The organism is Mesorhizobium sp. M0292, from assembly GCF_040321695.1.
Taxonomy (GTDB): Bacteria; Pseudomonadota; Alphaproteobacteria; order Rhizobiales; family Rhizobiaceae; genus Mesorhizobium.
In genome coordinates, this window is record NZ_JAMYSB010000034.1 from 1 (window position 1) to 51413 (window position 51413).

At 60.0% G+C, this 51413-nt stretch carries 59 protein-coding genes; 23 read left to right on the forward strand and 36 right to left on the reverse strand.

What is annotated here, in order from left to right; genetic code table 11:
• The first annotated feature begins 686 nt into the window (after positions 1-686).
• The 3 genes from cphA to NKI96_RS30175 are packed head-to-tail and all read left to right on the forward strand — an operon-like array spanning position 687 to position 5184.
• On the forward strand, positions 687-3464 hold the full coding sequence (gene cphA / locus NKI96_RS30165) for a cyanophycin synthetase (protein WP_352807565.1): 2778 nt from the start codon (positions 687-689) through the stop codon (positions 3462-3464).
• The gene (locus tag NKI96_RS30170) at positions 3464-4363 is read left to right on the forward strand and encodes an isoaspartyl peptidase/L-asparaginase family protein (protein ID WP_352499992.1); all 900 of its coding nucleotides are present in this window, start codon (positions 3464-3466) and stop codon (positions 4361-4363) included. The genes cphA and NKI96_RS30170 overlap by 1 nt, the downstream gene beginning before the upstream one ends.
• A complete protein-coding gene (locus tag NKI96_RS30175) occupies positions 4360-5184 on the forward strand; it encodes a cyanophycinase (protein ID WP_352807566.1) in 825 nt (274 codons plus the stop codon). The genes NKI96_RS30170 and NKI96_RS30175 overlap by 4 nt, the downstream gene beginning before the upstream one ends.
• Positions 5185-5381: 197 nt before the next feature.
• Here NKI96_RS30175 and NKI96_RS30180 read toward each other — a convergent pair whose 3' ends face one another.
• Positions 5382-5879 (reverse strand): hydrolase, encoded by a 498-nt coding sequence (locus NKI96_RS30180; RefSeq protein WP_023736589.1) that lies wholly within the window; start codon positions 5877-5879, stop codon positions 5382-5384.
• Between the two features lie 39 nt (positions 5880-5918).
• The gene (locus NKI96_RS30185) at positions 5919-6089 is read right to left on the reverse strand and encodes a hypothetical protein (RefSeq protein ID WP_023672674.1); all 171 of its coding nucleotides are present in this window, start codon (positions 6087-6089) and stop codon (positions 5919-5921) included.
• Positions 6090-7001: 912 nt separating this feature from the next.
• Here NKI96_RS30185 and NKI96_RS30190 point away from each other — a divergent pair.
• The gene (locus NKI96_RS30190; RefSeq protein WP_352787829.1) at positions 7002-7826 is read left to right on the forward strand and encodes an SIR2 family NAD-dependent protein deacylase; all 825 of its coding nucleotides are present in this window, start codon (positions 7002-7004) and stop codon (positions 7824-7826) included.
• A gap of 129 nt (positions 7827-7955) precedes the next feature.
• Here NKI96_RS30190 and NKI96_RS30195 read toward each other — a convergent pair whose 3' ends face one another.
• From NKI96_RS30195 to NKI96_RS30205, 3 genes are all read right to left on the reverse strand, one after another.
• On the reverse strand, positions 7956-9023 hold the full coding sequence (locus tag NKI96_RS30195) for a M42 family metallopeptidase (protein WP_352787832.1): 1068 nt from the start codon (positions 9021-9023) through the stop codon (positions 7956-7958).
• Positions 9024-9069: 46 nt separating this feature from the next.
• Positions 9070-9498, reverse strand: a complete 429-nt coding sequence (locus NKI96_RS30200) for a GFA family protein (protein WP_352787834.1) — start codon at positions 9496-9498, stop codon at positions 9070-9072.
• A 69-nt stretch (positions 9499-9567) separates the two neighbouring features.
• Positions 9568-10179 (reverse strand): ATP-dependent Clp protease proteolytic subunit, encoded by a 612-nt coding sequence (locus tag NKI96_RS30205; RefSeq protein ID WP_352787837.1) that lies wholly within the window; start codon positions 10177-10179, stop codon positions 9568-9570.
• Between the two features lie 445 nt (positions 10180-10624).
• Between NKI96_RS30205 and NKI96_RS30210 the strand changes: the two genes are divergently transcribed.
• Positions 10625-12025, forward strand: a complete 1401-nt coding sequence (locus NKI96_RS30210; protein ID WP_023710472.1) for a Do family serine endopeptidase — start codon at positions 10625-10627, stop codon at positions 12023-12025.
• A gap of 199 nt (positions 12026-12224) precedes the next feature.
• On the opposite strand, the gene NKI96_RS30215 is transcribed toward NKI96_RS30210, so the two are convergent.
• The 6 genes from NKI96_RS30215 to NKI96_RS30240 form a co-directional block, all read right to left on the reverse strand.
• Positions 12225-13190, reverse strand: coding sequence for an ABC transporter permease (locus NKI96_RS30215; protein WP_023672667.1), 966 nt, complete (start codon positions 13188-13190; stop codon positions 12225-12227).
• Positions 13191-13193: 3 nt separating this feature from the next.
• The gene (locus NKI96_RS30220; RefSeq protein ID WP_502900312.1) at positions 13194-14198 is read right to left on the reverse strand and encodes an ABC transporter permease; all 1005 of its coding nucleotides are present in this window, start codon (positions 14196-14198) and stop codon (positions 13194-13196) included.
• Complete coding sequence (locus NKI96_RS30225; RefSeq protein ID WP_352807569.1) at positions 14195-15739, reverse strand: sugar ABC transporter ATP-binding protein; 1545 nt, start codon at positions 15737-15739, stop codon at positions 14195-14197. Before NKI96_RS30225 ends, NKI96_RS30220 begins: the two co-directional genes overlap by 4 nt.
• Positions 15740-15799: 60 nt before the next feature.
• Positions 15800-16780 (reverse strand): ABC transporter substrate-binding protein, encoded by a 981-nt coding sequence (locus tag NKI96_RS30230; protein ID WP_023706879.1) that lies wholly within the window; start codon positions 16778-16780, stop codon positions 15800-15802.
• A 103-nt stretch (positions 16781-16883) separates the two neighbouring features.
• On the reverse strand, positions 16884-18503 hold the full coding sequence (locus NKI96_RS30235) for a GMC family oxidoreductase (RefSeq protein ID WP_352807571.1): 1620 nt from the start codon (positions 18501-18503) through the stop codon (positions 16884-16886).
• Positions 18500-19249 carry an FCD domain-containing protein gene (locus NKI96_RS30240; RefSeq protein ID WP_023748427.1) on the reverse strand — a complete coding sequence of 250 codons (750 nt, stop codon included), beginning with the start codon at positions 19247-19249 and terminating at the stop codon, positions 18500-18502. The genes NKI96_RS30235 and NKI96_RS30240 overlap by 4 nt, the downstream gene beginning before the upstream one ends.
• Before the next feature lie 187 nt (positions 19250-19436).
• Here NKI96_RS30240 and NKI96_RS30245 point away from each other — a divergent pair, with 187 nt between their 5' ends.
• Both NKI96_RS30245 and NKI96_RS30250 read left to right on the forward strand, forming a co-directional pair.
• The gene (locus NKI96_RS30245; RefSeq protein ID WP_023745094.1) at positions 19437-20531 is read left to right on the forward strand and encodes a mandelate racemase/muconate lactonizing enzyme family protein; all 1095 of its coding nucleotides are present in this window, start codon (positions 19437-19439) and stop codon (positions 20529-20531) included.
• 292 nt (positions 20532-20823) lie between these two features.
• Positions 20824-21396, forward strand: a complete 573-nt coding sequence (locus tag NKI96_RS30250) for a hypothetical protein (RefSeq protein ID WP_196814988.1) — start codon at positions 20824-20826, stop codon at positions 21394-21396.
• Positions 21397-21853: 457 nt separating this feature from the next.
• On the opposite strand, the gene NKI96_RS30255 is transcribed toward NKI96_RS30250, so the two are convergent.
• The 6 genes from NKI96_RS30255 to NKI96_RS30280 form a co-directional block, all read right to left on the reverse strand.
• The gene (locus NKI96_RS30255) at positions 21854-22591 is read right to left on the reverse strand and encodes an SDR family NAD(P)-dependent oxidoreductase (protein WP_245260122.1); all 738 of its coding nucleotides are present in this window, start codon (positions 22589-22591) and stop codon (positions 21854-21856) included.
• A gap of 70 nt (positions 22592-22661) precedes the next feature.
• A complete protein-coding gene (locus NKI96_RS30260; RefSeq protein ID WP_023752250.1) occupies positions 22662-23159 on the reverse strand; it encodes a 2,4'-dihydroxyacetophenone dioxygenase family protein in 498 nt (165 codons plus the stop codon).
• Positions 23160-23362: 203 nt separating this feature from the next.
• Positions 23363-24019: an NADH dehydrogenase ubiquinone Fe-S protein 4 gene (locus NKI96_RS30265; protein WP_352807573.1), complete on the reverse strand. Its 657-nt coding sequence runs from the start codon at positions 24017-24019 to the stop codon at positions 23363-23365.
• 181 nt (positions 24020-24200) lie between these two features.
• A complete protein-coding gene (locus tag NKI96_RS30270) occupies positions 24201-24710 on the reverse strand; it encodes an Hsp20/alpha crystallin family protein (RefSeq protein ID WP_023752253.1) in 510 nt (169 codons plus the stop codon).
• A 74-nt stretch (positions 24711-24784) separates the two neighbouring features.
• Positions 24785-25261 (reverse strand): Hsp20 family protein, encoded by a 477-nt coding sequence (locus NKI96_RS30275; protein ID WP_352807581.1) that lies wholly within the window; start codon positions 25259-25261, stop codon positions 24785-24787.
• A 240-nt stretch (positions 25262-25501) separates the two neighbouring features.
• Entirely contained in the window at positions 25502-25855 is a 354-nt protein-coding gene (locus NKI96_RS30280) for a hypothetical protein (protein ID WP_023672653.1), read from the reverse strand.
• A 1490-nt stretch (positions 25856-27345) separates the two neighbouring features.
• Between NKI96_RS30280 and NKI96_RS30285 the strand changes: the two genes are divergently transcribed.
• The gene (locus NKI96_RS30285; RefSeq protein ID WP_023672650.1) at positions 27346-27519 is read left to right on the forward strand and encodes a hypothetical protein; all 174 of its coding nucleotides are present in this window, start codon (positions 27346-27348) and stop codon (positions 27517-27519) included.
• A 338-nt stretch (positions 27520-27857) separates the two neighbouring features.
• Here NKI96_RS30285 and NKI96_RS30290 read toward each other — a convergent pair whose 3' ends face one another.
• The 4 genes from NKI96_RS30290 to NKI96_RS30305 form a co-directional block, all read right to left on the reverse strand.
• Positions 27858-28070, reverse strand: a complete 213-nt coding sequence (locus NKI96_RS30290; protein ID WP_023822660.1) for a hypothetical protein — start codon at positions 28068-28070, stop codon at positions 27858-27860.
• Between the two features lie 549 nt (positions 28071-28619).
• Positions 28620-28868, reverse strand: coding sequence for a hypothetical protein (locus NKI96_RS30295; protein WP_023672647.1), 249 nt, complete (start codon positions 28866-28868; stop codon positions 28620-28622).
• A 242-nt stretch (positions 28869-29110) separates the two neighbouring features.
• The gene (locus NKI96_RS30300; protein WP_023672646.1) at positions 29111-29644 is read right to left on the reverse strand and encodes a J domain-containing protein; all 534 of its coding nucleotides are present in this window, start codon (positions 29642-29644) and stop codon (positions 29111-29113) included.
• A gap of 284 nt (positions 29645-29928) precedes the next feature.
• On the reverse strand, positions 29929-30162 hold the full coding sequence (locus tag NKI96_RS30305) for a hypothetical protein (RefSeq protein WP_032894393.1): 234 nt from the start codon (positions 30160-30162) through the stop codon (positions 29929-29931).
• An 80-nt stretch (positions 30163-30242) separates the two neighbouring features.
• Here NKI96_RS30305 and NKI96_RS30310 point away from each other — a divergent pair, with 80 nt between their 5' ends.
• A complete protein-coding gene (locus tag NKI96_RS30310; RefSeq protein ID WP_023672644.1) occupies positions 30243-30455 on the forward strand; it encodes a hypothetical protein in 213 nt (70 codons plus the stop codon).
• Between the two features lie 11 nt (positions 30456-30466).
• Here NKI96_RS30310 and NKI96_RS30315 read toward each other — a convergent pair whose 3' ends face one another.
• On the reverse strand, positions 30467-30730 hold the full coding sequence (locus NKI96_RS30315) for a hypothetical protein (RefSeq protein ID WP_023822658.1): 264 nt from the start codon (positions 30728-30730) through the stop codon (positions 30467-30469).
• Between the two features lie 73 nt (positions 30731-30803).
• On the opposite strand from NKI96_RS30315, the gene NKI96_RS30320 reads away from it, so the two are divergent.
• The gene (locus NKI96_RS30320; protein ID WP_023807464.1) at positions 30804-31025 is read left to right on the forward strand and encodes a DUF768 domain-containing protein; all 222 of its coding nucleotides are present in this window, start codon (positions 30804-30806) and stop codon (positions 31023-31025) included.
• Between the two features lie 370 nt (positions 31026-31395).
• Here the strand turns inward: NKI96_RS30320 and NKI96_RS30325 are convergent, their stop codons facing one another.
• Positions 31396-31686, reverse strand: a complete 291-nt coding sequence (locus NKI96_RS30325; RefSeq protein ID WP_023822657.1) for a hypothetical protein — start codon at positions 31684-31686, stop codon at positions 31396-31398.
• A 292-nt stretch (positions 31687-31978) separates the two neighbouring features.
• Here NKI96_RS30325 and NKI96_RS30330 point away from each other — a divergent pair, with 292 nt between their 5' ends.
• Positions 31979-32182, forward strand: coding sequence for a hypothetical protein (locus NKI96_RS30330; protein ID WP_023822656.1), 204 nt, complete (start codon positions 31979-31981; stop codon positions 32180-32182).
• Between the two features lie 194 nt (positions 32183-32376).
• Here the strand turns inward: NKI96_RS30330 and NKI96_RS30335 are convergent, their stop codons facing one another.
• The 3 genes from NKI96_RS30335 to NKI96_RS30345 form a co-directional block, all read right to left on the reverse strand.
• On the reverse strand, positions 32377-32658 hold the full coding sequence (locus NKI96_RS30335; protein ID WP_023822655.1) for a DUF3606 domain-containing protein: 282 nt from the start codon (positions 32656-32658) through the stop codon (positions 32377-32379).
• A 472-nt stretch (positions 32659-33130) separates the two neighbouring features.
• A complete protein-coding gene (locus NKI96_RS30340) occupies positions 33131-33334 on the reverse strand; it encodes a hypothetical protein (RefSeq protein ID WP_023822654.1) in 204 nt (67 codons plus the stop codon).
• Between the two features lie 59 nt (positions 33335-33393).
• Positions 33394-33735 (reverse strand): hypothetical protein, encoded by a 342-nt coding sequence (locus NKI96_RS30345; RefSeq protein ID WP_023822653.1) that lies wholly within the window; start codon positions 33733-33735, stop codon positions 33394-33396.
• 86 nt (positions 33736-33821) lie between these two features.
• Between NKI96_RS30345 and NKI96_RS30350 the strand changes: the two genes are divergently transcribed.
• The 4 genes from NKI96_RS30350 (at position 33822) to NKI96_RS32630 (ending at position 37441) form a co-directional block, all read left to right on the forward strand.
• Positions 33822-34019, forward strand: a complete 198-nt coding sequence (locus NKI96_RS30350) for a hypothetical protein (protein ID WP_023707506.1) — start codon at positions 33822-33824, stop codon at positions 34017-34019.
• Between the two features lie 76 nt (positions 34020-34095).
• Entirely contained in the window at positions 34096-34944 is an 849-nt protein-coding gene (locus NKI96_RS30355; protein ID WP_155921682.1) for a hypothetical protein, read from the forward strand.
• A 1647-nt stretch (positions 34945-36591) separates the two neighbouring features.
• The gene (locus NKI96_RS30360) at positions 36592-36843 is read left to right on the forward strand and encodes a DUF768 domain-containing protein (protein ID WP_023707510.1); all 252 of its coding nucleotides are present in this window, start codon (positions 36592-36594) and stop codon (positions 36841-36843) included.
• 4 nt (positions 36844-36847) lie between these two features.
• Positions 36848-37441: an exopolysaccharide production repressor protein gene (locus tag NKI96_RS32630; RefSeq protein WP_155921681.1), complete on the forward strand. Its 594-nt coding sequence runs from the start codon at positions 36848-36850 to the stop codon at positions 37439-37441.
• 323 nt (positions 37442-37764) lie between these two features.
• Here NKI96_RS32630 and NKI96_RS30365 read toward each other — a convergent pair whose 3' ends face one another.
• The 4 genes from NKI96_RS30365 to NKI96_RS30380 form a co-directional block, all read right to left on the reverse strand.
• Positions 37765-37980, reverse strand: coding sequence for a DUF1127 domain-containing protein (locus tag NKI96_RS30365; protein ID WP_023707511.1), 216 nt, complete (start codon positions 37978-37980; stop codon positions 37765-37767).
• A gap of 931 nt (positions 37981-38911) precedes the next feature.
• Complete coding sequence (locus NKI96_RS30370; RefSeq protein WP_023822651.1) at positions 38912-39610, reverse strand: ABC transporter substrate-binding protein; 699 nt, start codon at positions 39608-39610, stop codon at positions 38912-38914.
• A 272-nt stretch (positions 39611-39882) separates the two neighbouring features.
• The gene (locus NKI96_RS30375; RefSeq protein WP_023673824.1) at positions 39883-40236 is read right to left on the reverse strand and encodes a Rieske (2Fe-2S) protein; all 354 of its coding nucleotides are present in this window, start codon (positions 40234-40236) and stop codon (positions 39883-39885) included.
• An 11-nt stretch (positions 40237-40247) separates the two neighbouring features.
• Positions 40248-41330: an amidohydrolase family protein gene (locus tag NKI96_RS30380; RefSeq protein ID WP_031196825.1), complete on the reverse strand. Its 1083-nt coding sequence runs from the start codon at positions 41328-41330 to the stop codon at positions 40248-40250.
• 129 nt (positions 41331-41459) lie between these two features.
• Here NKI96_RS30380 and NKI96_RS30385 point away from each other — a divergent pair, with 129 nt between their 5' ends.
• From NKI96_RS30385 to NKI96_RS30405, 5 genes are all read left to right on the forward strand, one after another.
• On the forward strand, positions 41460-42317 hold the full coding sequence (locus tag NKI96_RS30385; RefSeq protein ID WP_023707514.1) for a LysR family transcriptional regulator: 858 nt from the start codon (positions 41460-41462) through the stop codon (positions 42315-42317).
• Between the two features lie 120 nt (positions 42318-42437).
• The gene (locus NKI96_RS30390; protein WP_196815268.1) at positions 42438-42836 is read left to right on the forward strand and encodes an FAD-binding oxidoreductase; all 399 of its coding nucleotides are present in this window, start codon (positions 42438-42440) and stop codon (positions 42834-42836) included.
• Positions 42790-43350 carry a ferredoxin reductase domain-containing protein gene (locus NKI96_RS30395; protein ID WP_155921688.1) on the forward strand — a complete coding sequence of 187 codons (561 nt, stop codon included), beginning with the start codon at positions 42790-42792 and terminating at the stop codon, positions 43348-43350. The genes NKI96_RS30390 and NKI96_RS30395 overlap by 47 nt, the downstream gene beginning before the upstream one ends.
• Entirely contained in the window at positions 43245-43472 is a 228-nt protein-coding gene (locus NKI96_RS30400) for a 2Fe-2S iron-sulfur cluster-binding protein (protein WP_196815267.1), read from the forward strand. Before NKI96_RS30395 ends, NKI96_RS30400 begins: the two co-directional genes overlap by 106 nt.
• Before the next feature lie 1172 nt (positions 43473-44644).
• Complete coding sequence (locus NKI96_RS30405; protein ID WP_352807577.1) at positions 44645-45358, forward strand: hypothetical protein; 714 nt, start codon at positions 44645-44647, stop codon at positions 45356-45358.
• A gap of 48 nt (positions 45359-45406) precedes the next feature.
• Here the strand turns inward: NKI96_RS30405 and NKI96_RS30410 are convergent, their stop codons facing one another.
• Positions 45407-45553 carry a hypothetical protein gene (locus NKI96_RS30410; protein WP_023707518.1) on the reverse strand — a complete coding sequence of 49 codons (147 nt, stop codon included), beginning with the start codon at positions 45551-45553 and terminating at the stop codon, positions 45407-45409.
• 458 nt (positions 45554-46011) lie between these two features.
• Positions 46012-46311, reverse strand: coding sequence for a hypothetical protein (locus NKI96_RS30415; protein WP_023726886.1), 300 nt, complete (start codon positions 46309-46311; stop codon positions 46012-46014).
• 679 nt (positions 46312-46990) lie between these two features.
• Between NKI96_RS30415 and NKI96_RS30420 the strand changes: the two genes are divergently transcribed.
• Positions 46991-47158 carry an SOS response-associated peptidase family protein gene (locus NKI96_RS30420; protein ID WP_245260673.1) on the forward strand — a complete coding sequence of 56 codons (168 nt, stop codon included), beginning with the start codon at positions 46991-46993 and terminating at the stop codon, positions 47156-47158.
• Between the two features lie 209 nt (positions 47159-47367).
• Here the strand turns inward: NKI96_RS30420 and NKI96_RS30425 are convergent, their stop codons facing one another.
• The 4 genes from NKI96_RS30425 to NKI96_RS30440 all read right to left on the reverse strand — a co-directional run bounded on the left by NKI96_RS30425 (position 47368) and on the right by NKI96_RS30440 (position 49602).
• Positions 47368-47625 carry a hypothetical protein gene (locus NKI96_RS30425; protein WP_031200612.1) on the reverse strand — a complete coding sequence of 86 codons (258 nt, stop codon included), beginning with the start codon at positions 47623-47625 and terminating at the stop codon, positions 47368-47370.
• Between the two features lie 643 nt (positions 47626-48268).
• The gene (locus NKI96_RS30430; protein WP_023707520.1) at positions 48269-48493 is read right to left on the reverse strand and encodes a hypothetical protein; all 225 of its coding nucleotides are present in this window, start codon (positions 48491-48493) and stop codon (positions 48269-48271) included.
• Between the two features lie 831 nt (positions 48494-49324).
• Entirely contained in the window at positions 49325-49456 is a 132-nt protein-coding gene (locus NKI96_RS30435; protein WP_352447647.1) for a hypothetical protein, read from the reverse strand.
• Positions 49453-49602, reverse strand: a complete 150-nt coding sequence (locus NKI96_RS30440) for a hypothetical protein (RefSeq protein ID WP_023707523.1) — start codon at positions 49600-49602, stop codon at positions 49453-49455. Before NKI96_RS30440 ends, NKI96_RS30435 begins: the two co-directional genes overlap by 4 nt.
• An 817-nt stretch (positions 49603-50419) precedes the next feature.
• Here NKI96_RS30440 and NKI96_RS30445 point away from each other — a divergent pair.
• Positions 50420-50611 (forward strand): hypothetical protein, encoded by a 192-nt coding sequence (locus NKI96_RS30445; protein ID WP_023709427.1) that lies wholly within the window; start codon positions 50420-50422, stop codon positions 50609-50611.
• Positions 50612-51181: 570 nt separating this feature from the next.
• Positions 51182-51413 (forward strand): pilus assembly protein TadG-related protein (locus NKI96_RS30450; RefSeq protein WP_352807578.1); only part of this gene is annotated, 232 nt, incomplete at its 3' end.

Sequence of the window (51413 nt, forward strand, 5' to 3'; positions counted from 1 at the left end):
CGAGCACAAGAAGCTCGCTCTGCGCCAAGCCGCATGACCAGCATCATGGCCGCCCCATTTTGCAGAACTTGACGCACACAACCTTCGATGCCCGGGCCGCCGGTGCCGACGGATAGTGGGCAAGCACGGTCTCCAGTCGAGCAAGGCGGGCTTTGTGGGCGTTCAGTTCGTATCCTGAACGCCATCCAATTTGCCTGGGTCTGCCATCTCTGCATAACTCGCTTTCAAGCAGCGAGATACGAAGGCGGACCGCGTCGATCTCCTTGACAAGCGCGGCCTTCACCGATTTTCGACTCTGCATGGCTGTAGTTCCGGTGCAAGGATGGTTCCAAACCTGACGCGTCTGGAAATGTTCCCGGGTGCCGAAGGCGTGCTGAAGATTAATGCCTCAGTGCTGCACCCGCACAATGGGTGGCCATGAGCAAAGCCGGGCACTAGCTCAACGGCCGCGGTGTGCCCGGCGAATGCTTGTGAAGAGGAGCGAATGCCTGGCCCGCCTCGTCCCGAGAGAATAAGTAGCCCTCAGAACAGCGACCGCACGTGGCCGAGATGACCAGAGGGTATTCTTGGGCCAACATATGTTAACGGCCGCTTTTGTTTCTCTCTCCTGCAAAAATATTTGGGCTGAAAGGCCGGGAACTAACCGATCCTCCGGATGTTGCGGAGTTAGTCAGGAGAAACGGACTATGTCGGACAAAGAAATTCATCGGGGCGCCTCGCGTTTTCGCCCTATCCGCGTCGTGGACGCCCGCGTGTTTCGCGGGCCGCACCTCTATAGCATGACGCCAATGGTCCAGATTCGGATCGACCTCGGAGCACTTGAGGCGTTCCCGACAGACAAACTGCCTGGGTTTTCCGAACAAATCGTCCGACTGTTGCCCGGCCTTGCGGGCCATGGCTGTAGCTATGGCGCCGCCGGCGGCTTCGTCCGCCGCATGCAGGAAGGAACCTGGCTCGGCCACGTCGTCGAGCATGTCGCCCTGGAACTGCAGAGCATGCTCGGTCACCGGGTGACACGAGGAAAGACACGGTCGGTCAAAGGCAGTCCCGGCACTTATAACGTCATGTTCGCCTACAAGGATGAGCTTGTCGGGCTGCTCGCCGGACGCGTCGCGCTCGAACTGGTGGACAGTCTGCTGCCGGCCAATCTGCATGGTGTCGAGGGGCTCGGCGACATTGCGGAAACGCAGGGGCCATTCGAGTTCGCAGCCAGGCTGCAGCAGCTCAAGCGTCTGGCCGCCGAGCGTGCCTTGGGGCCTACGACTGCTTCCTTGGTGCGCGAGGCCGAGAGGCGAGGCATACCCGCGGCGCGGATTGACGACAGCAGCCTCGTGCTGTTTGGTCACGGAAAGCATCAGAAGCGCATCCGCGCCAGTTGCAGCGACCTCACTTCCGAGATTGCGACCGAGATCGCCTCGGATAAGGACCTGACCAAATTCCTGCTGCAACAGGCCGGCCTGCCGGTGCCACGCGGGGAGCTGGTGCGATCGGCGCAGGACGCAGTCGCGGCGGCAGCACGGCTGGGCTACCCCGTGGTCACCAAACCACTCGATGGCAATCATGGAAGCGGCGTCAACATCGGTCTGGCAACGGAAGACGAGGTCCGCTGGGGCTTCGAACAGGCGCGAGAACACAGCCGTAGCGTTATCGTCGAGCAGCATTTCGTCGGCTCGGACCACAGGATCCTGGTGATCGGCGGAAAGGTGGTGGCGCTTGCCGAGAGGGTTCCGGCCCATGTGGTCGGCGATGGCCGGAGTTCTGTCGCCGAGCTCGTCGAGGAGACGAACCGCGACCCGCGGAGGGGAGAGGGCCATTCCTCGGTATTGACTCGCATCGAAATCGACGAATGTGTCGAGCATTTCCTGTCAAAATCGCAGCTCACCCTGGCGAGCGTTCCGGCGCCGGGTCAAATGGTGCTCTTGCGGCCCACCGCCAATCTCTCCACCGGTGGGACCGCGATCGACCGAACGGAAGAAATCCATCCCGAAAACGCGCTGATCGCCAGGCGGGCGGCACAGATCGTCGGTCTCGACATTGCCGGGATCGACTTCGTCTGTCCCGACATCTCACGGCCGGTGAGCGAAACCGGCGGCGGCATCATAGAGGTGAATGCCGGTCCTGGCTTTCGCATGCATCTCGAACCCTCGTCGGGGCGCGCCCGCAACGTCGCACGGCCCGTGCTCGATCTTCTCTTCAAAGGCGGCAAGGACGGCCGGATTCCGATCTTCGCGATCACGGGAACCAACGGCAAGTCGACCACTGCCCGGATGCTGGCGCACATCCTGCAGGCGAATGGCGCAACCGTCGGGCTCACCTCGACCACCGGCGTCTACCTGAACGGCGAACGAATCATCACAGGCGATTGCTCAGGCTTGCAGAGCGCCAGGATCGTGCTGCGCGAGCCGGGTGTCGATGTCGCGGTGCTGGAATGTGCGCGCGGCGGGATCCTGCGCGAAGGGCTTGCCTTCGATGCATGCGATGTTGGCGCGGTGCTGAACGTCCACGGCGACCATCTCGGGCTGAGGGGCATCGACACGATCGAGGACCTGGCGGAGGTGAAATCGGTCGTGGTCGAGTCCGTCCGCCGCGGCGGATGGAGCATTCTCAATGCCGACGACGTCCATACGTCCGCAATGTCGCGCGATGCCGGCGGCAGGACCTGCTACTTCTCGCTGGCGAGCAGGAGCGAGTGGCCCGGTTTCTTGCGCAGCCACCTGGCGGAAGGCGGCCGCGCCGTGACGCGGGAGCCCAGCAGCGACGGCTGGGACATTTTCATCCACGAGGATGGGGAATCGATGTTCCTGATGAGCGTCGACGAAATTCCCGCGACCTTCGAGGGTTCGGCCGAATTCAACGTTGCCAACAGCCTGGCAGCCGTCGCCATGGCGCATTGCCACGACGTTCCGGCGGCAACGATCCGGGCGGCGCTGGCCGAGTTTGGCACCTCGTTCGAGCAATCTCCCGGTCGCCTCAACGTCTTCGACGGGCATGGTTTCCGCACGATCGTCGACTATGCGCACAATCCGGAAGGGCTGAAGGCGCTCGGAAAGCTCGTTTCCCACATGAGGCGCGGCTATCAGCGCACGATCGGCTTGGTCGCCATACCCGGTGACCGCCGCGATTGTGATATACGCGAGATGGGCGCGATCGCTTCGCGGATATTCGACGTCATCGTCTTCAAGGAGGATGAGCAGGAGCTGCGCGGCCGAGCCCCCGGAGCGATCGCCGGCTTGCTGCGGGAAGGTGCCTTGAACGCCGGCTGCGCCCCAGGCCGCATTCACGCCGTCTGTCCCGAGAAGGAGGCCGTCGACGTGTGTCTCAGGCTTGCACGGGAAAACGACCTTGTCGTGCTGACCGTCGACGACGTTGAAGCCGTGTGGCGGCAGGTAACCGGCTTCGGAGGCGCGACGCCTTCGAGGGGAGGGCCCGATCAGACCCATATTCGCCATCTGAGGGCTGGCTGATGTGGTCGCTGATCCTGCACGGCGGCGCCAAGGAGATCGATCCGCAAGAGGAGGAGGCGCATCGCAACGGATGCATCGAGGCGCTCGAGGCAGGTCGGGCCGTCCTGGCCGGCGGCGGAACGGCGGTCGATGCCGTGGAAGCTGCCGGTCGCGTCCTCGAGGCCGACCCGACATTCAATGCGGGATATGGAAGTGCCCTCAATTCGGACGGCGAGGTCGAGATGTGCGCTGGCCTGATGGAGGGCAGGGACTTCAATGTAGGTGCCGTCGCAGTGATCAAGGGCGTGCGCCATCCAATCAGTGTCGCCAAGGCCATGCTGCATGAGGAGCCGATCCTGCTGGCGTCGGAGGGAGCCCGGCGTTTCGCCGCCGACAAGCAGCTGGAGCTTTGCGATCCGGCGGATTTGATCACGCCGCAGCAGCGCGACGCCTCCAGCAAGTCTGAGGCGAAGGATACGATCGGTGTGGTTGCCCTGGATCAATACGGGGACATCGCCGTGGGCACTTCGACCGGCGGACTGGACGGCAGTGCTCCCGGTCGTGTGGGGGATTCTCCGCAACCCGGCTGCGGCTATTATGCCGACAACCGGTTGGGAGCCGTCGCCTTCTCGGGAGACGGTGAGCATATCGCGCGAAAGGCTCTCGCGGCCCGTGTCATGCAGGCACTCTCGGCGCGGCAGGCATTGTCTTCGGGACAGGCTGAAGGCGGCCTGGAGCAGGTGCTGAATCCCGCGCTCAAGGAAGTCGAGGCGATCGGCGGCGAAGCCGGAGCCATCGTGCTTACCGCGACCGGCGTGTCTGGATGGGCGCATAACAGCAGGGAGTTCGCAGTCGCTTTCATGACCAGCGAGGACAACCACCCGCACGTTTTCCTGCGCAAGAAAGACGTGGGCAAATGACCGACAAGAAGAAAAAACGATCCTCGAACTGTAAAGCCGGAACGCTCGTCATCATCGGCGGCCACGAGGACCATGATGGCGATCGTGTCATCTTGAAGGAGGTAGCGAGCCTGGTTCCGAACGGCCGCCTGGTGCTTGCCACCATCGCGTCTCATGAGCCGGATGGCTATCTCGAGAAGTATCAGAGGTCCTTCGGTGAGCTGGGCATCAAGGATGTCATCGAGCTCTACGTCAACGACCGCCTCGAGGCAGCTCATGAAAAGAAAATAAGTGCGCTTGCAGACGTGAGCGCGGTGTTCTTCTCCGGCGGCGACCAGCTCCGCATCACCAGCCAGATCGGCGACACGCCCATCGACGAGCGGGTGCACGAAATCTATGAAGCCGGAGGCGTCATCGCCGGCACCTCCGCGGGCGCGTCGGTCATGAGCGACACAATGATGGTGAAGGGGCCGAACGCAGCGTCCTTTCGGATCGGCCACATTCGCATGGCGCCGGGACTGGGCCTGCTGCCGAACGTCATTATCGACCAGCACTTTGCGGAACGTGGCCGCATTGGGCGGCTCATCGGGGCGGTGTCGCAGAACCCGCGCGTCCTCGGCATCGGCATCGATGAAGACACCGCGATCGTGGTGAAGGGCGAGATGTTCAAGGTCATTGGCAGCGGCGCTGTCTATCTGGTCGATGCAGCCGGCGTGACGCATTCCAACATCGCGGAAGGTGAGCCTGATGCCGCCCTTTCCATCCATGATCTTAGGGTTCACGTGCTGAGCTCAGGCGACGGGTTCGATCTCGCGCTGCGACGGCCGGTAGGGCTTCCGTAAGACTTCGCCACACTCAAGCTGATGGTGCGGCGCGGTCCGCGTACCGCGAAAACCGCATATATGAAGCAGTTCTCCTATTTGAAGTCGCCCAACCAGAATTGTCGCGTTGTTGCGGGCCCGGCAGGATTACAGACGGCCTCTCGTCGGCTCGAATCCCGCAAAGCTGAAGACCTTCGCTCACCCGGCGTTCTGCCGGGCTAGCCCCGGCGGCGACTGGCCTGAATGGCAGCAAAGGTTACCGGACGAAACCCCCATGCGTCGACGCCGACATCATGCTGGCGCGTCATCGGCTTCAGACGACCGTGCGAATGACCGTGCAGGTTTACCGATCTCTTGCCGATCTGGTTCCAGGTGCGAAAAGGATAGTGGCAGAGAACCAGCAAGCTGCCCTCGACAGGAAGCTCCATGTAGTGGTGCACGCTCGCCCAGGCCGGGTCGCCAACGGTGGCAGCGCTGTCATTGTTGCCAATTATCAGGTGCTTGGACCCGTTAAGAGACGACAGCAGTGAAGACACGGTCTCGGCTGGACCCTTGGCGAAATCGCCGAGGTGCCAGACCTCGTCGTTCGGGCCAACGGTTTCGTTCCAAAACGCAACCAGCGCCTGGTCATGCTCTACCAACGAGGCGAAGGGACGCCGGTCGAGGCGCAGAATGCGCGGATCGTTGAAATGCGTATCGGAAGTGAAGAAGATCATGCGCCGCGGCCGGCTGCGACGCGCGATTGGCGATCGACTCTAACTGCCGGAGCGCTCTTCGGCTTCATCATCGATCCCGATCGGGGCTTCCCTGAGCATCTTGAGTGCCTCTTCCTTCGTAAGGCCGCACTTGCGCGCGAAGTAGAGCGCTTCGATCGCCTTTTCGCGATCCGCCGTGGATTTTGCGTGCTGTTTGGGCTTTTTGCCCATCGTTCTCTGCCACCTTCCGAGCCACCAAACCATCACAGTGCCGCGTTGTTCCCGTGCATCGGCTGACCTGCCGGACTGCGCGAATGCCGATGTCGCCGACACCCCGCGAGCCCCGGACAGCGCGTATATCAGCCGGCTCGCGACAACGGTGGAGCGACTCCAACCCCGACAGCGTGAATTCAAACGAAAGCCCGCGCCGTGGGAGGGGCCGGCGCGGGCGATCGGGCTACCGATCTTGCAGCGCGGGGGTCGACCGCTGCATGGCTCGAACTGTGCAAGCGGGCATTTGTTCCGGGCCGCATGCAAAGCATCGGCGTTTCATTGCATCCTGGGGGACACAACCAGCATTTCGCTTCAGTCCTCCGCCGATGTGGGAGGATGAATACCGCCTTGCGCTAATTCGTCCGCCCTGGACACGAAACCAACCGCGCATTGAGCGCGTAGCTTCGGCGATTTAAAACACCTACACTGGAATATTTCCGGGCGCATGGAACATCTCCGGTCGTTGATGTTTAGGCCGGAATGACGATGATCTCTGTTCTTACAATGATTTACTCTCTCGCCATCTTTATCGGCGCGAAGCGGCGCAACCTCTTGGTGAATGCGAAACTCGATAGAGCTTTGCGCAATATGGCTGGCGCAGAACTGAATCATCGTGGCCAGTAAACCGCAACAGCGCCGGTTCCAGTTCACAGCCAGTGTCCTCGCAGCCGCTACCTCGGTTCGGGTGGCAAGCGGCTCGGCAGGACTGCAAGGGCCGCCCCCTCTGGGCTGGCTGGTGCGTGGTCGATCCGATTTAGTCGATGGGGGCGGAGCACGCTGGCTCGAATTGGGGAGCCACGTCCACGATCCCCGCACCGGGGCACGCACCTTTAGGTCCGGCCCACGCGAGTGGCTTCGGAGGACCTATCCATGAACGATGATGATCCTATAAATTCGCTCGCCAATGCAATTCGTCATCGCAGCGCAATTTTGTTTGTGGGGGCGGGGGTATCGATCAGCGTCGGACTTCCGTCTTGGGAGAAGCTCATCGAGCGAATGGCAAAGGAGCTCGGCGTCGACGATGAATTTTCCACGCGACGCGATCGTTTTCAGACCTTGGCCGAATACTATCGGATCAAGCATGGCAGCATCGGACCACTTCGCAGTTGGATGGACAGAAACTGGTCTGTCGCCAAGGAACGGATCGAGAAATCGGAATTGCACCGTCTCATCGTGACGCTCGATTTTCCCGTCATCTATACGACGAACTATGACCGGAACCTGGAACTCGCTTTTGAAATCCACGGTCGAGAGTACGTGAAAGTGGCCAACGCACGGCACGTTGCGCAGGCCCGTCGAGGCGTAACCCACATCGTGAAATTTCACGGCGACTTTGACGAGGACTCTTCCCTTGTCCTCACCGAAACCGACTATCTTGACCGCCTGTCCTTCAATTCTCCCCTTGATGTCCGCTTTCGCTCGGATGCTCTCGGCAGCACGATCCTGTTCATTGGCTATAGCCTCTCCGATCCAAACATTCGGCTGCTGTTGCACCGGCTTTGGCAGACCTGGCACCGGTCTGGATATGAGAAAGATCGTCCCCCTTCGTTCATCTTCATGCCCAGCCGCAACCCTGTGGAGGAGGCCGTGCTTGGGCGCTGGGGTATTTCGGTGCTCGTTGGCACAGGTGATGATCCTGAAGCCGGTCTGACGGATTTCCTCAGGCGTTTGGTGGAAGCGGTGGCGGTGACCTGAGGCGCGCTCTCTGGTGGACTGCAGTCGGGTTTTCTCAGGTGCGCGATGACCGACGCACCAGGCGGTGGCCGACAGGCGCCAGATCGGCGACTGTTGGAGCCACGACTTCCACAATCAATCCCGCCGCTCTCATCTTGGCGTGAAGTCGATCTCCGGCGTCAATTGCCGGCAATATGCACAAACCAGGTCAATCGTCGTTTGCACATCATCCAGGCAAACAACTTCGGACGGGGTATGCATGTAACGCAAAGGCACGGAGAGCACCCCACTTGCGGCGCCGCCGCGGTTCTGCTGCATGACACGCGCGTCGGTAGGGCTTGAGCTGCCCACCGCCTGAAGCTGATAAGGTAGGCCCTCTTTCTCGGCCACCGACTTCAGCAGTTTGAACACCACCGGGTTGGTGTTCGCGCCTTGAGTGATTGCCGGCCCTTTCCCAAGGTCCAGTTTGCCCTGATCCTCGGCGCGAGCGCGCGGATAGTCCATTGCCACGCCCATATCGATTGCGAGGCCGGTTCGAGGCGCGATATTGAACGCCGAGGTCATCGCGCCTCGGGAACCGATTTCCTCTTGAACCGTACCCAGGATATAGAGCCCCACGCCGGGGTGAACGCCTCCCTCCTCGGAGAGGCAGCGCAGGACCTCGGCGCCGATGAGGAGGCCAACCTTGTTGTCGAACGCTCGTCCGACAGCAAGGTTGCCCTGTAGCGCCGCAAACTCGCCGTGGATAGTGACCGCGCTGCCGACCTCTACGACCTTCAACGCTTCCTCTCGCGAACTCGCGCCGATATCGATCCATAGTTCCATCAGCGAGGGTGTTTGAGACGTGTCAGAGGCTTTGAAGGTCTGGATTGCTTTGCGACCCACGACCCCCAGGATCGGCTCTTTGCCGTGCACCCAGACACGCTGGCCGATTTCAGTGGCAACGTCCGTTCCACCTATGGTGCTGAAGAACAGAAAACCGTCATCGTCGATGTAGTGGACGATGAAGCCGACCTCATCCATGTGCCCGGCATACATGAAGCGCATAGACGCCTCAGGATTGATGATCGCTGTGACATTGCCCATGACGTCCGTCGTCAACCTGTGGGCATACGGACGAACATACTCGCGGAAAAGCTCCGCTACAGGTTGCTCAAAGCCGCTCGGCGACGGGGTCGCCACAATTTTCTTCAAGAACTTGAGTGATTCATCGCGCATGAAGCTGACTTTCACAGTTCATGGGTGGAGGGCCATTCGAGCATGGTCATACTCGTCGGGCTTCGCGCCAATTTTGGCCTTCTTCGGTGCGATCGCCCGCGAATTGGTCAGCCCAAGGCAGGTTGTGGAGCCAGGCTTCGCGCCGGGGGGTCCAAAGCTCGTATGCCGGGAGAAGGTCGTTTGGCGCATCATCGAGAGTGCCGATCATGATCTCGGCTTCGTCGTCGCGAAGGTTCACCACGCGCGACCCGCATGCCGGACAAAAACCTCTGCCGTTGAATGCAGCAAGCTCGCCCTTGCACTGGTAAGCCGACCGCGGCCACACGGCAAAGGCACTGTAGGTGCTGCCGCTGGTTCGCTTGCAATCCTGGCAATGACACAAGCCAACGCGCAACGGCGCGCCGGTAACAACATACCTCACAGACCCGCAAAGACAGCCGCCGGTCCGCTCTATCTTTTCAACCTTGCCGTTCATGGTCGCCGGAGCCATGAGTGAGGGAAGCGTGTTGGACTCGGCTCTGCCGTTTGCATCCGAGGCGTCAAGTTAATCGGCAATGTCTTCAACAAGGCCTAACTCCAAAGCTCTGGCTGCCATCAGGTAGCAGTTGGTCAAGGCATGGTCGCGCAGCTCTTCCAGCGATGTTCGAGAACCTTGGACGAGATCGGCGAACCCTTCATTCTCGAGTCGCTCTGCCGTTTCCAACAGCGCAAGTTGTTCGCGAACGATCTGAAGACAGCTTCGAATTGGTCCATTCAGAACCAAGTCTTTCTCAAGCCTTCTTTCATGAATCAGCAGGACTGCTTGCGGGCAAAGGAACCTGCAGGCTTTCGGGAAAGCGGCAAGGACCGTTACCCCGGCAGAGTAAACCGTATTCTTGCCAATGATGTAGCCGTTGCGGCCCGAGTGTTTCAGAAAAAGTTTGAACTCTAGAGTTAGACGTCGCGCGCCGTCGGCGTCGCCTCCGGGCGTGTCGATTTCAACGTAGAGATCGTCTTCCCCGGAACGCACGGTTTTCAAATCGTCCAAGGCTTTGGTGACGACAGTGTCATCAATCAAGCCGTGTATACGCAAGTTTGGATCGAACAAAAGCCGGTGAAGGTCTGGAGCGGGCGGCGGGGAGACGGTGTGTTCGGCTGACTGGGGCAACAGGTCCATATAGGCATCCTCATTATGGGGGCCGAACTTAGTTGGTACCCTTTTGTTCCCTTGAGGGAGTTCGAGCGGTGGTGATCACAGCCGCGTCTCTCGGCGGCTGTTGAGCTCCCTCTTGCATTGCAGATCGTTTTCGCACCAGGCCCGGTAGAGGCACCTCAGCCGCTGGGTTGGCTCCATGGGCATATCGGGCATTTGCCGGAGCTGACGCAGTCGCTTTGCTGACATCTGCCATGTCCGGGGCCAGTCCTGTGGACGGTTGAACTCGACGGCCTCAATGGTTCCCGGCTGCTGCCTTCCGGACCCCCGCGGTCGGGCTGTTTTTCCTGGCCGTGCCATTTTTCCGGGGGGCTGAAACAAACAGCTTTGTTGGCAGTTCTAGCGTCCGGAGCACCGGCTCCGCGCGGCGCGGCCGAGCGGCCGGGGCTGTCCGGCAGGAGGTCCAGCAATGTCTCACGATATGCAAAGACGATTTGCAACGCGCTTGATCGCGGTTGCGCTGATGCTCTCGGCCAGTGGCGTGGCGCCTGTCCTGGCCCAGGATACCCCGACCGACTTCACGGCGATCATTCAGCAGAAATTGCCGGCCGTGGTCGCGATCACGACCCGGGAGGTTGTCCAGGACCAGACGACGGCGGGCGACTTTACAAGTCCGTTCGACGGCCAGGGCCTCGGACCCGTTCAGCCACAGGTGAGGGAGGCGCTTGGCTCCGGATTTGTGATCAGTCCCGACGGCTATATCGTCACCAACAACCATGTCGTTGCCGATGCGACAGAGATCCATGTCGTATTTTCCGACAAGGAAACGGCGCCGGCGCAATTGGTCGGCCGTGACCCCGCCACCGATATAGCGGTGCTGAAGGTCGACCCGCGGCCCAACATGACCACGACCAAATGGGGTGACTCGGATGCAATGCAGCCGGGCGCATGGACAATCGCGATCGGCAGTCCCTTCGGGCTCGGAGGGACAGTCACTGTCGGCGTTCTGTCGGCCCGCTCGCGAGACATTCAAGCCGGGCCGTACGACGATTTTCTCCAGACGGACGCGTCGATCAATCGAGGCAACTCGGGCGGTCCGCTGTTCAACGCACGTGGCGAGGTGATCGGCGTCAACACCGCCATTGTCTCGCCGTCGGGCGGCAGCATCGGGATCGGATTTGCGGTGCCATCGCGCACCGCCCAGAGCATCGCCGACCAGTTGATCCGAACCGGCCGGATCGAGCGCGGCTTCATCGGGGTCCGCCTGCAGGACATCACGCCGTCGCTGGCTGAGGCCCTCGGGATGAAGGATGACAAGGGCGCGCTGGTTGCTTCGGTTGAGCCCGGCAGCCCGGCGGAGAAGGCCGGCTTGAAGCCGGGTGACGTGATCACCCGGTTCAACGGCAAGGGCATTGAGGGTGTCCATGACCTCACGCTTGCGACGGCTAGCCAGAAGCCTGGCAGCAAGGCCACTCTGACACGGAGTAACGGCGGCAAGGACCAGGAGATCGCGCTTGTCATCGGTGAGCGCAAGGATGCGGAGGTGAAGACCGGCGCTGTTCCCGACAAGAAGTCGGCGGCCGAAGGCCTCGGCCTATCCCTCAGCCCGATTCCGGATCAGGCGCGTCAGCAGCTAGGCATCAAATCAGGAACGACCGGCGTCTTCGTCGTGGAAGTGGTTCCCGATGGCCTTGCCGCCCGGAGCGGATTGCAGCCGGGCGATGTCATCATATCGGCCAACGATCGCCGCGTGACGGAGCCTTCGGATATCGTCGAGGAGTGGGCGAACTCTCGCCGGCAGAGCAAGCCCATCCTGTTTCGGCTGGAAAGGCAGGGGCAGTCCGTGTTCGTGGCGGTCGCCGGGAAATGACCGTCTCCAGGACGGCCATGTGACTGCACCACGATCCGCTTGCGGATCCGCTCCAAAGGCGCCGGAGCCCAGGTGCAACGGGGAAGCATCGCCGCAGAAAGTTTGCGGGATGCGCTCATTGGCCAGGCGCGCAACGCGCACTTTTTCTGCAGCGTCAGAGCTCTTTTGAGCTCGTCGTGCTCGAGTGTGCTCCCCATCTTCAGGCAGTTTCGCGCCTTGCCGTAAGCCGTGCCTGGAGAAGGACGACGACGAGCAAAAACAGCCCGCGGATCACCGACTGCCAGTAGGCTGACAGCGAAATCCAACCCATGCCGTTTTCGAAGTTCAGGACGTTGAAAAGGATCCCGAGCAACAGCACGCCGGCCAGCGTGGTCAACACCGAGCCCGAGCCGCCGGTCAGCAGCGTCCCGCCCACGACCACGGCTGCGATGGCAAACAGCTCCCAGCCGACGCCCTCGATCGGCTGGCCTGCGCCGAACTGAGAAGCGAGGACGACGCCGGCGAGCCCGGCCAGGCACCCGCTTGCGACATAGACGAGAAATTTGACGCGGTCAGTGCGCAGCCCCATCAGCCGCGAGGCATCCTCGCCACCGCCGATGGCCAGCACCGTCCGTCCCGTGCTGGTGTAGTTCAGGACCACTGAGCCGACGGCATAGGCAACCAGGGCGATGACTGCCGGAATCGGGAAAATCCAGAAATTCCCTTGGCCGATGGCGGTGAAACCCGAATCGTAAGACACCGAAACGGTCTGGTTGCCGGCCAGAAGCAGCGCCGAGCCGCTTGCGGCCAGCATGGTGGCAAGCGTGGCGATGAATGGCATCAGGTTGCCGCGTGTAACCAGGAGCGCGTTGATCAGCCCGGCTGCCAGGCCGGCGCCAACGCCCGCTGCAAGGCCTGCCACGATGCCGTGCGGGCTCGCCAGGGCTGACGCGACGCTGCCCAAGGCGGCGACGGAGCCGACGGACAGGTCTATGCCGCCGGTCATGATCACGAAGCACATGCCGAGCGCGACGAGCGCGAACATCGAGTTGTAGCGCAGAACGCTCATCACGTTGAAGAGGCCGAGGAAGCGGTCGTAGCGCAGGAATCCGAACAGGACGAGGGCTGCAAGCGCGATGACGACACCGTAAGTGCCGATGATGCGAACCAGTCTGGCGCTGTTCATGGATTACACCCGGTGTTGCTGCTGCAGCCAGACGGCGAATGCGATGATGCCGGCCTTGACGACGAGCGCAGCGGCGTCGGGTACGCCATTGGCGAGCAGCGTGTAGCGCACCAACTGGATGGTCAGTGCGCCCAGCAGGGTGCCGATGATTGTGGCCTTTCCGCCACTCAACAGCGTGCCGCCCACCGCGACCGCCGCGATGGCGTCGAGTTCCATGCCCAGCCCCACGAGATTGGCGTCGCTGGAGGAGTTGATCGCAATGACGACGAGACCGGCTAGCCCCGCGCACAGGCCGCTGATCGCATAGACAGCGAGCTTGATCCTCGATACGGCGATGCCGGCGAGTTCAGAGGCCTTTTCATTGCCGCCGACCGCCAGGATGCTTCGCCCGAACACCGTGCGGTGAAGGGCCCAAGCGGCCACCGCAACCAGCACGGCCATGATGATGACCTGCGCGGGAATGCCGAGCGGGCGGGCAAGTCCGATCCACTGGAATTGCGGCACGCGGAAGGTCTGCAGATTGCCGTTGGTCATGACCTGCGCGATCCCGCGCCCGGCGATGAACAGCACGAGCGTTGCAACAATAGGTTGGATGCGGAAACGCGAGACCAACCAGCCATTGAACTGCCCGAACAGGCCGGCGACGAGGATCGAGGCAATCATCGCGACGGCTACCGCCAGATAGATGTTTCCGACCGGGAAGATCGTGCCCATGAAGATCATCGGCGCCAATGCGCCGGAGATCGCCATCAGCGAACCAACCGACAGGTCGATGCCGCCGGTGGCGATCACCAGGGTCATCCCCACCGCGACGATCACAATCGTGCAGACCTGGGTTAGGTTGACGTTGAGTGTCTGCAGCGTCGCGAAATTGCGCGTATAGGCAAGGTTGAAGACCACCAGCAGCACAAGCGCGATCACCGTGCCGTAGCGCGCCAGGAAACCGAACACATCAAAGCGGCGGTTTCCAGCGTCGTTGGCTGCGGATGGTGTGGCCAGATCGCTCACGCTGCCTCCTTCGCCGCGCCGCCATGCGCCATCGCCGCGAGCACGTCCTCCTCGTCGGCTGCCTGGCCTTCCAGTTCGGCCACCCTCACTCCTTCGCGCAGCACGAATATGCGGTCGGCTCCTTCCATCACTTCCTCGAGTTCCGAGGAGATCATCAGCACGCCGAGCCCGTCATCGGCAAGCTTGCGGATGAGGCGCTGGATCTCGGCCTTGGCCCCGACATCGATGCCGCGCGTCGGCTCATCGAGAATGAGCAGCTTCGGGTTCATTGCCAGCCAGCGGGCAAGCAGCACCTTTTGCTGGTTGCCGCCCGACAACTCGCGGACCTTCTGGTTAGGCCCCGAGCATTTGATGTCGAGTTCACGAATGAAGCGCTCGACGATCTCCTTCTGCCGGGCCTCGTTCAGGATGCCATTGCGGCTGATTTTCGGCAGCAGTGCCAGTGTTATGTTCTCCGCGACGGTCATTTCCGGCACGATGCCCTCGGCCTTGCGGTCCTCAGTGCAGAAGCCCATCCCTGCGGCGATGGCATCAGCGGCACGTGCGGGATGGTAGGACGCGCCCTCCATCGTCATCTCGCCTGCGCTCCGGCGGTCGGCGCCGAATACGAGGCGGGCTGTTTCGGTGCGGCCAGCGCCGAGCAAGCCGGCAAAGCCGGCGATCTCGCCGCGGCGCAGGTCGAAGCTCACGTCACGGACCAACTGGCCGGCTGCCAGCCTTTGCGCGGTAAACAGCACATCACCGATCCTCGACCGATCGCGTTCGCCGAACGCGGTCGCGTGGCCTTCGACGGCTGCGACGTCGCGGCCGAGCATGGCCGCGACCAGCTCCAGCTTGCCGATGTCGCTCATCGCCGCGCTTCGCACCGTGCGGCCGTCACGCATGATCGTGACCCGGTCGCAGACCTCGTACAACTCGTCGAGCTTGTGGCTGACGAACAGAACGGAGACGCCGTCGGCCTTGAGCTGACGGATAACGCTGAACAAGACCGAGACTTCACGCTCGTCCAGCGAGGAGGTCGGCTCATCCATGATCACGAGGCGGACGGAAAAGCCGATGGCGCGGGCGATCGCCACCATCTGCTGCGTGGCGGTGTTGAAATCGCTGAGCGGGCGGCGCACGTCGATGCCCATCGAGAAGCGGCTGAGCAGGCGCTCGGCTTCCGCATGCATCGCGCTCCAGTCGAGCAGGCCGCGGCGGCGCTTCTCGCGTCCAAGGCAGATGTTCTCGGTCACCGAGCGCAGCGGTACGAGATTGATCTCCTGGTAGATGGTGCTGATGCCGCTGACCTGCGCCTGATGCGGAGACCCAACTTCGAACGGCTTCCGTTCGAACAGCACCTGCCCCGCATCCCGGCGGTAATAGCCGGTGAGCACCTTGATAAGTGTCGATTTGCCCGCACCGTTCTGGCCGATGAGTGCGTGGATCTCGCCCGGAAGAACCTGGAGCGAGGCATCGGCCAGGGCAGGGATGCCGGCAAAACGCTTCTGGATGTCACGCATGTCCAGGAGCAGCGCGGCTTGGTCCGGCTGAGCGGTCATCGTCAAACTCCCAAACCCTACCCGCCGAAGCGGGTAGGGCAACTGGAAAGAAAGTGGATATCAGAACGCAATATCGAAGTCTTTCTTCGCGTTCGTGGCGTCGAAGAAGGCATCCTCGTTCTTGATGAACGGCGGGATCTTCTTGCCGGCCGCATAGTCGGCCATCGTAGCGAAGGCCTTCGGCCCGAACAGCGGACTACAAGCGCAGATAGCGCCGATCTTGCCGTCAATGATCGCCTGGACGCCTTCCTTCTCGCCGTCGATCGACAAGATCAGCACATCCTTGCCCGGGGTCTTGCCGGCTGCTTCCAAAGCGGCGATGGCGCCCAGCGCCATCTCATCATTATGCGCGTAGATGATATCCGCATCAGGGTGCGCCTGAAGCAGCGTCTCGGCGACCTGCCGGCCCTTGTCGCGGGCGAAGTCGCCGGACTGCGACGCCAGGATGGTGAACTGCGAGTGCTTGGCGATGAAATCGTCGAAGCCTTTCTTGCGGTCGGTAGCGGCCGAGGCTCCGGTCGTGCCTTCCAGCTCGATGATCTTCGACTTGCCATTGGCGTTCTTGACCAGCCATTCGCCGACGCGGGTCGCCTCCTCGATGAAATCCGAACCGATGAAGCAGACATAATCCTCGCTCGGCTTGGCCATGGTGTGATCAACGTCGCGGTCGACCAGAAACACCGGTATGCCGGCATCGCGCGCGGCAAGAATGACCGGCACCAGGGGCTTGTCTTCGCGGGGCGGCAGGAAGATTGCGTCGACGCCCTGCGCGATCATCGAGTTCACGTCGGAGGCCTGCTTGGCCGACGAACCGGCGGCATCCGTGTAGACCAACTGATGGCCAAGCTTGGCGGCTTCGTCCTGCATGCTCTTGGTCTCGGCAAGACGCCACGGATTGTTGCTTTCCGTCTGGGCGAAACCGACCTTGTACTTGTCCTTCTTGGCGAGCGGCGGGAGCGCCGCGAAGGCGCGTGAGCCGAGTGTCAGCGCGACCGCGCCGGCGGCGGAGCCAACCAGTAGTTTTCGACGGGTAATGATCATGCTCTTTCCTCCTTTATTGTCGCTTTCAGCGACTGTGTAATTTCCTCACGATATCGGCCCAGACGGCTTCGGCGATGACGCCGTCGGCAAGCTGGGTCAGGCGCTATGCCGCCTCCAAAATAAAGTCGGCGCAGCGGTCGCCCAGCATCATGGCGGGCGCCGCCGTATTGCCGGCATTGATGTTGGGGCAGGCCGACATGTCGGCAACCCGCAGATTGTCTATTCCGCGCACGCGCAGCGCCGCGTCCAGCACCGCCATCCGGTCGCTGTCCGAGCCCATCCGGCATGTCCCGGCCGGATGGTAGTTGGTCTTCACGAAGCGCTTGCAATGCTTTGTCATGGCTTCGTCGCTGAGATCATCCTGGCTTGGCACGGCAATGGCCTTGACCCGATCGGCGAGCGGCTTGGTCTGAAAAGCCTGCAGGAAATAACGCTGGCCGGAGATCATTTCCCTCATGTCGTCGGGATGTTTAAGGAGGTTCGGCGAAACGATCGGCATGTCCTTCGGATCCGCCGAACGCAGCCTCACGAAACCGCGCGACTTTGGCTTCACCACCACTGTCGTCACGGTAAGCCCATAGGTGTTCTCGACCAAGGTCAGGATATCGCGGTCCAGATAGACGTGCGGCACGCAGAAGGCCTGGATCGTCGGTTCGCCCTCGGGATCGGCCGGATTGACGAAGGCTCCGGCCTCCACCCCCGCTGACAGGATCGTGCCGGTGCCGAAGAGCTTGAAATGCAGGCCGTTCCTGATCATCCGCCAGCCTTGGCCCTGCCTGAAATAGCCGTATGGGCCGTTTGCGGTGGCGATGATCGGCACCTCTGGATGGTCGATCAGGTTTTCGCCGACCCCGGGCAGGTCGGCGACGCAGGAAATGCCGTGCCCGGCAAGCGCCTCGGCGGGGCCGATGCCGGACAGCATGAGCAGTTTCGGCGAGACGAGGGCACCGGACGAGACGATCACGTCGGCATCCGCATGGACGGTATGCTCGGCGCCCGACGCATCCGAGTAGATGACGCCGGTGACCCGACCTTTTTCGATCAGCAGCCGGCTGACTGTGCAATTGAGTTTCAGCGTCAGCTTGGGATCATTCGTCAGCGGCTCGATGAAGGCGTAGGCGGCGCTGCTCCGCTTTCCCCGCCGGTTCATGAACTGGTAGAAGCCGACCCCGCGCTGCGACGGTCCGTTGAAGTCATGGTTGTACGGCAATCCAAGGCCTTGGACGGCCTGGACGAACCAACGGGAAACATCATCGATGTGGCCTGGATCCGAGACCAGCAGCGGACCTTCGCTGCCATGCAGTTCGCCGCCGAGGCGGTTGTTTCCCTCCATGCCGGTGAAATGCGGCAGCACCGCCTGCCAGTTCCAGCGTACGCCGGCATTGTTGCCGCGCAGCAGCTCGTCCCATTCCTCATAATCGGCCGAGCGGCCTCGCATGTAGACCTGGGCGTTGACCGAGGTGCCGCCGCCCAGCACGTTGCCTTGCGAGATTTCATGGACGCGGCCGTCGAGATGGGCCTGCGGCTCGGTGCGGTGATAGCGCATGAATTTCGAGCCGTTGATCATCTTGAAGATGCCGGGCGGCATGTCGAGCAAGGGATGATGATGGGAATGGCCGGCCTCCAGCAGCAGGGTTCGCCGTCCCGCTTTGACAAGCCTTGCCGTCGCGACGCAGCCGGCTGCTCCGCCGCCCACCACGATATGGTCGTAGGACTGCGTCATGCTTCCGGCGCCTCACGGCTTTCGAATGTACCGCGGACATACTCCCAGGCCGCCGAGAGGTGGTTGAGCAGCGCCCGCTCGGCGCCGTCAGGATCTCGCTCAATGATGGCCGTGCAGATTTCACGATGGCTGAGGAAATTCACGCGGTTGCGCTCGGGCGACCGTGGCATGCGCATCCAATGCGGCGACAGCCAGGCGGTAAATGCCTTGTGCACGACAGGCAGCACCGGGTTGCGCGCGATATCATAGAGCGCTGCGTGGAACGCCACGTCCGTCGCATAGAATTTCTCGGAATCCGGGATCGCCGCCTCGTTCATCGCCAGCGCCGCCCTCAGGGCTGCGATGTCATCCTTGCGGGCATGGATGGCGGCGTTGCGCGCCAGCGACGCCTCGAGGAAGACGCGCATGTCGTAGAGGTTCTTCACGCCCGCCTGGTCGCTCAGCAGATGTCCTACGATGCCGTCGAGGGCGCCGAGCGCGGCATCCAGGCCAGGCCGGCGCGCCACGGGCCGGAACCGCGGACGCGCTTCCACCAGGCCGCGGCTGGCCAGGCGCGCAATCGCCTCACGCACAACGCCCCGGCCCACACCATACTCGATCATCAGTTCGCGCTCGGCCGGCAGGTAGCTGCCGTCGCCAAGCCTTCCGGACGTGATGTCGGCCTCTATGCCGGCCACCATCGCGTCGGCCGCGCGGGCGGCGAGAATAGCCGCGGGCATCTCAGGACGCTCTTCCGTATCCAGCAAGCCTTTTCCTCCCAGATGGTCCTGTTATTAGAAGGTAAATCGGACCAAAGCACAAGCGGATTGATGCTTTTGTAGGACCAAAAATGACGGATTGGCTTCAGAACCGCTGAAAGATCAGCCACATTGTTGCCAGTCAGCGCTGCCGGTGCAATTATGGTCCGATGAAAAAACGTGAATGGAGCGCAGCATGAGCCGCACCGAAATCAAGGAAGTCGAGACCCGGCTGTTCCGGGTCCCACTGCGTGAGGTGATGACCGATGCCAAGCACGGCGCGCACACGCATTTCGAGCTGGTCACCGTCACGCTGAGGCTTGCCGACGGCACCGAGGGCACAGGCTACACCTACACCGGCGGCAGGGGCGGCTATGCGATCAAGGCAATGATCGATCACGACCTCGCGCCGTTCCTCAAGGCTCGCGACACGACGCAGATCGACACGATTTACGACGGCATGCTCTGGCACATCCACTATGTCGGGCGCGGCGGCATCGCTTCTTTCGCGATTTCGGCGATCGACATCGCGTTGTGGGACCTCAAGGGCCGGCGTAGCGGCCTGCCGCTTTGGCAGATGGCGGGCGGGGCCGGGAAGAGCGCCAAGGCCTATCGCGGCGGCATCGACCTAAACTTTACCCTCGATCAGCTTTTGGCCAGCATCGATTCCTATCTCAATGGCGGCTTCACCGGGGTGAAGATCAAGGTCGGCAAGGACGACCTGGCCGAGGATGTGGCCCGGGTGAAGGCAGTTCGCGAGCGCATAGGACCTCATGTCACCTTTATGGTTGACGCTAACTACGCGCTCGACGTCCCGCGAGCGATCGAGGCAGCGAGAGCATTCGCCGCCTACGATCTGCTGTGGTTCGAGGAGCCCATCATACCCGACGACTATGAGGGTTACGCCAGCATTGCCAAGGCGACCGGAATGCCCCTGGCAATGGGAGAAAACCTGCATGTCATCGAGGAGTTCGAGCATGCCTTCGCTTGGTCGAATCTCAGCTACATCCAACCCGACGCCTCCAACTGCGGCGGGGTCACAGGCTGGCTGCGCGTGGCGGCGCTCTCACGCAAGGCTGGCATTCCGGTCTGCAGTCACGGGATGCAGGAACTTCATGTCAGTCTCGTTGCAGGTCAGACAAATGCCGGCTGGGTGGAGGCGCATAGTTTCGATATTGACCTTTACACCACCGAGCCGCTTAGGCTTCAGGATGGTTTGGCGATAGCACCCGACGAGCCTGGAGTGGGCGTTGTCTTCGACTGGCGCAAATTGGCGGATTTTCGCCAATAGCGCCCCCTGAACGGCGGCACGGCCGCATGCATTTTGTCCGGATCCTGATTCCTCGTTCCGGCAACGCGGAGAGCCCTTCGACAGGAAGACTTCGACCGTCTGAAGAACGAATTCGCCGCCGCCGCAGCCAGCGGGCATACCGCTTATCGGATGCCACACTTACATTTGTAATTGCAGCGACGCTTCACCGGCTTTAACTCACGCGATCATAGCAGCGACACGACAAATGCAGGCGGCCGCCCGAACACCGGCAGAAGCTGCAAGCATTGGGTGCGCCTGCAGGGAGGCGGCGATGGTTGCAACGCGTACGGACACTGCGCATGCGGTTATGGAGGACTTCATTCTATCGCGGCACCGCTCACTGGTCCGCGAAGTTGGATTTTACGAGGCTATGAGTCAAACCCGACAAGCGATCGCCGCATCGCGCGAGGTGCTGAGGCGCTTTCGCGAACGTCAGGGCGACGACACTGCTCGAGCAAAGAATGCAGACCGTGGTCCTGTCGCCGTGTCAGCCTTCGATGCCGACATCATACGCGCTGCATGCCGAGATCTGATCGCGGAGATGAACGTGCCCGAGTGTCAATGGCGCGAGCTGGCGCGAAGTCTGGTGCGCGAATTCGTGGCCTGCGAGGAGACCGAAGCCGGTTTGGTGGATTGGATCGTCCGCCGGCCAGCGATGACGAAGACGGACGAGGCCGGCCGACCGGAGCCAGCCGGCGAGGCGGCGAATGAGCCAGGAGTCAGTCGACCGCAATCAACGCGAGCAAGCAGATCTCCCGGCGACTTGTTGCGCCGAACTGCGGTGGTCCCAGGATCGGAAACTTTGGCGAGCGGCTTGGACACATCTGATCCTCCTCGTTTTTAGGCGTCCGGCCCCGTGTCCGCATTCGGAGACGAATGCGTCCAGCCGACTGTCTAAGGCAGACGGCGACGGCCATGTCGCGTTGCTCCCGGCCTTCGCTCACAAAGGAGCCCAAGCCGGACGCCAACCAGGCTGCATTAGGCCAATGGGAACAATTTGCGCGGGCCGAGCTTGGGCTAGCGTCGTACAGAGGTGCAAGTATGCAAGATAATTTTGACCGAGCTTCATCCGTCGCGGAGGTTGCGGAATCATTCGTGAGATCCCGGAGGCCGTTCTCTGTCGTATCGACCCGGGATGCGGTCACGATTGTCAGGAAACAGGCAGCTTTTTGCGAGCATACGGATGGCGAGCTTGCGGAGTTGGTGGCGGCAATTGCGGTCAGGCATGGTCGATTGGTCGCGTTCGATCTTGATCTCGACGACACAGGCTTGGAGATCGGTCGCGCAGCATAGCCAACGCCTCACGCAATGAGATAGCCACCGTCAACCGGCAAAATTGCCCCAGTGATGAATCCCGCGAGCGGCGAACACAAGAACAAGGCGGGGCCGGTCAGGTCGCCCGGCGTACCCCAGCGACCCATCGGAGTGCGTTTCATCAATTCCGCGTTGCGAGCTGGATCGGCCCGTGGCGCGGCGGTCATGGCGGTCTCGATCCAGCCAGGCGCCAATGCGTTTACGCGGATGCCATCCCCGGCATAGGCGATGGCGAGCGACTTGGTAAGTTGCACGATGGCGCCCTTGGATGCGGCGTAAGCCGGCGCATGAGCCGCGCCGAAAAACGCGAACATCGAGGCGATGTTGACGATGGCGCCCCCGTTCGAGAGTGCCCCTCGGAACGCGCTCGCACTCCGCATGGAGCCGGTGAGATTGATATCGACCACCGTTTCGAAACCCTGGACAGTGAATTCGGCGGCGCGCAGGTTTACCCCTGCGCAATTTACGAGCGCTGCAACGGATGTGAACTGACTGGAATATCCTTCGACCGCAGTCATGTCCCGGACGTCGAGTACTGAATACGAGACGGGGGTGCCGCATGCACGAGCGGCCGCTACCTCGGCGGCCGTGGCCCCCGTCGCGTGGACGATTGCCCCGGCCCCGGCGAACGCCATGGCGATGCCGTTTCCGATGCCTGTCGTGCCTCCGGTAATGACGACGGTCTTGCCCGCGAAGAAGGGCATCGCCCATATGGAATCGGTCACCAAGATCTCCTCGTTTCGCCTCTGTGGCGGAGCGCGAACTTACCGCAGCGGAAGACAAACGGGCGGATGTCTACCGCACGAATTGATCGACGAAATCGTCCCCGAGACCCACGCTCGCATAGTGGCTTCTGCACATGTCGATCTTGGTGAAAACGTCCTCGAAACCAATCTGCTTGTTATCCTTGTCCAGGTAAACCATGCAGCCGGAGATGTTGAAGAAGGTGATCATCTCGGGCACGTCGCTTGGGACCGTGAGCGTGTGGATTTCACCGGGCGGCTCGAAAACGTAAGATCCGGTCTCTGCCACCCAGTCGTGTTCAAGGTAGTGCCAACGCCCCTTGATCACATAGCCATGCACGGGGGCCGGATGCAGATGACGGCTTAATATCCCGGCCCGGCGTACGCGGAGCAGATTGCACCACTGGCCTTGCATTGTGTTGAGCATAAGTGGTCGGAACCACACGCCCTTAGCCTGTGGGACCCAGACACGCTCGTCTTCGGGGACGGCAGCGATCGCGATCTCTTTCGGTGCCAGGGGATGGGCGGAGCCGTTGAAGGATTGATACATAGGAACCTCTGTCGCCAATTCATTGGAGTCCATATCAGCGCGATCCTAACAACTGGGCCGAGTTCTGCCGAGGCGCAATCGGGCGCCCACGCATTGGGAAAGTTGTCGGCGCGCGCCCGCCCGCTGCCGCGACCGCAAGCGGGAAGGGTTTCGGGATGGTCCGTTGGGCGTCGAAGACGATCAGTGGGTTCCTTCTTGCCTTATCATGCGGCTATCCGGGAGTGCACCGGGCTGGTTCTGGTCTGGAAGCCCCGGTTTCGGACTTCCAAGGCCAGCAAGGCGAGTTCGACCTCGTCCAATCGCGACGGGCGTGCATTTTCCGGCATGCCTTCGGCGGTGGCCAGGTCGATCAGATACTCGTTCCAGGCCCAGTTCTTGAGCACAGCGCGTTTCTCGTCGGGTGCGAGCACCGGGTCGTCCACGACCTCCATCGGAGAGGCGTAGAATGTCTCGGGCTCCGAAAGCGCCGTCTGTATGTGCGCTGCCTGTGCACCGGCGCCATAGCCGTGACTTGCCTGGAGCCAAGCCAAATGCAGCCGCTGCCAAACCAGGTCGGAAAAGGCCTGTTTCTCCTCCGATACATGTTGTCTCCTGATCTTGGCCGGGGAAGCAGGAGGTGCCGCCTGCACCACGTAATTGAGGCCTCGACGCTCGGCATAACGGATCGCCGCTTCCAGCGTCGGAAAGTTCAGTTCAACCTGGGTCAGGGTGTCCCGGCCACCGGTATAGCCCATCAGCGGCTCGATGAACGGGGCTGTGCGGCGTTCGAAGACCAATCGCCAGTCCTTGCGGGGCTTTGCCGAGGTCATGGCCGAGCGGCAGGGCTGGTAGATCCGCGCCGTTGCGCCGTCCGGAAACACTGACCGTCCCATTGACAAAGCCGGCCCGTCTAGACGAGGCCGATTGTCATTGTCCGGCCGGACGGACGTCTTGGTTAGGTTTCTGTTGTCGCTGCTTTGAACTGTCTCCATTGCCTGTCCCTCCCGTTATGAAGGGTCGCACGGGCAGCGGCCGTAAGGGCCGCCACCCATACTGCATCCGTCAGTTCTTCCCGTTGATTGCGATCCGCTTGGCCTTCGCCTGCGCCCGCTCGGTCTTGGGCAACGTCACGGTCAGCACCCCGTTCTTGAAGGCGGCGTTGACCTTGTCTTCTTCAACCTCGTAGCCGAGCGGAATGAGGCGCTCGAAGCGACCGTAGAAGCGCTCGGAGAACTGCCGGTCCTTGTCCTCGGTCTCGGAACGCTTCTCACCTTTAAGCTTGAGCGCCCCATTTTCCAGCAGGACTTCTATGTCGCTCTCGTCCAGGCCAGGTATTTCCGCCGTGACGCGGACTTCCTTGTCCGTGTCGGAGATTTCGACATTCGGCCAACTGGCGGCGAAAGAGGGACCGAAGGCCGGCAGTCTGGCGCCAAAGCTGCGGAAGGCGTCATCGAACAGCCGGTTTACCTCCCGGTGGAGGGAGACGAAGGGGTCTCGATCTCCGTCGGGGAAGAGACTGGGCGCCGAGTTTCCGTTGCCCCGGCCCCATGGGATCAAGTCACGTACGCTCATTGTCTTTCTCCTTTCGTAGGTCTCTGAGTCGGGCGGGACGCCCGGCTCAAGCGAAAGCCTTCATGGTGGATTGCTCAGGCGGCCAGCTTGTCGGTCTCGACCTTGGGCGCCTCGATCTTCGGCATGGGAGCCCCGCTGGAGATTTCGATCTTGCGCGGTTTCATCTCCTCGGGAACCTCGCGCTTGAGATCGATGCTCAGCAGCCCGTTCTCAAGGCTGGCGCCCTCGACTTTGACATGATCGGCCAGTTCGAACCGACGCTCGAAAGCGCGCCCGTTGATGCCGCGGTACAGATACCGGCCGTTCTCATCGCCGGATTGCGACCCGCTCACAACCAGCATGTTGGGCTGGTGGGTGACGGTCAGCTGGTCCTGCGGGAAACCGGCGACCGCCATCGTGATGCGATACTGATCATCATCAACCTTGGCGATATCGTAGGGCGGCCAGTTGTCGAACGAGGCCACACGGCTCGCACATTCAAGCATGTCGACCATGCGGTCGAAGCCGATGCTGGACCGGTATAGAGGGGTAAAATCGAGGTTTGTCTTCATAGCCACATCCTCCTTGAGCAACATGGACAACAGAAGGCGCCAAGAGCCTTGCCGCCTCCTGGTGTTGCCGGCCCCATTGGGCGGCCGGCGACCATCATTTAGAATCGCGACGTGCACCTTCAAGAGGAAGAATAGGAAAATTTTCATCGGCAATCTGGGCGAACGCACCGATGCCACACCCCTCCCGCCGGCGGGGTCACTCGCCGACGGGTCCATGGTGCAAGAACAACTACGTCGCCCTTAAATCCGATCGACGAATGGTACGAACGCGGCCACTGCCGCGCTGTCACTGCAGTCAGGACCGGCACGCTCATCCGATTGATCCAACTGTTGCAACGCATCCATGATCGTGTCGAAGCTGACCGGTTCACCCGCTCCCGGCAGCATGCGAAGCGCTGGCACGGATTCTACGGCGCAGGCATCCGATGCCCATGACGAAAGAATGGCGCGCTTCTCCTGAGCGTCCAGGGCAACATCGGCCAAAACGTCGTGGGGATGTTTGAAATGCCGCGCCGGATGCAGCAAGCGGTCCAGAAAACGTTGGGGGGCCACGAGTTCAATCGATGCAAAATAGGTCGAAATGGGTCCTTCCATGGATGGTCCTCCGCTTCAGACAATCTCATGCGAGTTTGGCGGCTCTCGCCAGCGGCTGTCGCGATCACGACCAGGCAGATCATCCAGGAACGACGCTCAACGACTTTCCCTAGGTGATGTCGATACCGAGACTCATCGTCCGGCACCCTGGGCGGCTCGATCACGACCGAAGCGAACGAGCCGTTCGCGATCGGGGGTGGCGATGCTGCACTTCCCCAGATGTTCGGAGCATAGCGAGGGCTGCGGCCTTGGAGCGGCGAGGGGACTTGCCTACATCGCACAGGTCGTCGATATGGAGGTCGATGAGTTCGCCGAAGGCTTCAGGCAGGCTATACAGTCTCACTGCGATCGACTTGGTGTCGGTGCCCCAGCGCCGCGCATCGTCGCGTTGCAGGAAGGTCTCGCTGACGCAGCGTGTGCGGTAGGTTCTAAGGTTCTGATGTTAAACAGAAGCTGAAAAATCAAGAGCATAGACTGGCCATTGCACCGATGATGGATAGGGAAGATAGATCAATAAAATCAAATATTTATGAGGGTTCGTGTGCAAATACTGCACACGCAAGTTCCGCTTCTCTTCTTTTTTCGTTCCTACGAGGGAGCTGCCGAAAGGCCTTTTCGGACCCTCTTTTGCCGACGATACTATCCGCTCCAATGCGAATAAGCATCAGTGGAGGCAGACCACAAACCCTGGCCGACGTTGAAGTCAAAACATCCGGGGCGGCCTTCTTCTTGTCGGGGTCGATCACCGGCAGTGGCGCAGTCGGCTCATGGAGCGGGGGCGACAGCCCAATTCATGACGAGATTGCTTTGACCAACGATCGGCCTGTTGCGACCGACGCATGGTCGATACCCACAACAGAGAACGATGCGACCAGAGATTTCACAGTCACCCTGTCCGGCTCTGTCATCAAGGCCGTGGGCATCTCGTTCCAGTAAGGATCAGCCGGCGATTCGCCATTCCAAGGCCAAGCTAAGGGCACCTAGTGGGCCATATCGCGCAGAGGCTTCTTGCGCTTCGGCGGCACATAGGCCTGCACCAGCCTGACCTTGTCGATGTCGACCGTGACCGGCGGTCCAGTATAATTGTCACCTTGCCGCCTTCCTCGTCGACATAGGTGACGTTGCCGACGAGTTCGATCTGCTGCCCGCGCTTCACCTTCGTCGTGCGATCGAGGATCGAATGGGGGAAGTTGTAGCTGTGTATGCTGACGCTGACGTGGTCCTCGTCGACCCGCCTGCGCACTGTGGCCGTTATCGCCACCTCGTCGCCGATGCCTATTCCCCGAGCCATGACAGGATTCTGGAGCGGACAGCTTTTTAGTCGAGATGTAGCTAATATACGGCGCAGCCCTTGGCGGACTGACGGGCGCCACGGCCGAATCTGCCTATTTCCCAGCCGGCCAGGCCTGGCGCGTAGGCTGACTACCAAGATATATACGCTCATGCTAATATGAGGGCACCACACCTTATGAAGTAGGCAAAGGTGGAGCATGGTCAACGAGTCGGTGACAACCTACGTTGTGAGCGTGTTTGAAGCGCCGAACTGGCGCACGGTGCTTACGACCAACGACAAGGCTAAAGCCTTGGCCTGGGCGAGAGAGATCGGCGAAAACGTGCAGGTCGAGGAGATCACGCCGGAGCCAAAGGGTGCTAGCGCTGAGTAAAACGGCTGGTTGCTGCTGGGCGGCTGGCCGGAAGGACCGTTATCCTGCCGGAATTGATCAAGCGCGACCGTGACGAGTGCTGCCTTGCCTTGCAGGCGGCTCACGTCGCGTTTGCCAAGACAGGGGAGCCGGATTTGCAAATTGCCACGCCTAGGCCGATACCGAGGCCGAGGAACAGCTTACCTGCCGCATCGATGGCGAAGGCGCGAGCAGGGCGCCACACGTCCTGGCTAGGTTCTCTGAGGGCGCTGGCGATAGATCGAAGATCGCTTCCATGACCAGATTCTAGATCCAAATCGCGAATATGTGCGGCGGGTTTCTCGCAACAAAAACGGGCGCTACTTCTTCGTGATCCAATCCAGCAAGCCGGCTTCGATCTGCTCACACCCGACAAATTCGCGTACCAAGCATTCAGCAACAACGCGCCACTGACACTCGGGCACGTCTGCATCCCTGACTAGGTTTTGAAATGCGGAGCGGAGAACGTCGGCATCGAACCCCGATATGCGCATCGGCGCGAGATCGTCCTCGTCTTCGAGCACCTGGGCCATATCTTCGCGGTAGCGTTGCGAAGGCGCTTGAGCAGTTCGCGCGACTCTTGGATGGCTTGCCGGGTGTGGTCCATGTGGCTGCGGAACGCAGCTGTTCCGGTCATCGACCGGCTCTGCAACTGAAAGCTGGTTTCCATCACCGCACGTGCGGTTTCTAAATGCTTTATTAGATCCATCGCGGCCTCCCTTCCGGCGAAGGGAGTTATTTACTCTCTTTTTAGCGAAGGAGGTTCAAAGGTACGGTTTCGTACAGGGGAGGCCCCGGCCTAATCAGCCAAGATTGAGCGTGGTCGGCGCTGTCGGGGGCAACGTTACAGTTGGGTGACGTGACGGTGCCGACCACACTGGAGAGTGGCATTAACCACACCCCGATCCTACCCGCAGAATGACAGCGCAGCAATTAAGCCTGATGGTCTAATCCGCGCTGCAACCATAACCCGATTTAAACTCGGTCCCTTCCCGAGTGCCCGTATGAGTTTGAGCTGTGAAGCACCTGCGCGGCGAGGAGGACCTCCGCCACGCCTCACTGCAGGACTTCCGCGAGGAGAACTAGCCCGGAGGCTTCTCCCGCGGCTGTGCCGGTCCTGTCATGTTCGGCTGGATGAATGGCGCCCTCTTGCCGGTAATGGTCTCAATCGACTTCAACAGCGGTCGATGGACCTCACGTAGAGCTTGGTAGTGCTCGCTGTGATACGCCAGGAGCGGCCCGACGATGCTCTTGTGCAGCGCTTCGGCTGCCGCGATGAAGCGCTCGATTTCAGCCCGGGAAAGCTGTTCGGAAGGTTTGGTTCTGGCCATTGGCGATCTCCGCTTGAGGGGGTCGCCGCAACGAGGACTACAATCCTACATGCCGGACTGCCTCACAATAGGGCTCGCTGGCCTACTTCGAGGGAAGCGATAGGACCAGCGTCAGCATGATCCTCATTGCCCCCGTCCGCAAGCGGCCACCGAAGACCCTATTTCCTCAGCCTATCTGGTCTCGGCAAAATGACGCGCGAAGCTCCCCTGGAGCCTTGCGGAATCTTCGGCAGATACCCTCTCTAGTCTCTACTCAGGAGCCGAATGCTGGTATCGCGACGCAGTTCGGAATCGGCGCGATCGACGCCTTCAACCGTGATCGCGATTGTCCCGTTCTCAATTCTTGCAATCCATCCCTTTGCCTTCATGTACCAGAGATGAAACTCCAGATGCTCTGGTGGACAGCCTAACAACCGTTCGATTTCGACGTCGCCAATGCCCGGATTGCCGACATCCTGGCGGCGCTTCACATAGAGCAGCGAAAGCAGTTTGGCCTGGACCAAAGCATCCTTCTCGACCCCTTTGGGGTCGCTTGCCTCCTCGACCAATTTAAGCCGCTCACCGGCATGCTCTCGATAGGAGATATCGTACTGGGCGCGCTTAACGGGATCCCTCAAGACGTTGTGTGCTTCTACTATTTCGCTGAAGCGGGCTTCGTTACCAGTTTGCTGATTGTCGGGATGATAGCGCATCGCAAAGTAGCGGAATATTCGCTCAAGTGTCTCCGAGTTGGCGTTTGGGCTGATCTCCAAGAGTTCGTAGTAATCGACGAACAATGCGCTGCTCCCTCAAACATCGCTCGACAGCCGCGGGGGCCGACCGCCTACATGGCGATGCAGTGCCCTCACTCGTCGAGTTCATATACGGACAATACATTGCGCCCGGGGTCAAGATGAGCGGGAGCTAGTGGACGTCAGCCAAGGCGGCTCCCGCGCGGGGTGCAACGAAAATGGCCGGGGCCGCAGTGGGAGATTGCCTGATCAGCGCCGGCCGGAGTTCGGGGTAGAACTCAATGCCGAAGCCGCCTGCGCAGCCAAGGTTGGGGTTTGACCGCGCCGTCCTATAATGGGACAGCGCGGTCAGGCGGTTTCGTCATCACGCGCAATTGCATCTGGTCGATCGTTGCGACGATGGCAGCCGCCAGCGCTTCCGCCTCATCCATGAGCCCCGGCCCATAGAGACCGTTCACCGCTTCCTCGCTAGGCAGCACGCCGGGCGGGCAGTGGTCCTCGATTGTGCGCCGGATGAGCGTCAACGCTGCCCGGCATTCGTCGGCTTCGATCTTCATAACCATTGAAACATGCGTTTGAGCTAAAATGTTCCGGAACCGATTTCGGGCTCGCGGCTTGAGACGGTGAGGGAAGAACACTAGTCATGCCCATCAGACGAAAAGCCGTGGATGCCGGGATCCTTAAGCCTGCCGAATTGGCCTTGCTAGGGCGCGTTTTCGAGCAGCTTAAACTCGTCGACGACCAATCACCCGATGCGCAGGGCCGGTTGGCCTCTCGGATCATTGCCAACTACATGGCCGGGATAAAAGATGAGGCCGAACTTCTCTCGCTTTCGAAGCAGCCGTTAGGGCGGTAAGGTCGGGAAAGCTAGAGCTTCACCAGCCGCACAACATCAAGCGCGACCGTCACCACCGGGCCACCCAGGCTGACCGTTACGGCGTCCTTCTCGACCCGTGTGACGCTGCCGATCAGTTCGACGGTCTGACCTTTGACCACCTTCGTGGTGCTATCCCGAACGGAATGCGGAAATCCGTAGGTCGGTATCGACACGCTGATCCTGTCGTCAGTGACGCGTCGAATAATGGTGGCGTCGATCGCCACCTCATCGCCGATCTTGAGACCACTAGCCATGCACTGGAGTCTGGTGCGGCCGTCTCAGGGGTCAAGTAGCGGAACCTAATATGCGCTTTGAACTTATCGGCTGATGAGCACACGCGGCATCAACTTTCTCGATCGGTGGATGGCAGAGCACCTGCCCAACGCAATGACTGATGATCCAGTGGCGGTTAGCGACCTCGCTGACGAAATGATGAAATCTGCGGAGCGTGAGGGAATCGGTGCCGACGAGATCAAGGAGGAGGTCGGCAGCGTCTATGAGGTGATCTTGGAGGCGATGCACCACCGGGAAGGCAGCTTGACCGAATAACCTGCCGTCCAGGTCCAGTTAGGAATAAAATCCTTTGCGGCGACCCCCTTCAACGGAGATCGCCATGCCCAAAAGACTCTCGCGACAATCTGGCCGGGCATCCCATGTGCTGCAAGTCGACCAAACTGACGGCATCAACGCGAAGCCGGCGGTCGCGGCCGGCAGCCTTGCAATCCGAGCAGGCGAATAGCCCTCATCTGTTCGGCCGATGTGCCGGGCAAAGGAAGGCGCCAATTTGCAAATGTGATCCTCCCCGGGTCACACCGCCAAACAGCCCCTTCAGCTAGTCCCTGAGTGGGCTGTTCTAAGCGCTCCACCGGCTGATTCCGGTGGGGCATCTTGCTTATCCAGGCCTCAGCCAGGCGGCGCGTCAATATTTGATTTTTCTCGATTCCATAGGGCCAAGCCCATCCGACACACGTCTCGCAACGTCCCTGACCAAATCATGGATCGCACTCGGCTCATGCGCCGCGTATGCCGCGAAGAATTCCATCGACTGTGCGACCTGATAGATCTCGCGGAAGTTCTGGGACATCAGTTCGTCATTATCGTCGAATGGATTCAACATGACATGTTCCATTCGCTCTACGGCGCCCGGGAACCTCGCGACGTAGGCTTTTAGGAATTCCTCGATCTCTTCGTCGCGGAAATGCTTGCCCATTGTCTCCTCACCAAAAGGCGCTAGCGTAACGGCATATAGGCGCTCATGCCGGCCATCACGAGGCACGCGGCCACACCCACCATGTCCCGCTGCCGGTAGCGCCAGACACCGTGATGAATGATGACGGCGCTGACCTTCCTCGATCTGGAGCGCGTGTCATGACCGCCCTTCGCGTTCTAAAGCCCATGGGATGCCCGCAGGGAACCGACGCGCGCATATGGCGCCAGTCCGTAGAAAAGCGCCTGAACGACCTCCTAGACCGTGCCATGAGCCTGTAACGGCACTGGATCTCATGCAGACTGATTGCGATCTGGAGGAAACGGCAGACGATGAGCCGTCGCTTGGCTGCCTTGATGATCTAGAGCTGGACAATGTCGACGAGGAAGGCGCGGACGCAGAGCCATGCCCGGACACCCACGGTGAAACCGTGATTTGGGGCGAGGATCTGAAATCTCAGGAAGTGCTGGTGGAGAGCGGCCCTAAGATGAAATACTAGGACACCATGTAGCCCTCGACAGGCTGGTCCTTAAAATTGTCTGGAACAAGGAGCCGCCTCTGCGGGTTTATGTCGTGCGCGGTCTTCTCCGGAAAGTGGCCGCTCTATTCAAGGTGAAGAAACCCGCCGCCCTGGGCCCCCTCTCAGCGGCGGGTTTCTCTATTCCGGCGGGTTTTTTCTGTTGTCGCGTTTCTTTACCTGAGCTTTTCAGCGGCGGCGTTTGCCTTGTCCCTGTTGCCCTTGGTTTCCTTGATTATTTTCAAGGCCATATCCTTTGTGATTGCGTGCTTCCGGGCGAAGTAGTTCACCTCGTAAGGCTCGCTGGTGGACACCCTGGCCCGATCTTGCTTTCCCCGATTTGATTTGTTGTCAGCCATAGCTCTCTCCATGTCGCTTCCAAGTCCACGGACCTGCCGATAGTTGCAGGAAAGAATTGGCGCCGCAATCGGGTGGCGCGCGCCTTCATTGGCGAACATGACGGGAACAATCCGCCTTTCCGTGTTGCAGTCATGTTGCAATGACAACAAGGTACAGGACGGGACATGCCCGGTATACAAGGGTTTGCGCGTTACAGAGCGGGAAAACCGATGTAACACGGTTCGGTCGCGGCCTTGTTCGCTAACTTCGTGATTTGCCTGATCAATTGTTTGGCTGGGGTTTCCTGGAAGCTTGTCGAACTTTCTGCGTCGCGGGTCAGCCCGAATTGCGCTTGCTTATGGACTCGTTAAGCCTGTGGTCGGGGGGCTCGGACCGCACCGGCCCACGATATCGCGTCGGCGGCGCCGCACCTATTAGATCGCTTATGGCTGGCTGCTGCTCAACAGGGCGAACGTCTACGACGCCCGCCTTCCGCATGAGCCAGGCAGGACACAGTTCCTTCAGTACCGATTTCGACCATGCAAAGGCAACGCGCGTTGCCGCCTGCCGGTTCCGCCGCCGACTTGGCGCTCACATACCGAGCGTTTGAGTGCTTCCGACAGGTCGAGCCGCCTCAGCGAACAACTCAGCCGCTGCTTGCACCTTATCGGCAGCCTCTTCGACCCGATCGAAGCGCGTCAACACACGACATTGGAGCATCGACAACCGCGCCGCATGGTAAAGCTCGCTGCGCTCGTGACCGTCCAAGTCCAAGGGTTGAAACAGCATCGTCATGGCGAAACCCCTCCCTCCGGTGCCCGGCTCTCGTCGAAGGCCGGGCCGTTAGACTGCGATCAATAGTCGGTGTCATAATCGCTGTTGTCGTCCTGCTGAATGACGACGTGACGGCGGTGATGCATCGGACGGTTGATCGATCCGGTGACCACAAAGTCGCTGGACCGGTGATGATGCCGGCGCCAGGCGCGCTCGCCATTGTCGTAAAACGCCTGCTCGCCACGATGGCGGCGATGGAGACGGTGTCCGTTCCGATAGATGACCACACGGTCGTTATTGTTGTCGTCCCAATAATGGCGGTGGTGATGTCGCTGGGTCTGGACGACGATGCCTTCTTCTGCGGACGCGACCGCAGGCGCAGCCAAGCAAAGCGCCAATGCGCCAAGGATGATAGTCTTCATTTCGAGTTCTCCAAAAACCTAAAACGCCCTTCGGTAAGGAAACTTTGCTCAACGACTTTGGTTCCGGCATCGATCGAGACGTGCCCATGAGCACCGTGCGCAAACTCGCAGCGATCAGACGCCAACTCGCGCAAATAGCGGCGCTCGTCGCTGAGATCGAAACGGAGTTCGAGGATCGGAGTTCTGGAGATTGGGTCGAGACGGCGGTTGCCGCCGAGGCTCTCGGCCAGAAGATCGGAAAGGTTTCGGCCGGCGCGTCGGCGGCAGATGGAAAGCCGAGGTAGCGGCTATGCGGGAATATTTTCGGCAAACGTGACATACGCGACGGGACGCATCGCGTTTGCGATGGACATAATGGCAATGAACATCGCTGCCAAGACATCTCGCCCTTCGAAAATGGCCAGCGCGGCTTACTTCAGATCAGCACTGAAGCTCCCGAGACCGACCTCGGAATTCGTCGCGGCGGAAAATGCCTACCGCAAAGAGTCCGGCGCTCGGCGGAGTCTGAGCGGCAGGCTCGAAGCACTGAAGATCGAAGCCAACATCGACAACCCTTCCAGGGCGAAGATTCCGACGCCCGGCACCGATTCCTTCAAGGACCAGACCGGCGGCGGCCGGTACTTCGAGAAGATTGGGGTCACCAGTGCGCAGCCGGCCGTTACAACTGCAGGTCCAAACAGCCGGACATGCGCCGATTTCAACGGCATCACCAGCCAACTGATAGGCGCGAGCATCTCCAATTTCGTGGGGCTGTCGTCCGGCTTTGTGATCTGCTCGGGCTACATCGATGCCATCGACACCAACAACACTGGCGCAGGCAACGCCGCTAACAATGATTTCCTGTGGAGTGACGACGCTGGTTATTGCAAATGGCACTTCTATCCGGGGGCCGATTGTCCAAGGATCGAATTTCGTGTCGTACCCTTGGCAGGTTGCCAGTACTGCCATTTCGACCGGCGTGCCTGTGGTGACGACATGGCGCCACGAAGGCGGGAGCCTCTATTCTCCGTCAATGGCGGCATCGAGGCGTCCGTGGCGTCGGGTAATACCATCAAAGATTTGACGACGCGCAAGATGTGCCTCCGCAAATCGGTTGGCGGCTATCTCGACCGCAAGATTTTTGAGGTTGCAACGTTCTCGACGGCACCGAGCGCACCCGAGAGGGCCACCGTCATTGCCGATTTCATGGCCCACATCGGTGCAGTCTGATGGTTGCGGCAACCTTCTGCCCATGATGTGCAACCAACCGCGATGCGCTAGTTTATGAGTTTGAAGCCTGCGACTAGACCCAGCTGCGTTTAATCTGGGCAGTGTACAGCCCTTTGTTTGCCACGTTGTCCCAGATGTAGAACACGGCGACAGCGGCAAGGATCAACAGAAATATTCGCATGATCTGCGCCTCGGTAAGGTGGTTTGCCCACGGCGCCTTAGGCGAGTTGAAGGTTTCGGCCCGAGTCCGCGCGCATCCTCAACACCAGCAGGCGCGTCGCTGCGAATGGCGTCAAAACAATAAGCGCCATCGTGGTGTTGACTAAGAGCGACAGCAAACAGATCGAGCTTTGGGCGTAGCAAACGGATTCCATGACGTTCCCCTTTTCCACCGTTACTGGTGGCCTCCGTTCGGCAAGAATGATCCTGGTTCACGAGAAATACAAGCAGTTGCTAATACGTTGATATTTCCCCTGGGTTGGGGCAACGATGCGAAATCGACGCCGGTCAGTTGTTTGGATAGCGATTGCCCTTGTCCTGGCGGCGTTGGCGATCACGGCGGCGATCATTGGCTTTCAGAATGTACGGCGCGCGTCACCGATCATGGTCTCGGCTGTCTCGTCCTTTAATAGTGGCGGGCTCGTCCCTGGCCCCACGGCTAAGGCGCCCTCGAAAAACCTTGGTGCTGTTGCTGCCGGTCGGGATATCTGGCTCGAAGTCTCATGGAAATTTTTCGGGGAGTTGCGGACGCTGGATACCGTCACTGTCGGCGACGTTCCGGCAAGGCGCCTGGTGCGCAGTCATGATGTGCCCTCAAGCGCCAATTCCGAGATCTGGTTCATATCAGCCGGCAGCGGCGACATATTGTGCCTTCCATGAGGAACTCGAGGAGCGCCGACACCAGCCACTCGGCGCTGTCCCTGTCCAGGGTCCCGCGAGACTCGGCCGGGCTCGCATCACCTCGCCGGTCGGTGCGAGCCCACAATCGCGGCCATCTGGTCCGCTGCTTGAGCTTGGGCTTCATCAGAATGAAGGGCGACATGGTTCATCCGAATGTAGAAATTTGCTCTGGGGGGAGGTGAGAATGAGGCTACCAGGAAATGTGTTGGCTGGGAGAACGCCGAGGTGCAGTGCGGTCCGCGAAAGCGATCAATGAGGTTGAATGCACAGAACGTGCCGCCAAGACAGCCAGGTTGAAATCGCTACGCTTGGCTCAGATCTTGCCAGAGGCCGACCCGCACTTTTCGTTCAACGAGGAACTCGACTGCTCGGTACTTGTCGCGGTGCTGGCTCGGGAACCGCATAACTATCCAAAGCGGCCCGAATCCCATTCTTTCCGGCGGCTGCCCCTGCGACGAGGCCTTTGATCTCCTCAAGCAGCGCCGTTAGGCTTTGTCAACAATCGGCTTTTTTCGCCGTGGCGAACCCGCACGTGCTCGGCGTCGACAGTCACCAGTGGCCGGAGGCTGACGGTTACCTTGTCGCCGTCGATGCGCGTGACCGGGCCGACTGAAGCCGATCACGGCCTTCGAAGTCGAATCGACAACCGAATGCGGGAAGCCATAGGAGGGAATCGTCACGCTCATGCGATCGGGTGTCACCCGGCCCGGGGCGGGTGCGGTGTCAAGGATGAGAGGTTGCTAATAAATGAGCGTCCGTGGCCTGAAGTTTCTCGACAAGTGGGTAGCCAAACAACTGCCCATTGTGGCGCAGGGAGACCGCATCTCGGTTGGCGACTTGAAAGACCAGTTGATGACAGCTGCCGAGAAGGCCGGCATTCCTGCCGACCAGATCAACGGCGAGCTTGAAAGCGTCTTCTATGGATGGATAGCGCTAGCTGATGCGACATCATGCTACAGCGATATTTTAGAATCAGCTAATTGCGCAATCGCTAATTGATGAAATGCGTGAGGAATGTATTTTCCACAGGGCGATCTGGACCTACATCGAAGCCGGTTCAATTTGGACCGCGCTCGGCTGTGCGGTCCTTGCGCTGATCGTTCTGCAAGTAGGGTACGCCGGGCCGGTCGTTTGCTTGATATACTGGCGATCTCGGAAGCGGCTGACTCGACTAGTCGAATTTCGGTCGCGGCTCAAGAGAACGTCGACGGCATCTGATACCCCGCGACCGTCTCGGCACGGTCACAACCTCTTTCTCACTGGCCTTTGTAAGCCGAACGCCGGCCTTCCGCACCTTTGCCGTCACAACAACTGCCTCGCCTTTGTTCTGTTCGGCAGAGCGAACCGCGAACCATTCGGCGATGTCGCGGTCTATAAACAAATACCCCACGCTGCCCCAGCCGCAATCAAGCCGCGAGCCCAACGGGGCAATCTCAATGTTGAAGAATATCGCCGCTTCGGCGGATGGCGAAGCTTTGCCTACAAACGTGGTCTCAATGCTGTGGCCTTAGGCAGCAGTTTTGCCTCGCAGTGCCGCCAGCAAGTGGGCCTACAACGTGTTTGCGGTGACAGACACCTACCCCGAGCTTCGGGCTGAAAGCCTTATCATTGATCCAGACGCGGAACTGGAGGACGGGTGCGTTGTGGTCGCTGTGTTTGGAGGCGGTCATCCGCAAACCGTGAGGTGGCGCAACAATCACGGGCGAGGCTATGGGGGCCGCTTTGCCGCCAAGGGAAGTCTGGAGGAGACGTTCCTCTCGATTCCATGGTGTGCGGACGAGGGCCATCTTCTTGCATTCGCATCCTCGGCCGGGTGTTCGGCGACCGGCGGCGCTTCCCGCGCTACAGAACCTGGAACGATCCAGTTTAATTCTCGAATAATTTGGCTCGCTGACTCACGGTGGTGGGCTTTTTTGTTGCTCAGCCCCAACGTCTCGACGCCGGGCTGCGGAACGCAAACATCGTGATGTCGTCGCGGGAAATCCCGATGTCGCTGAGCATGTCGTCTGGTGACTGGCTCAACTCGTCCGTTGCCTTCAACAGCGCCTTCTGCTCGGCTCGATGACGGACCCAATCGGCAAGGGGCCCAACTGCGACAAGAGGAAGATTCACAAGCATAGGAAGGTTCACAAGCATCGGACCACTCCCTTTACCGCTGCAGGAAACTGCACGTAGCCTACGCCAATACGTCGATGCGTCTGTGACAAACCTCACAGATCGATCCGAACGGGCAAAAACTGCCCGGATGCCTGACGGTGGCGGGCTTCTTATATATTAGCAATGCATAAAATTCGAGAAGGTCCATGGCATGGTTGTTAGCAAACTCGCTGCTATCGTGCGATGCAGGGCTCGGTGGATGGTGTGCTGGAATGCGCGGGGCTGGATGGATCAAGGGTCTGATGGAAGCTGACGCTCGCGATCTGCGGAGCGAGATCAGTCGGCTCCAAATAGACTTGATCGCTGCCGCCAACTCTCAGGGTAAATCCAGGCTGCATGACGTCGCGCACACACTGCGATGCCACAAGGCGCGGCTGGAACGTCTGGAGGAGTGCCTCGCTTCAATGACGTCGAATGTCCGGCCAGAGACATCCGCAACCCCGCCCCATGAAGGCCCGCCGTAAAAGGCAGCTCATCATTTCCGGAAGAGAACTCGCTGCCTCACAGTGGCGGGCTTTTTATTGCTCAGCCCCTACGTCTCGACGCCGGGCTGCGGAACGCAAACGCCGTGATGTAGTCACGGGAAATCCCGATGTAGCTGAGCACGTCGGTCTGGTGACTCGCTCAACTCGTCCGTTGCCTTCAACAGCCCCTTCTGCTCGGCTCGATGACGGCCCCGATCGGGAAGGGAGCAACGGCGACAAGAGGAAAATTCACAAGCATAGGAAGTTACAAGCATCGGGACCACTCCCTTACCCGTGCAGGAAACTGCACGTAGCCTACGCCAATACGTCGATGCGTCTGTGACAAACCTCACAGATCGATCTGAACGGGCAAAAACTGCCCGGACGCCTGGCGGCGGGGGCTTTTCTATTTTGCCATCGGATCACCGAGCGCAAGCCAAGTGACTTCACCGGTGGCTGTACGCACCAAGTACCACGTCTGAGCGGTCTGTCGGTCGAGCAAGATGGTCCACCTCGCCCGTCGACAAGGCCGCCATGCGAGCGGCACGATCTGTGATAAAGATGAATTCCACCTCGTTGAGATAGGGCTTGCCGGTTTTGAAGTAGTTTGGATTGCGCTTGAGTTTCGCCGAAACGCCTGGCTGGAAATTCTCAAGGACGAAAGCGCCGGTGCGAACCCCTGAAGCCCAGTCCGCCTTGCCGTCCTTGGCTGGCATGATGACCAGATGGTAGTCACTCATGATGTAAGGGAAATCGGCGTTGCCGCTCTTGCGCGTGAAGACCACCGTTTCCGGGCCGTCCGCCTTGATCCTGGCGACGGACTCCAACAGCGACTTCGCCGCCGATTTTGTGTCCTTGCCCAAGTCTTGCAATGACGTCACGACGTCACCCGCCGTCACAGTCTTGCCGTTGTGGAAGGTTGCGCCTTTGCGCAGCTTAAAGGCCCAGGTCTTGGCCCCGTCCGAAGATTCGAAGCTCTCGGCGAGTTCCGGTTGGACATTGCCTTTGGCGTCGACCTCAGTGAGGCTGTTGGATAGCGAGCCCGAAAACGCCGTTTGTGTGAACGTGTCGGGGTAGCCGGCCGGATCGATTGACTCCGTCGTCGCGCCGTGAGCCATGCCGAGCTTGGCGAAGCCGCCCTGCATCGGTTCGGCACGCGCCCTGGCGAGAAGAGCGTGTCGGCGGCGGCGACCGTCAGGCCTGCGGCTATTCCAAGATGAATGAAGTCGCGGCGGGAAACTTTGCCGCCACCGACCAGGCTTTGCGCGATACCAAGCTTGTATTCAGATTCTGAGATTTGACTCTCCCATTGCGGAGTTCTCCGCGTTATTTTTTTCAAGCACCGCGAACAAATCTGCTAGTTGGCTGCGGCCATCTTTCTTCCAATTTTTCCAATCCCAATCGGCTTTTGGGCCAATCAGGCCGTCACATAGATGCTGCCGGCTTCGACGGTGACTGGAAATGTGCGAGCGCGAATGGATGGATCGACCAAGGCTTCACCTGACTTGATGTCGAATTCCCAGCCATGCCAGGCGCATCGGACGATCTCGTTTTCGCGATGATAGATGAATTGCGCTTGTTCAACGGGCGCGGTTGTCCCGCATTGCGGTCCTTCGCAAAGTGGAGCGCCGCGGTGCGGACAGACATTCAGCAGCGCGTGGAATGAATCTCCGATGCGGAAAATCCCGACCGAAAGGCTTCGGATCTTGGCGATAAACGGAGATCCTGTTTCGATCTCGTCGACGCGGCAGATATATGTTTTCTCGGGCATCGTATGCTTCCTCAGGCGGCATTCGCGGCTTGCGCACGGGGGATGCGTGCGTAGACTTCCAGCGCGTTCAGTCCCATGATCTTGCTTTTCCACGCAGGAGGGATTTGCAGCGTGTTGGCATCGTCGTAATCCCAGTGCGGATAGTCCGACGCAAACATCAGCGTGTTTTCCCCGTCCATCGCTTCGAGCGTGGACCAGAGATGTTGGACATTTGCAGGCTGCTCCAGCGGCTGCGTGGAAAAGCGAATGTTGCGCCGGCAATATTCCGAGGGCAGCATCTTCAGCCATGGCGTCTCTTTGCGCAGCGCTTTGTAGTCGGCATCCAGGCGCCACAGGACCGACGGAACCCAGGCGACACCGCACTCGATGATCACGAAGTAGAGGTCCGGCCACTTCTCGAAGACGCCATGGGCGATCATGCTTGCCACGTGCGACATCGCCGACATATGCAAAATGGCGTGCGTTTCCCAGAAGAATGTCGTGGGCGCAGGCGCAATGGCAATTGAATTCACGCCGCCATGCCCGCCCAGATGTATGGCGAATGGCAACCCTACTTCAGCGCAAGCTTCGTAGATCGGATGGTAGAACGGGTCTCCATACGGCTTGACGGACCCTTGGGAAGCGAGAACCTGGACCATGCGCGGATGACTGCCCAGACGGCGTATCTCGGCGGCAGCGAGCTTCGGATCCTGTGGTGCGATGATGATCGAACCCATGAAACGATCGTCTTTCGGCAACCATTGATCGATCTGATAATCATTGTAGGCGCTGACCAAAGCGCTGGCATAGTAAGGATTGGCGAGGGTCGACGCCTCGATCGGCTCATCGCCGGTGAGGATCGCCACGTCGACTTTGTACTTGTCGAGGTGCTTCTCTTTCATGATGAGATAGTTGTCGGCTTCCGTCTTCGGACGGACGTCCTTGCGGGAGAAGTCCTGCGGATGAAACCAGGGGCGATGGCCATGCGGAAATGCGCCAACGGGACCTGTTTTCTCGCCCTCGGTGAACATGTCTTTCCACAAGCCGGAAAGGTATGGCGTCAACACAGTGGCGCTTGACCAGTAATTGTGACAGTCGCAATCAACTATGAACACTTTGTTCCGCTCCGTGGCCCGTCCCGGCGGTGCGCCGGCCGATCATCTGGTGCAGCTTCCCCCTTGAGTATTGGTTGATCAAGCTTATGGTAGCCAGGAATATGATCGAATTTTTCGATCGGGATTTCCATGCAGCTTGATCACATCGAAACCTTTCTCGACATCATCGAATCGAGAAATTTCAATCGCACCGCAGATCGGTTGGGCTTAACCCAATCGACAATCAGCACCCGCATCAAGAACCTGGAGAGCGCAATCGGATCTGAACTGTTCCAACGCGGACGCGCCGGGGCAGAGCCGACTGCCGCAGGGCGCCGGTTCGAAACCTACGCAAGATCTCTGGTATCCACTTGGTCGCAGGCTCGCCACGATGTTCGGGCCTTCAACCGTTTCGAAGGCACCTTGCGCGTTGCCGCCCAAGTGGGCATGACCCGCTCAGTCCTGCCCGGGTGGGTCGAAACCCTGTGCCAAGCACTTCCGAAGTCCTCAATCCATGTCGAGTCGGATTATTCGAACCAGATGGTCAGCGACCTCAGCATGGGAAACCTGGATATCGCAGTGCTTTATGCCCCCCGCTACTTGCCTGAGATCGCATACGAGCACCTGATGGTCGAGGAATATGTAATGGTTTCGACTGCCGCCAGAAAACTGTCGGACGTCGATCCCGACACCTACATCCGCCCAGGCTACACCGTCGTGCTGGAGAAAACGCACGCAGAGATGCTGGCTCAATTGGCGATCTGCCGACTTTCGACCGGATCGGAAGCTCTGGCGGAGATCATGCTCCGGCGAACGGGCGGCACTTGCTATATGCGCAGCGATGATGCGCGCAGGTTTACCGGTGAGCTTCCATCGTTCCTGGTCGAAGGAGCGCCGACGTTGCACCAGCCAGTCCATACGGCGATACTGGCACGCCGCAAACACGAACCGATCATTCGCAAAGGCATCCGTGCTCTCCATCTCGCCGTAATGTCGCTGGAGGTTTAATCGATATTCCCGATCATAGCGCTGGAATAATATTGCTGTTCAGCGGGGTAAGAACTGGCATGTTGCTCGACCTAACGCCGAGCCGCACGATGAATGCATACGCTTCCATCCAAGCCTCAGATGTCGGTGCCCACCATGCGTCAGCGGCGATGGGCACAAAAGACGCGAGATATAGTGCTCTGCCGTCGCGTGATCGACGAGACGCACGATGTGAAAACATTTGTTCTCACATCTGCCGCTGGTCGGATGTTCTGCTTCAGCGCGGGCCAGTATGTTCTCGTGCACCTCAGGATCAACGGCGCCGCAATAACGCGCGCCTACTCGGTATCGTCACCGCCGACGCGACGGCTTGATCTTCAGATCACCGTGAAGCGAACGCAGGGCGGGCTCACTTCCAACTGGATCCATGACCATTTGACGCCGGGCAGCGAGATCGAGATGAAGGGCCGCTCGGTTCGTTCAATCTGGATAAATTGCCGTCGGAGAAACCTGTTTTCCTTTCGGGCGGGAGCGGCGTGACTCCGATCATGTCAATGCTGCGTGCGCCCGCGCAGACGACAGGGAGATCCGCTTCATTCACAGTGCGAAAACCCCAGGCGACATCATCTTCCGAGCGGAACTGGAAGCACTTGCCGCTCGCTTTCCCAATGTTAAAGTGACTTTGGTTTGCGGCCAGGGAGGTCCCGCTTGGACGGGTTCAACCGGCCGAATTGATGGTCGGATGCTGCTGAGCCTGGTTCCCGATCTTCACAAGCGCACCCTTTTTGCCTGTGGGCCCGAAGGGTACATGAAGACGGCACGCGCCTGCCTTGATGCAATAGGATTCCCGCCGGCGCAGTATCACGAGGAGAGTTTCGGAGGCAGCAATGGTTCGCGGCCGAAATTGGCTCGGCGATTTCGTCTTCGGTCCGTTTTGTCCGCTCGGGTGTGGAGCATCGCTGCGCGCCCGGAGAGACCCTGCTGGACGCGGCGCGGAACTGTGGCATCTACATCCCCGCTTGCCAGCAGGGCGTTTGCGGAACCTGCCGAATAGCCAAACTATCTGGCGAGGTTGCCATGGACGATTTAGGCGGACTGAACGCTGAAGAGAAATCGGCTGGCTATGTCCTGGCATGTTGCAGCCGCCCGCGAGGGACGGTTTTGCTCGACGCTTAACTCGGCGTTGTTGACTGTTGAAGATTCCGTCGGCGCACGCATCGGCGTCAGGGTCTAACCCCAACGAGCTGGCGCCGGCGCCGTCGAAGTGGGCATTAGAGGGAGCGCCTGAACGTCCGCTTCTCACGCCTTGACGCTCGGAGCTGCCAGTCCGTTATCGGCCCCCAAATGAGACGTTGGAAGCATTGAGGGCAGGGGACAGTTCGTGGCGCAAACGAGGTAGCAGCTCCGAGTAGTCATCGCTGTTCGCGAAACCGTCGATTCCTGGACATCGCAATGTCGCGTATCGATTAACGCGCTATCTCGGCTCGCGGACCAATTCAGGTACGCGCCTGACATTAGCTATTAAGCATAGATCCGTGCGTCCCGGAAAGCGGACGCGGCACGATCCGGGTTAGGCGAGTAAGATACGCTCGATGACGGCGCCGCGCGCGGAACCGTCGAAACAAGGATGAAGCTGTTGCTGGAGTCGAGCGGGCATTCACGCGGCCATTGCCGGAGCAGATCGGCGCTAGGACGGCCCAGCAGCCTTTGTCGCGGGGGGACACTTTGCGGCGGGCGGGCCGCTGGGCCCAACCGGTGAGACTCAGCGCCGGCCGGCAAACAATATACGCACGCCTGCCAATGCCAATAAATCATACAGACGGAGGAAGGAAGCGATCTAACCAGCGATCGCCATTTCCGATGCCAGCGCCTATGAGACCTAAGCGCAGCTTGCCGGCCGCAGCATGGTCCCAATTTGGGACGAATAGTTTGGCACCCATATTGCACCCACATCTTTCGCCGGCTGATCCCCGGTCCTGATCGCGTACTCTGATCAGGTGTAGGGCTCGCCGGGCTCGAGGTAGTTGGGGTCTTCGCCCGGCGAGTTGTCTACCAATGCGCAGTCACAGCCACATGGTGACGCCATACTCCGAAATGCCGCAAGCATTCCGCAGTTGTGCATCGCCGACCAAGGTCCGATCGGTATGGGACTTCAGTCGCGCAAAAGGCCGATAGGGTCTGCGACTCCGAATTTTTTGTTAAATTTCATACGCTTACAAAGATATTCGCAGTCGTCAGTCGCTCATTGCAACAAGCATTTATCTAAAGTTCCTTCAGTCGGATTAGGAAACTCTTATAAGCCGCTCTATAACGAGTCGGCGAGGTGACTATTCGCCTGAGGAGGTACCATGACATCCCGAAAAACCCTTTTGGCGGCGCTTGCCGTGCTTGCGCTAGTGACCGCTCCTGCTTCCGCTGGCGCGGGTGGAAACGGTGGTGGTCACGGCAATGGTGGTGGTCACGGCAATGGCGGTGGTCACGGCAATAGCGGCAAGTCCGGCAACAGCGGCGGGAAGTCCGGCAACAGCGTTTCGCACGGCAAGTCGGCATCGGCTCACGCCGGAAAGAAGGCCTCGGGCGAAGACCAGGTCGCCGTCGACGACATTGAGGTCGCCGCGACGCCTAAGGACAAGAACATTCACGCCAAGCTTGGCCGGCTGAACTCGCTGCAGCGCAACATCAACGCTTATATGAACTCCAAGAGCAAGAAATTCGCCGGCATTCAGGCTTATGTGACAGCTTCGGTCGCCGCCAAGGGCGCCCAAGCCGCGGTAGATGCCGCCCAAGCCGAAGTCGACGCTTTGAACGCCAAATTGAACGACCCGAATACTCCGGCCGACCAAGTCCCGACCCAGGAGCAGATCGATGCAGCGCAGGCGGCGCTCGATGCGGCCAATATAGCGGCGGCCGATGCTGCTGCCGCCGTCCCATCGCTGGATGACGCGCTCGCCGATATGGCTAACAAGCCGGTCGACGCCGATGTCACCGAATGGGCCAACGGCGTGCTTGCCGAGAAGATCGACGAGATGGCTTCCAAACAGGATCCTGCGCCAACGCCGTAAGACCGGTCACCGCTGAAACGATCCTAGTCGAACGTGCAAGCCGCCGGGTCACACCCCCGGCGGCAGGGCGACGACGAGCTTGCCACCGAAATACCGTGTTGAGGAGATGGCATGCGATGCCGTGACGGCCACCCACACCGTCAACGCGAAAACTCCGATCAGGGCGGCGCGCGAAGCGACGGAACGCGACGTCATTCTACCCCCGGCCACATCTCGAATACAGCTCAGCCCGTAGGGCGGTCCATACCCGGCTGGCCGACGGCTCACGCTGGTTTCTTGAAACGCACCATGCCGTCGACCTCGATGCGCAAGTTCGACTATTGACCCGGACCAGGGTTCTCTCGGTCTGGTTTGGAGCCAAGGGTGAAGCAATACGATTTCCTGGACGTGGCCGCTTGAGGCATTTGTCGCGTTCAAATCTGCCTTCGCCAAGGGCCGCTATTTCAACAATCACATCCGCAACTAACTATGCATTCCGACTCGCCCAAGATCCGACTCGCCCAAGAAAAGGCTGCAGGCTCGTTGGACGATTAGGGAGGTACTTTCCGAAAAACGGCCCGCGCTGATCGAAGGGCGCGCAGGCCGGACCGTTGCCGCCGGTCGGCAGCGGGAGGCATCTTCCGGCCGGTGCAAACCGGCCTCTCCCGGCACAATTAGCAACCTTCGGCAGTCGTTTTCATCTGTCCAGGGGCTGCGGACTTGGCACTGGTGTCATCCTGTTGACCAGGAGCGGCCTGCTTGGCACTGCCACTCTGCTGGCCCGGCGCACAGTCCTTCGCTGAGTTCGAATTGGTTGACTTCGTTGTGGTCGAATCCGTGTTGTTATCTGTCGTCGGCATCGTTGTGGTAGTGGAGGAGCCACTCGACGTTGTCCCTGTTGTCCCTGTCGTCCCCGCGAACGCAAGCCCGCTGGAAACAGCCATCATGGCAGTGGCAAAAAGAAGCCGTTTCATTCTTCATCTCCTAATGACAACTAATGTCCCTTCCATTCGATAACGGGGGATGCGAAGGATCGGTTCCAATGCGACCTTGTGTTGACCGGCAGCTTTGGGGCGGCCGTTAGCGGACTGGCAGCCTTCAGGCGGCGGATCTTCGGTAGCTGACATTCCGGCTAGCGCGGACATCGCCTTCCCCATGGGCAGAAATTATTCTCCTGGGCCCGCCCACGTTTCTCTCAAGCCTCCGATTTCATGGCCGACAGGTTATCACGATGTGTCTGAAGGTGCAGAAGCTGATCGTCGCCCCTTGGTTGTGCAGCCCTTCAGCCGTGGGGCAACCTCCCAACACCCCTGAAAAAGGACTTGAAGTCGTCCCGCACCAGAGCGAACGTCTTCGCATGATCGGGATAACACGGCGGTCCCGAGACACCTGACGAGTTGAGGAATGGGACTTCTCGCAAATGCCGCGTCCCTTCCATTGGCGTCAGTCAGCCCGCTTTGCGCATTTCATGAATGGCTATAATGAGGTGGGCGGTTTGATGAACTCGCTCGTCTGCACCGCAGAATTACCAGAGATGTCCTGGACGGCCGTTCGCCGTGGTACGGAAGCGCGCGGGACTTATGGCTCTGTCTTTTCTTCGAGCATCGTGCCGCTCGCCACACCGGATCAGAAGGTGATGAGGGCGTCCTGCATATCTACCAGCCAGGCCCCGCGCGTTTCTCGTTCGCCGGGCTTTGGGCTTACAATTCCAATCTCGACATAACCAACTGCACAATCATCACAGAGCCTGCCGCAGACGCGATGTTGCAGTTGCATGATCGGCAGCCTCTCAAATGTCGAAAGAGATGGAGCAGCGTGTAATTCGAGAGTTTCAATCGCCATTTCTGGGCAAGGAGAAAAGGCGCTCGGAGAGCTTGCTCTTGAGGAACGCCTCCTGGCGTAGATAAACAAAAGCGCGCCATCGTAAGGCAGCGGGGCTGGAGCCCGGCAAACTTCCAAAGGTTCAAGGGGATACCGTTCCCGATGCTCTCGTGTCTGGCGGTCTCCCTCAAAGCGTCATCGACCGCCCTTCAGATGAAACACCGCCGTCTCGACAGGTAGGCTCGGCAGGGTTCGTCGGCGACGTTGAGATGGACGTGACCGACCCGAACGCGCGGGTCGATGGCATATTTTTCGACGACGCTGGCGGCGTCATTGGGATTGATTGATCGTTCATGGCCTCCGCTCCCTTGCTGGTGGTGTTCGAAACGTTCTTTGATCATCTCGCTGCGCTCTCGTCGTCGGCGCACCTGGTGCAGATGTTCGACAGCTCCGTGGTGCGCGCTCATGTCTCGGCGGTAGGGGCAAAAGGGCATAGGCGATAACATAGGTATTGCCCTGCGGAATCGGGTGGGATTCTAACTGCGATGACACACGATTGCTTGCAGACGACGGTTGGGCCGAGACGATTGAGCTTCTCGGCGGCGAAGATTTGCTTACGCGGAGCGCCCGCGAGACGAAGGCGTTCCTGCGTCCGCGGGGCGTTCGATCGGCGCCCGATCTGTTGCGCATAACGCGCGGCGGCTTCTCGACCAAAATCCATCTGAAGACACCTAAGGCGTTCATTTGGACAGCGACCCATACTTGGTCCGCCGGCTCATGCTGGCGGGCTTTTTTGCGTCAGTCGGGAACATCCTCGCTCTGAGGCTGTTCGGTCACACCCGGCTCGTTCTTCAGCGATTCCTGCCGGTGACCAAGATGTCCTCTCCACTCGTCATGGTCGGCCCGCGCAGCCTCGGAAGCAGGCGCGGGCCTCATTCGCGGTCATTGCTGTGTTGTCGGTGCGCAACCGCTTCTTTGAATGCGCGTGCTGCTGCATCGCAAGCGACACGTGAGGAGCCGTTCGCGGACAAGATGATTTCGGCTGCCTTCACGGTCAAACCATGTTTCTCGGCGAACTTTGCGGCTGTGTATGCGAGTTTTGTTTTTTCGCTACTCCCCATTTCTGACTCGATATATCTCTTGCGCCTCGTGCAAGCTCTGTCGGGCCTGTTGCAGTGATTGATGCAAGTTCGCCAGCAATTCGTCGGCGTCGGCCGTCGGACTGCCTTCGTGATCCAGTAAGCCGACGATAATATCCTGCTTGGAAACGATGCTCTCGTTGTGAACGAGTTGGCCCATAAAATACATGAGCCGGCTCTGTGCCGGTGTGGGCATGGGCCTTCTCCCTGGTCGGGCGAAAGCCTGATGATCGCTCCCAAGCGCCTCGTGCCTGTTTGTTTTTGATTTTTCGAGGCGACGCAGCAGTGTGCGCTCGTTAGCAGGCCATGGCAACCGGCCAGGCAATTGCAGCATCCACGCTGCGCACGCCGCCCTGACCGCGCGTGCCGGTCCCCTGGCGTCGCTCGGCCGCTACTTCAGTGTTTCTGGTTGACAATCGTGGCCGGCGCACCGCATTTTCGGCTTGAGGGACAAACTTGGCGATCCTGATGAAGAAGACTTATCAGAAGCCTGAATTAAAGAAGCGCGAGAAGCTCTCGGCCGTAACGGCTGTGTGCACGCCATCAACCTGCACCGATGAGTGAGAACCTTTAGACCGGCGCTTTGCCGAAATTCGCTAGAGAGGGACTGCAGTGAAGAAAGAATACAGCAAGCCACTACTGAATAAACGTGGGCGTCTCAGCGCAGTGACGGCGCAATTGGGACCCAGTGTTGAACCCAGAGGAGCCTAGGCAAAACCACGGCCCTGCAACAAAGCCAGTTGGCTTCGGCGGCGGGCTTTCCGTATCTAGGCGCCGAAACTTATATTCGCATGCGTGTCACAACGAGCCAGGCGGTTTCCGTGCTCGGTCTCCGCACTTCAGGGTCGCTGAACCCTGCCTCTCGCAAGGCAGCAATGAGCTCATCCGGCTCGCGAGGTGTAAAAATGTCGGCCGGCATGTTCATCCGGTCCATATGCGTCTTCGGGAGGAAGCCAAGCACGACGCGGCCGCCTGGTTTGAGGACGCGAGCGAGCTCTGCGGATCCAGCTCTAAGGCTTTGCCAGAACTACGCTGTGTGGACGCTGAGAGCCTTGTCGAATGTGCTATCCGGCAAGGGCAAGTCCTCGACTAGCCCGACTCGGAACTCGGCTCGTCCGGCGCGCACTGCATCGGCGAACCGGCGGCAGGCAGCGTTCACGACATCCTGCGAGCGATCAACACCGCAAACGAATGCTGCCCCACCGAGAAGGTGCGGCAGTAAAACGCGCCGCCGAAACCGACCTCCACGGCACGATCTTCCAGGACCAGTTGCAATTCATCGAGAGCGTAGCTTGAGCCGAGCATTGCCCCGGTTCATTCCGGCCCGGACCAGCCAGCCGCCGATTCCGGTCGGGCAGGACAGTGGTTTCGCTATAAATCGTGGCGCCATCCAATCTCACCCGTATTCGGGTCATCTAGCCACCATGCGCCTAGAAGCGGCCGCCCCACAAACGCTGCTTCGATAGCGATGACCAGTTGGGTTGTGCTGCGCTCTTAGGCGTCGAATTCCAGCGGCTGGTGGTCCGGTTGCTCGTGCCACATCACTCGGCGGAAATCGCGACGGCCTACCTTTTGCGCGCAAATGGGGCGCGCATAGAAATGCTCTTCCCAGTCAGGTCATGTGGCTTGCCGGGGATGGGCGGTCCGAGGTCGGCTATTCTGGTCATGCCCGACCGAACCCGTCGCAGCGGCAAAAGTTCCGGAAAGGCGTGCCTGTTGCCCGATCGCCGGCTCGCATTTTTTGTACCCTATATTCGCGGCTTCCATTAGCATCCTCTCATGGCAACACTGCGGCACGGCGTAAGGCGGGAACCGGATGGGACGTGGACGGTATTCGACGTGTTCACCGGGCTGCCGGCTATTGTAGCGGGCCACCCATCTGTCGACCTTCCCGACATGGAGTATGCCGAAGAGCTGGCGGCCATCCTGAATGCCAACGACCTAAAGCAGAGGCTATCTCACGGAAGGTTCCCGGGAGGGTTCGCCTGACTGAGGTGTGATTCGCCCGGCTTCGTACTGCCCATCCAGGGTGGTTCGTCCGATCCGAACAACCATTGTTATTGAACTGCCGACCACCAGGGTCTTAAATCGACTTGCCATTGCTTTTCGTAGGGAGGATGTGATGAGCAACGTGGTGCCAATCCGCAAGGCGTCGCCTCGCGTGGAAGTGGTCGGAGCCAGTGGCGAATGGGTCGTGCGCATCATAGAGACCGACCAGGAAATTACACGCTCATTCGGCCTGGAATCGTTTGCGCTGTCCTTCGCTGAAGGCCAGCGGATACGGCTACATCTCGACAAGGTTGTGCGGCTTTAGGACCCTCCTGCGGCTGGGTAACCTCAGGGCCGCGACGGTGATGGCCCATGGATGTGCTTGAACAGGAGATTGCCGATCTCCTGCATTGCCGTCATATCCGGCTAAGCCGCTAAACGGAGACTTCACCGCAGACGCTGCCGAGCAGCGGGATCAACACGAAGCTGTCATCCCGAAACTTGCTTACGGTGGTGATCGTGAAATCTTCTGCTCGACAAGCCACACCCATGAGGAGAATGCTTCCGCTGTCCGAACTCACGACCTGGCAATTTGGCGCATGAGCGAAGCGCGATCGACCCAAGATACGCGTGTGTGCGGATCTAGGACTCCTGTCGAGGCTCAATAGCGGAACAGCCGCGCAGCCATGTGGCTCCCAATCACGGACGGTCAGGTTGCGGCCCCAAAGCTGCCGGTCAGCAATGCGCCTCCATTGGCCGTAGTATGACGCCGCGTGAAGCACATGCGAGGCGAGGAGGAATTGCAGCACACCTGTTTCGTCTGGCAGGTCGGACTTCATCGAATCGGAATGGGTTTTTTACACATTCGTTTATCTATTCGTGGTTTCTAATACATATGGCATCCAACGCGTTCACCCGGATTTGGTTTGCTTTGAGCCGCCTAAGGCGCGCCACGAACGGTAACGTTGCCGTCATCGTTGCCTTCACCTTGCCGGTCGTGGTTGGCGGCGCCGGCCTCGGTGTGGAGACATCCTTCTGGTATTACAGCAGCCTCAAGCTGCAGGCCGTTGCCGATGCCGCGGCCTATGCCGGTGCGCTCGAGAAAGTCGCGGGTTCCGATAACCCGA

What these genes read in the sequence shown, in the direction of transcription:
- NKI96_RS30230 (WP_023706879.1), bottom strand. Translation starts at nt 16,780, where the DNA reads ATGATCATTACCCGTCGAAAACTACTGGTTGGCTCCGCCGCCGGCGCG.
- NKI96_RS30415 (WP_023726886.1), bottom strand. Translation starts at nt 46,311, where the DNA reads ATGAAACGGCTTCTTTTTGCCACTGCCATGATGGCTGTTTCCAGCGGG.
- NKI96_RS30250 (WP_196814988.1), top strand. Translation starts at nt 20,824, where the DNA reads ATGGTTGCAACGCGTACGGACACTGCGCATGCGGTTATGGAGGACTTC.
- NKI96_RS30425 (WP_031200612.1), bottom strand. Translation starts at nt 47,625, where the DNA reads ATGAGCGCGCACCACGGAGCTGTCGAACATCTGCACCAGGTGCGCCGA.
- NKI96_RS30350 (WP_023707506.1), top strand. Translation starts at nt 33,822, where the DNA reads ATGAGCACCGTGCGCAAACTCGCAGCGATCAGACGCCAACTCGCGCAA.
- NKI96_RS30305 (WP_032894393.1), bottom strand. Translation starts at nt 30,162, where the DNA reads ATGGTTATGAAGATCGAAGCCGACGAATGCCGGGCAGCGTTGACGCTC.
- NKI96_RS30440 (WP_023707523.1), bottom strand. Translation starts at nt 49,602, where the DNA reads ATGCTCGGCTCAAGCTACGCTCTCGATGAATTGCAACTGGTCCTGGAA.
- NKI96_RS30295 (WP_023672647.1), bottom strand. Translation starts at nt 28,868, where the DNA reads ATGGCCAGAACCAAACCTTCCGAACAGCTTTCCCGGGCTGAAATCGAG.
- NKI96_RS30235 (WP_352807571.1), bottom strand. Translation starts at nt 18,503, where the DNA reads ATGACGCAGTCCTACGACCATATCGTGGTGGGCGGCGGAGCAGCCGGC.
- NKI96_RS30205 (WP_352787837.1), bottom strand. Translation starts at nt 10,179, where the DNA reads ATGGACCTGTTGCCCCAGTCAGCCGAACACACCGTCTCCCCGCCGCCC.
- NKI96_RS30285 (WP_023672650.1), top strand. Translation starts at nt 27,346, where the DNA reads ATGGTCAACGAGTCGGTGACAACCTACGTTGTGAGCGTGTTTGAAGCG.
- NKI96_RS30200 (WP_352787834.1), bottom strand. Translation starts at nt 9,498, where the DNA reads ATGAACGGCAAGGTTGAAAAGATAGAGCGGACCGGCGGCTGTCTTTGC.
- NKI96_RS30445 (WP_023709427.1), top strand. Translation starts at nt 50,420, where the DNA reads ATGAGCAACGTGGTGCCAATCCGCAAGGCGTCGCCTCGCGTGGAAGTG.
- NKI96_RS30270 (WP_023752253.1), bottom strand. Translation starts at nt 24,710, where the DNA reads ATGAGCGTACGTGACTTGATCCCATGGGGCCGGGGCAACGGAAACTCG.
- NKI96_RS30210 (WP_023710472.1), top strand. Translation starts at nt 10,625, where the DNA reads ATGTCTCACGATATGCAAAGACGATTTGCAACGCGCTTGATCGCGGTT.
- NKI96_RS30260 (WP_023752250.1), bottom strand. Translation starts at nt 23,159, where the DNA reads ATGTATCAATCCTTCAACGGCTCCGCCCATCCCCTGGCACCGAAAGAG.
- NKI96_RS30195 (WP_352787832.1), bottom strand. Translation starts at nt 9,023, where the DNA reads ATGCGCGATGAATCACTCAAGTTCTTGAAGAAAATTGTGGCGACCCCG.
- NKI96_RS30360 (WP_023707510.1), top strand. Translation starts at nt 36,592, where the DNA reads ATGAGCGTCCGTGGCCTGAAGTTTCTCGACAAGTGGGTAGCCAAACAA.
- NKI96_RS30175 (WP_352807566.1), top strand. Translation starts at nt 4,360, where the DNA reads ATGACCGACAAGAAGAAAAAACGATCCTCGAACTGTAAAGCCGGAACG.
- NKI96_RS30190 (WP_352787829.1), top strand. Translation starts at nt 7,002, where the DNA reads ATGAACGATGATGATCCTATAAATTCGCTCGCCAATGCAATTCGTCAT.
- NKI96_RS32630 (WP_155921681.1), top strand. Translation starts at nt 36,848, where the DNA reads ATGCGTGAGGAATGTATTTTCCACAGGGCGATCTGGACCTACATCGAA.
- NKI96_RS30325 (WP_023822657.1), bottom strand. Translation starts at nt 31,686, where the DNA reads ATGGGCAAGCATTTCCGCGACGAAGAGATCGAGGAATTCCTAAAAGCC.
- NKI96_RS30390 (WP_196815268.1), top strand. Translation starts at nt 42,438, where the DNA reads ATGTCGGTGCCCACCATGCGTCAGCGGCGATGGGCACAAAAGACGCGA.
- NKI96_RS30375 (WP_023673824.1), bottom strand. Translation starts at nt 40,236, where the DNA reads ATGCCCGAGAAAACATATATCTGCCGCGTCGACGAGATCGAAACAGGA.
- NKI96_RS30225 (WP_352807569.1), bottom strand. Translation starts at nt 15,739, where the DNA reads ATGACCGCTCAGCCGGACCAAGCCGCGCTGCTCCTGGACATGCGTGAC.
- NKI96_RS30330 (WP_023822656.1), top strand. Translation starts at nt 31,979, where the DNA reads ATGCAGACTGATTGCGATCTGGAGGAAACGGCAGACGATGAGCCGTCG.
- NKI96_RS30310 (WP_023672644.1), top strand. Translation starts at nt 30,243, where the DNA reads ATGCCCATCAGACGAAAAGCCGTGGATGCCGGGATCCTTAAGCCTGCC.
- NKI96_RS30335 (WP_023822655.1), bottom strand. Translation starts at nt 32,658, where the DNA reads ATGTTCGCCAATGAAGGCGCGCGCCACCCGATTGCGGCGCCAATTCTT.
- NKI96_RS30320 (WP_023807464.1), top strand. Translation starts at nt 30,804, where the DNA reads ATGAGCACACGCGGCATCAACTTTCTCGATCGGTGGATGGCAGAGCAC.
- NKI96_RS30280 (WP_023672653.1), bottom strand. Translation starts at nt 25,855, where the DNA reads ATGGAAGGACCCATTTCGACCTATTTTGCATCGATTGAACTCGTGGCC.
- NKI96_RS30410 (WP_023707518.1), bottom strand. Translation starts at nt 45,553, where the DNA reads ATGACGTCGCGTTCCGTCGCTTCGCGCGCCGCCCTGATCGGAGTTTTC.
- NKI96_RS30170 (WP_352499992.1), top strand. Translation starts at nt 3,464, where the DNA reads ATGTGGTCGCTGATCCTGCACGGCGGCGCCAAGGAGATCGATCCGCAA.
- NKI96_RS30185 (WP_023672674.1), bottom strand. Translation starts at nt 6,089, where the DNA reads ATGGGCAAAAAGCCCAAACAGCACGCAAAATCCACGGCGGATCGCGAA.
- NKI96_RS30245 (WP_023745094.1), top strand. Translation starts at nt 19,437, where the DNA reads ATGAGCCGCACCGAAATCAAGGAAGTCGAGACCCGGCTGTTCCGGGTC.
- NKI96_RS30290 (WP_023822660.1), bottom strand. Translation starts at nt 28,070, where the DNA reads ATGGCCCAGGTGCTCGAAGACGAGGACGATCTCGCGCCGATGCGCATA.
- NKI96_RS30345 (WP_023822653.1), bottom strand. Translation starts at nt 33,735, where the DNA reads ATGAAGACTATCATCCTTGGCGCATTGGCGCTTTGCTTGGCTGCGCCT.
- NKI96_RS30275 (WP_352807581.1), bottom strand. Translation starts at nt 25,261, where the DNA reads ATGAAGACAAACCTCGATTTTACCCCTCTATACCGGTCCAGCATCGGC.
- NKI96_RS30340 (WP_023822654.1), bottom strand. Translation starts at nt 33,334, where the DNA reads ATGACGATGCTGTTTCAACCCTTGGACTTGGACGGTCACGAGCGCAGC.
- NKI96_RS30385 (WP_023707514.1), top strand. Translation starts at nt 41,460, where the DNA reads ATGCAGCTTGATCACATCGAAACCTTTCTCGACATCATCGAATCGAGA.
- NKI96_RS30355 (WP_155921682.1), top strand. Translation starts at nt 34,096, where the DNA reads ATGAACATCGCTGCCAAGACATCTCGCCCTTCGAAAATGGCCAGCGCG.
- NKI96_RS30430 (WP_023707520.1), bottom strand. Translation starts at nt 48,493, where the DNA reads ATGCCCACACCGGCACAGAGCCGGCTCATGTATTTTATGGGCCAACTC.
- NKI96_RS30180 (WP_023736589.1), bottom strand. Translation starts at nt 5,879, where the DNA reads ATGATCTTCTTCACTTCCGATACGCATTTCAACGATCCGCGCATTCTG.
- NKI96_RS30405 (WP_352807577.1), top strand. Translation starts at nt 44,645, where the DNA reads ATGACATCCCGAAAAACCCTTTTGGCGGCGCTTGCCGTGCTTGCGCTA.
- NKI96_RS30365 (WP_023707511.1), bottom strand. Translation starts at nt 37,980, where the DNA reads ATGCTTGTGAACCTTCCTATGCTTGTGAATCTTCCTCTTGTCGCAGTT.
- NKI96_RS30315 (WP_023822658.1), bottom strand. Translation starts at nt 30,730, where the DNA reads ATGGCTAGTGGTCTCAAGATCGGCGATGAGGTGGCGATCGACGCCACC.
- NKI96_RS30215 (WP_023672667.1), bottom strand. Translation starts at nt 13,190, where the DNA reads ATGAACAGCGCCAGACTGGTTCGCATCATCGGCACTTACGGTGTCGTC.
- NKI96_RS30370 (WP_023822651.1), bottom strand. Translation starts at nt 39,610, where the DNA reads ATGCAGGGCGGCTTCGCCAAGCTCGGCATGGCTCACGGCGCGACGACG.
- cphA (WP_352807565.1), top strand. Translation starts at nt 687, where the DNA reads ATGTCGGACAAAGAAATTCATCGGGGCGCCTCGCGTTTTCGCCCTATC.